The organism is Paenibacillus sp. USDA918EY, from assembly GCF_009870825.1.
Taxonomy (GTDB): Bacteria; Bacillota; Bacilli; order Paenibacillales; family Paenibacillaceae; genus Paenibacillus_AQ; species Paenibacillus_AQ albilobatus.
This window is the reverse complement of the sequence record NZ_WTWY01000024.1, coordinates 1-57,671: the sequence shown is the minus strand read 5'-3', so window position 1 is coordinate 57,671 and position 57,671 is coordinate 1. Positions and strand designations below refer to the sequence as shown.

Sequence of the window (57,671 nt, the reverse complement as noted above, 5' to 3'; positions counted from 1 at the left end):
AACGATTTTCAATTACCATTAAAAGAAAACTATTGATCACGTACCTCATCGTTTTGCTCGTCCCTAGCTTCATGATCGGCATTCTATCCTATCAATCCGCCAAAAACGCAAACGCCAAGGACCTGATGAACAGCGCGCTCGAGAGCACGAAATCAGCGGACAATATCATTACCCAAAACGTCCAGGCTAAAATGAACGATATTGAATATTTGCTGAGGCAGCCGTATTTGGAAAGGGCCATTGTAGATCCGCTCGGGAAGGGAGGGGAGCTTAAACTTCAGCTGCGTCAGTACATGGAAATGCATCAAGACGTGAAGGACGTCATTTTGGGCATCGAAGGCGGATATTTCGTCCGGGCATCCGAGGATCCGCTGCCGCAGCAATACGACGTGACGAAGCAGGATTGGTACGTACAATCTCTTAAACAAGGAAGCAAACCGTCGGTATCCCCGGTATTCAAAGCAGCCAACGGCAAAATGGCGGTATCGATATCCCAGGCGGTTCCATCCGGGAAAGGCGTCCTTTCGATCGAGCTCAATTTGGACAACGTCCGGACGCTGACCAATATGAAGCTCGGAAACAAGGGATACATCTTTATTACCGACCAGGATAAAAATTACGTTGTCCATCCGAAATATACCGGCCAAAAGGCGGAGGGCGATTTCCTCGAACCGCTTTACGGCAAACCCGAGGGGAATTTTTCGTATACCTTTGAAAACGAGGAGCGCAGGCTCGCTTTTACCACGAACAGGCTGACAGGCTGGAAAGTGGCCGGATCGATGTTCGAGTCCGACATCGAGGCGTCGGCGCAGGGAATTCGAAATTCGGTGATTATCGTCATGACGGTGTCCATTTTGGCGGCGCTCGCGATCATCTTCCTGAACATCCGCTCGATTATCCGCCCGATCAGCAAGCTGACGCAGGCGACGGAGCGGATCAGCCAAGGGGACCTCACAGCGCAAATCGACACCTCGAGCAGGGATGAAATCGGTAATCTTAGCCGGCATTTTCAAGCGATGGTGGACAGTCTCAGAAGCATGATCGTCAACGTGCAGGAAATTACCGGTCAGGTCAGCTTATCCGCCAAGGGGTTGTCGACGGGGGCCGATCAGACGACCAAGGCGATCGAAACCGTGACGGAAGCGATTCAGGAAGTGGCGGCCGGAAGCGAACAGCAGCTGCGCAGCGTGGAGACAAGCATGGGCAGCATGGAGCTCATGTCCACGCAATCGGAGCGGATCCGCGGGCATATGGATGATGCTTCGGCGAAGATGGCCCGTACGACCCGGTTCGCCGAAGAAGGGCATGCCGCGGTCGTTGACGTCACGGGCAAAATGAATGACATACATACAACCGTCAGCGAGCTCGACGAAGTCGTGACACATATGAGCGATCGTACCGGCCGGATTGGGGAAATCGTCACGCTGATGGCGGAAATCGCCAAACAGACCAATCTGCTGGCGCTGAACGCCTCCATTGAGGCGGCGCGCGCAGGCGAGCATGGGAAAGGTTTCGCGGTCGTGGCGGTTGAGGTCCGCAAGCTGGCGGAGCAGTCCGGTCATTCGGCGCAGCGTATCGAGGAACTGGTGGAAGGCATGCGCTTGGAAATGCAGCGCGTGCTTGCCGCGATGGGAGATGCCAAAGGGCGGGTATCCGAAGGCATGGAAGCCGCCGACATTACCGGCAAATCGTTTACCCGCATCCTCAAGGCTGTTCAAGGAGCGGCGGAAGGCATCCACTCCGCGGCCGAGGCTTCGAGGGAGCTTGCGCGGAACGGCGAAAGCGCGGTAGAGGCGATCCGGCATATCCAGAATTTGTCGGAGGTTGTCGCCGACAATACGCAGTCCGTATCGGCTTCCGCTCAGGAGCAGCTGGCATCCATTGAAGAAATCGCTTCTTCCGCGGAGCACTTGAGCCGATTGGCCGAGCAGCTTCAGGAATTGGTGGCCAAATTTAAAATCGCATCATAACGTTCTACCAGATAGGGAACGGTTCACGCTTTGCAGGCGTGGCCGTTTTTTTGTTTCGGTTGGCCGTTCCTCCCACACATAAATTATCCAATTTTGGCACAAGCTATGGCGTAACATCCGGAATACACCGGCATACGAGGGGGTTAGGGCCGTGAGTAAACGTAAACAACATACCGGAAAAACCGCCAGCTTGCCGTCTGGCGTACCGCTCGGACTCCCTTCTCCCCCCTGGGAGAAGCTGGAGATCCAGAAAAGCCTTGATCAGAACGTACAGACGTTGAAAACGATTTTTAGGGATTGCTCGGATATGGTGTACCGCTCGATCGAGATTGCACCGGGCATCAGCGCATTCATCGCCTACGTCGAAGGAATCGTGCTTTCGCTGGATCTCGAAGGCCATATGCTTGAGCCGATCGTGGAAGCGTACATGCGGATGAAAAACAAGACGCCTCCGGAGCAGATCAAGCCGGAAGATCTTGAGCCGCTGGAGAATACCCGCGTATCGCTCCCGCAGGTCATGAGCGCGACGAAATGGATCGATGCCGTCGAAGGCATCTTGAATTCCAGCGTGGCGGTATTCGTGGACGGCATCGGCGAGGCGCATCTGTTTAACATCAAGGGCGGCATGCGCCGTCCGGTTCAAGAGCCGGAGACCGAGTCGGTCATCCGTGGCCCGCGTGAAGGTTTTACCGAGATGATCCGCATCAATACGGCGCTTGTCCGCTTTAAGGTCAAGACGCCGAATCTCAAGATGTACCGCATGGTGCTGGGAACGAATACCAAAACGGATATCGTCGTCTCTTACATCGAAGGCCTCGCCGATCCCAAGATGGTGAACGACGTCAAAAACCGGCTTAAAGACATTAAAATCGACGGTGTGCTGGAATCTGGCTACGTCGAGGAAATGATCGAAGACCATCCGTATTCGCCATTTCCGCAAATGATGTACACGGAGCGGCCGGACAGCGTCGCCGCGCAGCTGCTTGAAGGCCGGTGCGCCATTTTCGTGGACGGGACGCCGTTAGTCCTGATCGCCCCGATCACGTTTTTCCAGATGATGCAGGCGAACGAGGATTATTACGAACGTTTTTTCATTACGAACTTCATCCGGTGGATTCGGTATATTTTCCTGTTTATCGCCTTGTTCCTGCCCTCCCTTTACATTGCGGTCACGACCTTCCACCAGGATATGCTGCCGACGACCCTTCTCCTGAGCATCGCCGCGGCGCGGGAGGCGATTCCTTTCCCGGCGCTGGTCGAAGCGTTAATGATGGAAATATCCTTCGAAGCGCTGCGCGAGGCGGGCATCCGATTGCCGAAGACGGTCGGCCAGGCCGTCAGCATCCTCGGGGCGTTGGTCATCGGCCAGGCGGCCGTTCAAGCGGGGATCGTGTCGGCGCCGATGGTTATTATCGTATCTATGACGGGGATTGCGTCCTTTACCATTCCCCACTTCAATCTTGCGATTACCATCCGCCTGCTCCGGTTTCCGCTGATGCTGCTGGCCGGCGTGCTTGGGCTTTTCGGCATCATCATCGGCATCACCTGGATTCTCGTGCATGTAACGCAGCTGACTTCATTCGGCGTGCCGTACATTTCCGGCGTCAGCCCGTACCATAAGCAGGACCAAAAAGACATTTTCGCTCGCGCTCCATGGTGGACGATGGGCAGACGGCCGTCCTGGCTGTCAAGGAAAAATCAGGAACGGCAGGAGCCGGACATTAACGGCTCGCCCGCTTCCAACAAGGTATGGTGATGGTTCGATGAAAAAAATTTGTACCGCGGGGCTCTTTTTGTGCGTATCCCTCGGGCTTACCGGCTGCTGGGACCGCACCGAGATTAACGATATCGCGTTTGTGATCGGGTCCGGCGTGGACAAGGAGGACGGCTTGTACAGGAGCACGCTGCAAATCGCTCTTCCCGGAAGCCTGGGCGGGAGCGGAAGCGAAGGCGGAGGGGGCGGCACGGCCGGGAAAAAAAAGTATTATCTCGAATCGAAGACAGGGATTACGCTGCGGAACGCCAACCTGAAAATCCAGGCGGGGAACTCGAGAAGGCTTTCCTATGCCCACCGCAGGACGCTGCTGGTCGGTGAAGATTTTGCCAAAGGGGGCATCAACCAAATGCTCGACCAATTCGCGCGCATTCCGCAGAACCGGCTTTCGTCCCTTGTCGCCATCACGGAAGGTCCGGCCTATAAAATCTTGGACGCCAGCGCGCCGATGGAGCAGTTCCCGAGCGAAATGATTCGCGAGCTGATGAATCAACTCACGAGAAGGCCGATAACGCTCAAACGACTGGCCAATGATCTGCTGACGACCGGAGTTGATGTTTCCTTGCCTTATATTTCGCTGCAGCAGGCCGTCCCCGAATCGGTCGGGGATAAAAAGGAAAAAAAGAACATTCAAATCACCGGCCTCGCCCTGTTTTCGGGAGAGCGGTTTGCAGGCATCCTTAAAGGGCCGGAAGTGAAGACGATCCTTTTGGCGATGAACCAGTCGAAAACTTCGAACCTAGTGCTACCAAGCCCGGTTGGTAATGGAAATATCTCCCTCATGTTCACGGAAAGCATGGTAACGTTAAGCCCTGTCATTCATGGCGACAACATCACGATGCATATGGATATTTTGGCCAAAGGGTCCGTCATCGAGAACAACTCCAATTACGATCTCGGCAACGAAAAACATATGAAACGGCTCGAGCAGGAGGCCAGCAAGGAAATGATCGCCCTGATCCGGTCCGGGCTTCATAAGCTTCAAGATGAGTACCATAGCGATGCCCTTGGTTTCGGCCGGACGATCCATCAGAAGAAACCGCGCGACTGGGATAGGTTGAAGAATCGCTGGGCCGAGCTGTATCCAAAAGTGAGCGTCGTGATCAATACCAACCTGCATATCGAAAACATTGGCGCGGTCAACAAACCGTTTGGCAGAAGGGACGTGGAGCTGCACCATGAATAAAATTTGGATCATATACATTGTCGCGGCGGCGATTATTTTGATCGTGGATTTCAAGGTGATCCGCGATCTTCCGAAGGTAAACCGCTGGTTTACCTACATTTTTCTGTTGGCGGGACTGGGTATTTTCGCGTATGCGCTGCAGATCAGCCGCGTCGTGTACGCTACCGTATGGCTGGAGAAATGGCTGAGCCCGTTGGTGCCTTTTTAAAACAATCAGATCAGTAAAGGAGGAATAGTTCACGTGCAAAAAATTACCGCCCGCCAAGTCGTGCTGATCGGCATGATCTACGTCATTAACACGACGTTGCTGAACGTACCCAGCCAGCTGATCACCAGGGCCAGCCAGCATGCCTTTATTTGCTATTTGCTGTCGGCCGTCCTGGTTCTGCTGATGCTGTATTTGCTGACACGAAGCTCCCAACGGTTTCCCGAGCAGAATCTGTTCGAATCGTTGAAAAGCCGGTTTCCGGCAGTCGGCAGAGTCATCCTGTCCCTGTACATCCTGTTTTTCTTTATGGTTCTTGTCAGGGACATCCGCATCATTTCGGATTTTACAAACGTCGTGCTGCTGCCGCTGACTCCGATCCTTATCAGTTCGCTTTGCATTACCGCGACCGTGATTTACATCGCCCGGGGCGGCGCAAGGATAGTCCTCGGCATTACGGAGCTTTATGGTCCGATCATCATCATCGTTTTTGCTCTGATGCCGCTCATCGCCCTTCGGGATTTCGACCTTGGCCTGATGCGGCCGCTTCTGCATGTCAATTGGGCAAAAGTGGCCGAGGGGAGCTGGATCTCCGTCTCCTATATCGGACAAATGCTGATCCTTCCGTTCATTTTTTCGAGCAAGGATTATAAATTCAAGCACGGCGTCTACTCCATGCTCATTACCATGGCCATTCTGATGGGAGTGATCATCATGGTCATCCTGCTGCTCGGGGTGGAGGTTTCCGAACGGATGATGTACCCGACATACGAACTGGTTCGACAGCTGCGGATCACGGACTTCCTGGACCGTTTCGACCTGATCGTGGTGGCCATTTGGTTTCCGAGCGTGCTGCTGAACCTGGCGATCAGCCTTTACATCATTTGCTACGGTATGAAGCTGGTGATCCCGTCCGTATCGGGGAAAATGATGGCGGCCCCCATTGGCCTTTTTGCCTTCAGCTGCGCTTTTTGGTTCTATTCGAACTCCATCGAGCTGTTTAATTTCAACGAGGAGTGGACACTGATCGCCCTCTTTTTCATCCTCGTCCTGCCGCTGCTCATCTTTCTCATTCACCGTCCCGCAAAAAACGCCGACCGAAAGGGTCATTCCGGCAATGTAGCGTTAGAAAAAGGGACGCGGAAATGATACAATGAGCATAAGGGCAGGCCTTGACGGTACGGCTCTCCCATGCGGCTTACCGCCGCTTTGGACTATGAAGGGTGATCGCATGATAAAAAAACAAAAAAAATACAACCTGTTTCATAAATTTTGGCGGAAGCTCCGGTTCAACATGATCAAGCTGTTCCGCTCTCCGGGAGGAGCCAGGAAGGTTTCGCTCGGCTTTGCGATCGGATTCGGGCTCGAAATGATCGTCATTTCGACCGGGTCGCTAGTTTACCTTATTTTTTATCCCACTGTCAGACTTGCCGGAGGATCGCTCCCGGCCGCCATTATCGGCAACGTGATCGGCAAGCTGACCTTCCTTCCTATCGTTCTTCTTCCTTTTGCAAAGAAAATCGGGGAATGGCTGTTTCCGAAAAAGATGATCGACATGCCCTTGCAGGAGCATGCCTGGCGTAATTTGCTGCACGGAGACTTTACGATCTTCAAGCATTTGCTTCAGGGTGGTCTGCACGTGCTGATCGGCATGTCCGTATTCGGGCTTGTCCTCGGCTTCATTTCCTATTTTGTCGTTCGGTATTTGTACAATCAGCGGAGAAAACACCGTCTTTCCAAAAAAGCCGGCGCATCGATGTAATCGGGGTTTTCCGGGTCTCCACCGGCCGGACCATAAAATCCCTTCCCCTCTTTCTTTCGGTCAAGTATACTGGTCAAAACAGATTGCTTTCGGGAGAGGGGATACGTGAATGGCAAGCCGATTAGCTGGCAAAACGATTGCACTTACAGGCACGCGCAAAGCGGAAGACATGGTTAAAATCGTGGAGAAAATGGGCGGAACGGCCCTCGTCCGCCCGGCTCAAGGCACGGTGTTTTTGGACGATGAAAAGGTGCGGGGCGACCTCGCGGACTGGATGGCTCGTCCTCCTGCTTGGACTATACTGACGACCGGCATGGGGCTTGATGCCTTATTCGGCATCGCGGCCGATATGGGGGAGGAAGAGCGGTTTCTTGCAGCGCTCCGCCAGTCTTCGCTGGCCGCACGGGGGTATAAAACCGTCAATGCCCTCCGCAAACACGGGCTCGAAACAAAGGTCCGCGACGATGACGGAAGCACGTCAGGCCTGATTCGTGGGCTGGCCAAATATCCGCTCGGCGATGCGGAAGTCGTGCTGCAGCTGCACGGCGATCCTGCGCCCAAGCTGGAGGAGTGGCTTGAAGAGCAGGGGGCCAAGGTCCGGAAGGTGCTGCCTTACCGGCATATTCCGCCTGAGCCGGAACAGCTGGAACAGCTGCTTTCGGACGTTTTGAGCCGCAAGGTTGATGCCGCTGCCTTTACAAGCGCTCCGCAAGTCCGCAATTTGGCGGAATACGCGCGGGGTCATGGTGAGTTTGAGGCGCTGGCGGCGGCGTTCGAGGGACCCGTCGTAGCGGCTGCTGTCGGTAAATTGACGGCGCAGGCGCTGCGGGAAGAGGGAATTTCGCGGGTCGTTTATCCGCAGGAAGACGAGCGAATGGGCAGCATGCTCGTAGAGCTTGCGCGTTATTTTCAAGCGGCGGATGCGTAAGAATCATATAAGATGTGTTTATTAAGATATAGGGGTGCGTACGAAAGCGGCATCCCTTTTTGCATAAAAATGCCCCTTCGCCCATTTATGCATTCAACATGGCGGAATACGGCAAAATAAATACGACGATATGCGCTTACCGAAGGAGGAAAAGCCTTGTCCAACAAAAAAAGCATTTTGCTCGGCGATTATACCCATCCGAAATTCCATCCTCTGCAGGGAGTGGATGCACAGATCAGCTATATATTAAACGAGGTTATCTCGGTCCAATGCAGCGAAAACAAAAATTTGCTGCTGCTCGAGCATTTGAAGCCGTTCGACCTGTGCATCTGTTACTTTGATCTTTGGGACGACCAGGTTTCAAAGCAGCAGACTTCGGGCCTTCTTTCGTACGTCAGCCAGGGGGGCGGCCTGCTCGTGCTGCATAACGGCTTGTCGATCGGCAATCGCCGGTATGAGTTGGCCCAGCTGATGGGCGCCCGGTTCGACGGGCATCCGCCGATCCAGCCGATCTCCTTCCGCGTCAGCGGGGAGCATCCCGTAACGGAAGGCGTCGAGCCTTTCGAACTGGAGGAGGAGCCTTATCAAATCCGGTTTGATCCGTTGACGGAGAAGGAGGTGCTGCTCGAATACAAGCTTGGCGAGGATTGGTACCCGGCAGCATGGACTCATGAGTACGGCCTCGGCAGAGTCGTATATTTTATGCCCGGCCATCACGAGCCGACGTTCCAGCACCCGCAGATCCGCAGGCTGATTTTGCAGGCGGCCCGTTGGGCGGCCCATCTTCCGGGTTGACGCCGGAGCCAAAGGAATCATTTTTACCCGATTCAAGAAACTGCAGCCTTCAAAGAACCGCCGTAATTACGGCAGGCGATTTCGGGGTATAATAAGGGAAAATAAGCCATGGGAGGGATTGCAATGAGTGATCTGTTGAAAAAAGCCATCTCGCTTGGGTGGGGCCTGACGATCGTCAGCAAGGAAAAAATCGAAAAGACCGTCGAAGAGCTGGTCAAGCGGGGCGAAATTGCGCCGGCCGAGTCCAAGGACTTGATTGAAAGGCTTGTCGAGCGCGGCGAGGAGGAAAAATCCCAATTCAAAGATTTCTTGCAGGAGCAGATCCAACGCATTTTGACAGAACTTCATGTGCCTTCCGAAAAGCATGTTGCCGATCTGGAACGGCGAATCGAAGCGCTGGAAAAAAGAATCGCCGAACTTGAAGGAACTGCCCCGGAACAAGGGCCTGAAACGGGACATTCGTAATATGGCTGTACGTATCAGGCATACCGGTCGCTACCGGGAAATCGCCATGGCGCTTATGCGTCATGGCTTTGGCTACATGGTGGAGGAATTGGGATTGTTCCAAATGCTGTCCTTGCCGCGCCGCCGGATGAAGCAGCAACAGCCGGAGACAAAGACGCTAGGGGAACGGGTCCGCCTCGTACTGGAGGATCTGGGCCCGACGTTCGTGAAGCTGGGGCAGCTTGCAAGCACGCGTTCCGATTTGCTGCCCGAATCCGTGATCCGGGAGCTTGTAAAACTTCAGGACCAGGTGCCACCTTTTTCGGCGGAAGCGGCGCGAAGCATTTTGGAAGAAGAGCTGGAATTGCCGGTAGGGGACATGTTCGCGCGTTTTGATGATATTCCGGTCGCGGCCGCTTCCATCGGGCAGGTCCATCTGGGCAAGCTGAAATCCGGGGAAGAGGTAGCGGTGAAAATCCAGCGCCCTGGCGCGCTGCAGACCATTACGCGCGATCTGGCGATTTTGCGTGACCTGACCCATATGGCCGAGAAGCGGTGGGAGTGGGCCAGAAGATACCAATTGGTCAAAATCGTCGAGGAATTTTCCCGGTCGCTGCTGGCGGAAATGGATTACAGCCGTGAAGGCCGCAATACGGAAAAAATCGCGCTGCAGTTCCAAAACGATCCCCATATTTTTATCCCGCAAATATTTTGGCAGTATACTTCTTCCCGCGTCATGACGATGGAATACGTCGAAGGCGTCACGCTCAGCCAGCCGGAGCAGCTGGAGAAGGCCGGCTTCGATCGGAAGCTGATCGCCAAACGTTTCGTGAACGCCATGCTGCATCAAATGTTCTTGGAGGGGTTCTTTCACGCCGATCCGCATCCGGGCAACCTGCTCGTCCGGAAGGACGGAAGCTTGGCATTTCTCGACTTCGGAATGGTCGGACGGCTCAGCAGCGATATGAAGGACCATTTATCCGAACTCATTATAGCTCTTATGCGTAAAAATACGGACAGCATGGTCCGTGCGATTCTGCATCTCGGGCTGCTGCCGGAAGACAATGACTTGGAGTCTTTGCGCAGGGATTTGGACGTGCTTCGGGACGAATATTACGACCTCCCCTTTTCCGAGATCGGCATCGGCAAAGCGCTCAGCGACCTGTTCGGGGTGGCTCAGCGGCACGCGATTATGATGCCCCCGGACCTGACGCTGCTCGGCAAGGCGCTGCTTACGATGGAGGGCGTCATTCAGAAGCTCGATCCGGAGCTCAGCATTATCGACATGGCGGAGCCTTTTGGAAGGAAGCTGGTGAAGGAGAGGTTCAGCCCCCGCCGCCTGCGCGGCAAGTTTCTCGGAAGCGCGGCCGGGCTGGCCGAGGCGCTGCTGGATATTCCGTCCCAAGCAAGACAACTTTCCGCGCTGATCAGCAAGGGCAAGCTGAAGGTGGAGATCAGCATCCCGGAGATGGATTCGCTGATGCGCAAGCTGGACCAGATCAGCAACAGATTGTCCTTCAGCATCGTTCTGTTGGCATTCAGCATCATTATGGTCGGTTTGATCATCGGTTCCTCCATGAACCGCCAATCTTCGATTTTGTGGCATTTTCCGGTGATCGGGATCGGCTTGGGCGTCGCGTTCCTTATGGTCATATGGCTGCTGTACGCCATCTTCAAGTCGGGCAGATTCTAGAGATTGGCCGTTGAAGTCGAATGCGCATCTACTGTGATGAAACGGTCATCGATGACGGGTGGTAGCCGCCCGAGGTTCCCGCGGTGGGGTTTGGCTCGGATCGGCCCGCGCGTTACGGCGCTCCGATCGTACTGCCGATGATTCGCCGCAAGTCTCCCGCAGAAGGTTAAAAACGGCGCTTCTCGCCAATTCGGAGCTTATCCGGTAAAATAAGTTTTTTGACGGTTTTGAAAAACCGGGATTACGTAAAAAGAAATTTAACGAGGTGGATGTTTTGCCAAATTTTTTAGAGCTGGGCATTGAGGAGCCGTGGGTTGCCGCCCTGAAGGAAAACGGGATCGCCGTGCCGACGCCGGTGCAGGCCGAAACGATACCGCTGCTGCTGGCGGGTAGGGACGTCATCGCTCGGGCCAAAACGGGAACGGGGAAAACGATCGCCTTTTTGTTGCCGATCCTGCAGCGGCTGGACCCAAGCCGCTCCTTTCCACAGGCTTTGATCATTGCGCCGACGAGGGAGCTGGCGCTGCAAATTACGGAAGAGGCGCGGAAAATCGCCCGCGGGACGGAAATCCGCATCCTTGCGGTCTACGGAGGCCAGGACGTGGAGAAACAGCTGCGCAAGCTGGAAGGCGGACGGCATTTGATCATCGGAACCCCGGGAAGGTTAAACGATCATCTCCGGCGCGGCACGCTGGAGCTTGGGGGCGTAAAGACGCTGGTGCTCGACGAGGCCGACCAGATGCTGCATATGGGCTTCCTGGACGAGGTGGAAGCGGTCATCCAGGCGCTGCCGTATCAACGGCAGACGCTGCTCTTCTCCGCGACGATGCCGGCGGAAGTTAAACGGCTCGCTTCTTTCTATACCCGCGATGCGGAAGACGTCACGATCAAGGTGGAACAATCGCCCGTGCCGCTGAAGTCGATCAAGCAGCTGGTGGTGGAAGTGACGGATCGGACCAAGCAGCAGGCTTTGGTATCGATGATCGACATGTATCGCCCGTATCTCGCGATCATTTTCTGCCGCACCAAACGCCGGGCATCGGCGTTGAACGCGGCGCTGCTGGAGCGGGGATACGCATCGGACGAACTGCATGGCGATTTGTCGCAGGCGAAACGGGAGCAGGTCATGAAACGTTTCCGTGAAGCCAAGCTCCAATTGCTTGTGGCGACCGACGTGGCGGCCAGAGGCCTGGACGTCGAAGGCGTAACGCATGTCTTCAACTACGACATGCCGCATGAGGTTGAAAGCTACATTCACCGCATCGGGCGCACGGGCCGGGCCGGCGGCAAAGGAATGGCCGTTACGCTGGCATCTCCGAAGGACAGGGGGGACCTGCAGCGCATTGAGCAGGGCATCCAGTACGCTATCGAGCGCCGGCGGTATGAGCAGGACGGCGCCATTGTCGAAGTGCGGGGACCGGGAGCATCCGGCGGCAAGGAGGCGGGCCGCCATAAGGAACAGGCCGGCGGCCCAGGGCGCAAGGCCTCCGGCGGGCGCGGAAATGCCGGGCGGGACGGGCAAAGACGTTCCGGCCGGGAAGACAAGGCGGTTCGGGCCGCCTCACGCAACGGAAAGGATGCCCGCGGCGGCTCCAAGCGCGGCGCTTCCGGCGGCCGCAACCAAAGCCGCGGCGGCACCCCGCCGCAAGGCCGCAGAGGGCGCGGGACAGATGCCGGGCGCCGGGGCGGAAGATCGGGACGTTAGCATAACGGAATGCAAGGAACCGGAAGGGATGGATGTTCAAACCTTCCGGTTCTTTTTTCTTCCGAGGCGGCCAAAGCGGCGGTTTCGAGCCGCGGCTTGCACTTGTCTTCGACTTGTGTATGATGGAAGTAGAGCGCAAAAACACGGTCCGGTTGGTAGTCCGGGCGCACGGGGCGGCCAGCGCGCGCCGATCCGTGTCAGTAACCTTCCCCCCTCGGGATGTCCGGCGTTCTGATTTTGAACAGAGGGGGAATACCAGTGAAACTAACGGTATTTTTCGAAGAGCCTTATTGGGTCGGCATCGTGGAAACGGAAAAAGACGGCAAGCTGTTTGCGGGCAGGCATATTTTCGGAGCGGAGCCTTCGCTTCCGGAAGTGTGGCAATTTGTCCTGCACCGGCTGCCTGCCTTGGCGGATCGGCTCTCCTGCGGCGTCGACACCGCCAAATCACCGCTGAAAACCGTAAGCCCCAAGAGGCTTGCCCGGCTTGCGGCCAAGGAATCCAGGGCACGGGGAGTCAGCACGGCGAGCCAGGAGGCCATCAGGCAGGAGATCGAGCTGCGAAAGCGCGAAAGAACGCGTCTTGGCAAAGAGCAGCGGGAAGCCGCAGCCGAGCGCAAGCGGGAAATCGCCGTCCGGAAAGCCAAAGCCAAGCACCGGGGCAGATGAACAACGATAGGATCATAAGAGAGCGAGGGAATCCAAATGTCGGTATATTCGTATTCAGCCGCCACGCCGGCGGGCAAGGAAGTATCTCTCGAGGATTACAAAGGCAAAGTGTTGGTCATCGCCAACACCGCAAGCCAATGCGGATTGACGCCGCAGTATGGCGACCTGCAAAAACTGTATGAACGTTACCGGGACCAAGGGCTTGTCGTTCTCGGATTCCCGTGCAACCAATTCGGGGGGCAGGAGCCGGGCAGCAGCGAAGAAGCCGCCTCGTTTTGCCAGCTTAATTACGGGGTTTCCTTCCCCGTGTTTGCAAAAATCGACGTGAACGGGGAAGAGGAGCATCCGCTTTTTGCGTATTTGAAAAAGGAGCAGCCCGGAACTGCTGAAAGCAGCGATATCCAGTGGAATTTCACGAAATTTTTGGTGAACCGCAGCGGCGAGGTGGTAGCCCGCTATGAACCGCGCGAGGTTCCGGAAACGATGGCAGGCGCCATCGAGCAGCTGCTGTAAGCGAAAGAAAACGAAATCATGAGAACCTGCCGCGAAAGCGGCGGGTTTTTCTTTTAAGGCAAACTGCGTACCCGCCATGCGGCCTCGAATTTCTTTTGCGCATTTGCCGCCTGCCCATTAAGATATCAATAAGAGAGCGATAAGCACCAGAGCGACAAAGGGAGAGTGGGGCGGAATGTTAGACCAAAAAAACGGCGTGTTCCCGGCGGTATGCCCGCTGGACTGCCCGGATACATGCGGCCTCTTGCTGCATAAGGAAAACGGCAAAATCGTCAAGGTTACCGGCAATCCGGAGCACCCGATCACGCAGGGAGCGATATGCAACAAGGTCCGCAATATGACCGAACGGATTTACCATGAAGAACGGGTTCTTTACCCGCTGAAACGGACGGGCCCGAAAGGCTCCGGAGAATTTAAGCGCATCTCATGGGATGAAGCTGTCAGCGAAATTGCCGGAAGGTACCGGGAGCTGATCAACGAATACGGGCCGGAATCCATTTTGCCTTACAGCTTTTACGGCAATATGGGCATTCTCAGCGTGGACGGCATGGACCGGCGTTTTTTCAACGCGCTTGGCGCCAGTCGGCTTGATCAAGCGATCTGCAACGCAGCCGGAAACGCCGGCTGGAAATATACGATGGGCTTCAAAGGAGGGACCTCGCCGGAGGACACGGAGCACGCGGATTTGATCATCGTTTGGGGCGGCAATTTGATCAGCACGAATATGCACCAAGTCGTCATCGCCGAGAAAGCGCGCAAGCGCGGGGCGAAAGTGGTCGTTATCGACGTCCACAAAAACCGCACCGCCCAGTGGGCCGATTGGTTCGTTCCGCTGTACCCGGGGACGGATACGGCGCTGGCGCTCGGCATGATGCATGTTCTGTTCCGTGACGGATGGACGGACGAAGCCTTCCTGAAGCGGCATACGATAGGGCATGAAGAGCTTCGGGAGCATGTCAAAAGCTATACCCCGGAACATGTGTCCGCGATTACGGGCGTACCGGCGGAAGATATCGAGAAGCTGGGGCGCATGTACGGCGAGGCCTCCGTTTCCTTCATCGCGATCGGCAACGGGCTTCAGCATCATGACAACGGAGGCATGAACGTCCGCAGCGTCGCCTGCCTGCCGGCTTTGACGGGCCAGTGGCTGAAAAAGGGAGGCGGGGCCATCAAGACGAACGGCGGCTATCACGCCATGAACAGCGACTATTTGGAGCGGCCGGATTTGCGGCCGAACCCGGAGGCGCGCAGCATCAACATGAACCGGATCGGAGAGGCGCTGCACATGAAGGAGCAGCCGATCAAGGCCGTGTTCGTCTATTGCAGCAACCCGCTTGTCGTCGCACCGGACACGGAGCGGGTACAGGCGGGTTTTGCCCGGGAAGACCTGTTTACGGTCGTGCACGACTTGTTCCTGACCGACACCGCCAAATACGCGGATATCGTGCTGCCTGCAGCTTCTTCGTTCGAGACGACGGAACTGTACGCATCGTATTGGCATCATTATGTACAGCTGCAGGAGCCGGTGATCGAAAAACTCGGCGAAGCCAAAGGCAACGTCGAATTGTTTGCGATGCTGGGCCGGGCCATGGGACTGGACGCCGGGACCTTTGCCGAAACCGAGGAGGAACTGATTGCAGGAGCACTGGATTATCCGGAGAATCCGTATTTGAACGGAGTTACGCTGGAGTCGCTGAAGGAGAAGCGCTTCGTGAAACTCGACATGACGCCGCAAGCTTCCTATCTGGATCGGCTGACGACGCCTTCCGGAAAGATCGAGCTTTATTCCGAAGCGATGAAAAAGGCGGGGCTGCCGCCGCTTCCGGAGTATATCCCGCTGCAGGAGGGGTATGACGGCACGAAACGGCCCGGCCCAAACGAATCGTACCCGCTGATGTTCATATCGCCGCCGAACCATAACTTCCTGAATTCCACCTTTGCCAATTCGGAGAAACACCAGCGCCTGGAGAAGGAGCCTTTGCTTCAGATCCACCCGCAGGATGCGGCGCAGCGCGGCATTCAGGACGGGGACGACGTCGTCGTGTATAATGATCGCGGACGGCTGGAGCTGAAAGCGCAGGTCACGGATAAAATGCTCCCGGGAACGGTCGTCAGCCAGGGATTATGGTGGAACGGGAAAGGCGGCAAACGGCGCGTCAATGCCTTGACCCCGGACCGTCTGGCGGACATGGGCGGCGGAGCCACTTTCTTTTCGACCGTTGTCCAAGTAAAGCGTTAACAGATGCTATTGCCAGGACGGCAAGGATCATGGATACTGGGATTTGGGACAAGAAAAGATCGTATTTCCATTGCTTTAAAAGCCCCTCGGGGCTTTTTTACATCGAAAAGCCCATCATCGGGACGTAACGCATCCCGGATGATGTTGAGATCCTGTCACAGCTTGTCATTAACGGAATTTGCATAAAGCAGGGGAAAATAAACGTTATGAAATTTTTGCAATCCTATCCGAAAGAAGTCAAAATATTTCTCGCCGCGAGCCTGATCAATTCCGCCGGCGGATCGCTGATGTGGCCGCTGACGACGATGTACGTATTCGACGAGCTTGGACGAAGCATGGCCGATGCCGGCCTTGTCGTCATGATTCAGGCGTTCGGCGGCATTATCGGCCAGCTGCTGGGCGGTGCGCTATATCATCGCGTCGGGGTCAAACGGCTGATCGTCGGCTCGCTCGGGTTATGCGCGCTCGGTCTGTTCACGCTGCCTTTCATCAGCTCGATTTGGGCCTTGTACATGGTCATGATGGGGTTTATCGGCCTTTGCAACGCAGTTTCGATGCCCGCCATCCAGGCATTCGTCGGGTTCCGTTTCGCGGACCGGCGCGGCGAGCTGTTTAACGTCATCTACGTGGCCAACAACATCGGCGTGGCGCTGGGGACGGCGCTGAGCGGTTTCCTTGCCGACGTGTCGTATCATCTCACATTCATTCTGAACGGGGCGACCTCGGCCGTATTCGCCTTGTTTTTCCTGAATTATTTGAATCGGCTGGATAAAGAGGAAGGACCCGTTCATCTCGCCAAAAAGGCAAAGAAAGAAACGGGGGAAAGCGTGCCCGCGCTTCTCGGCAATACGAGGTTGTATCTGTATCTGGGGCTGGGCTCCCTGTTCCTTTGGTTCGGCAACTCGATCTGGAACACGGGCGTGTCGCCGCATATCATATCCGAAGGCATGCCTAAGCGGGCGTACGGCTTTTTGTGGACGCTGAACGGAATATTGATTTTCGTCGCGCAGCCGGTGACCACTTGGATCAAACGTTGGTTTGCCAAGGACTCGTCTTCGCAAATGACGGCCAGCGGCCTGTTTTATTTGGCGGCATACGTCGTCATTTTGACGCTCCCGAGCTATCCCGGGCTGGTGCTCGCGATGACGCTGGCCACGCTGGGGGAAATGCTCATTTCCCCGGCCGTCCCGGCGTTCATATCGGACCACGCTCACAAGGCCGCTCCGTTCTATATCGGGGTGACGGGCGGCATGACCGCCCTCGGGCGTATGATCGGGCCCTATTTTATGGGCATTTTGTACGACCGCGGGGAGCTGGCTCCGGTGGCCTGGCTGTCCATCGGCATCGCCGTCGTAGCCGTCGCCTGCTTTGTCGTGCACGCGCTGCGCAACAAAGCGGCCGAACGCTCGTTATCCGGGTCCATCGAGGGATGATGGCCGGTATTTGCAGCATTCCTTGTCATTTTTGTTCGTTTTTCAGACATCAAATGATTGTCAAAAAGAGGTGCGATTGCCATGAAGCTGTATGAGCGAACGCTCACGATCCGGGTTTCCAGGATGAAGGATGCCCAATCATTAATGGATATCGATGAACTCGTTTGGACGGAGCGAACCGCGCCTGAGCCGCTGCGCTGGACCTCCCGCGAGGAATTCCTGAGGCATTGCCCTCCCGAATCCCAGCTGGTGGCCGACGCCGACGGGACCGTGTGCGGTTATGTCGGTTTTCGGGAGCCGACCGGCCTTGCGGCGCATGCGCATGTCTGCGAGATCAACATCGCCGTGCATCCGGCATACCAACGGGAAGGCATCGGCACCCGGCTGATCGGCGAGGCCAAGGTTTGGGCGGCCGGGCAGGGCAAGCTTAAGCTGCGGCTGCGCGTGCTTTCGACCAACGCCGGGGCGATCCGGTTTTACCGGAAATGCGGATTTGTCGAGGAGGGCCGTCTGCATCGCGAATACCGCGTCGGAGGCGGGTACGCCGACGAAATTTGGATGGCATATTTTCTGGATGTATAACCTGAATTTGATATTTTGCCGCGACGGGCTTATGCTTAATAGAATAGAGTGAATAGAATGGACTTTCACGAAGTGAAGGTCCTTTGTTGCAAATGTCCGTTTCGTCGGACGTTCATAAGGGTAATGAAGGTTATGTGTGTTTTTTGGGGTTATCTACGGGCGGAGGTTTGATATAATCGGTATTTTTCATCGTCACAAAATTCAAGGAAAAGGGGATGCATGATGGACTTGCAGCTTCGAGGAAAAAAGGCGTTGGTTATTGCTTCAAGCTCGGGACTCGGAAAGGCGATTGCCGCAGAGCTTGTCAAGGAAGGGGCGGACGTCATGCTGAGCAGCCGCAGCGACGACAAGCTGCAGGCGGTGCAGCAGGAATTGCAGCAGCTCGGCAGCGGCCAGGTCGAATATTACGCGGCGGACATTACGATTGCGCATGAAGTCGAAGGGCTGATCCGCTATACGGCCGAAACGTTCGGGCGAATCGACATCCTGGTCAACAACGGCGGCGGCCCGCCGGCAGGAACGTTCGAATCCTTTACGGACGAAGACTGGGAAAACGCGTTCCGGCTGAACCTGCTCAGCTATGTGCGGACGATCCGCTGCTCGCTCCCGCACATGAAGGAGCACGGGGGGCATATCGTTAATGTTACGTCCAGCTCGATCAAACAACCGATTCCAGGCTTGATCCTGTCCAATACGTTTCGGACGGGCGTGGCGGGCATGAGCAAGACATTATCGCAGGAGCTCGCCCAATACGGCATCCTCGTCAATACCGTGGCCCCTGGGCGGATCGCTACGGACCGCATCAGAAAGCTGAACGAAAACAACGCCAGAGAAAAAGGCGAATCGGTACAGGCCATTGCGGAGCAGGCGCAAAGGGAAATCCCGCTCGGGCGTTACGGCGAGCCGGAGGAGTTCGCCAAGGCCGTCGTTTTCCTGTTGTCCGGGGCCAACACCTATATTACGGGCAGCACGCTGGTCATCGACGGAGGGCTTGTTGAGGCTCTTTGACGGCCGTAAAGATCGAACCGGATAAAATCCTTTGAGATCGCTCCCCCTCTTTTGTTATGATAAGGTTCAAACATGTTGGCAGGGGGTTGGATCAGGTTGGAGGAGAAGAGCAAATACGGCATCGTGTCCGTCAATGTGGGCAAGCCGGTGACGGTCGAATATTTGGGCAAGCCGCTCACGACGGGCATCTATAAACGCCCGGTTCAAGGCGAAGTGTTCGTGGGACGGACGCAGATGGACGGCGACGGACAGGCCGATACGGTCAATCATGGGGGCCCTGACAAGGCGGTTTGCGTGTATCCTTATGAGCACTACGCTTATTGGGAGCAGGAGCTCGACAAGAAACTGGATTACTCTGCGTTCGGGGAAAATTTAACGGTCACCGGGCTGCTCGAAACCGGGGTGTGCATCGGGGATGTCTTCGAAATCGGCGAGGTCGTCGTTCAGGTCAGCCAGCCCCGTTTCCCGTGCTTTAAGCTGTCGAGCAAACATGCCGTCAAGGATTTTCCCGCACGCGTGCTGGATACCGGATTCAGCGGCTTCTATTTGCGGATCCTTGAGGAGGGCCGTTTGAGCAAGGACTCGCGGATCGTGAAGCGCTCTTCCCACCCGATGCGGGTGACGGTCGCTTCCGTGTTGAAGCAGCAGGCTCTCGGACGCCGCGGGGCGGACCGGGACGAGCTTAGGCGGCTGCTGGAAGTGGACGCGCTGGCAGCCGGAGTAAAAGAATCCTTTACGAAATGGTTTCAGGAAGGGTAAGGATCATTTAGGAAGCCGCTCGCCGGATCATGAAACACGGCCGGGCGGCTTTTTCGATCTGTTATGAATTTATCATTTCCGGGGGCCTTCAAGGCACCTGAATCGGTTTCGAAGCCAATGGCCCCCGCTTGCGGGGGTATTTTGCGTTTAGGGTTATCGGAGCAGCTTCCATTCACTCTTAAGCATGCCGTAAATGGCGTGGTTCACATATCCTTGCGGAAGACACTCCGCTTCGCGGACGATCCCCTCCAATACGAAGCCGAGTCTTTCCGGAATGGCGCGGCTGCGATGGTTGCCCGTGGCGCAGCGGATTTCGACCCGATTCAAATCCAAGTCCATCATCGCGTAATCGACAAAAGCACGACAGGCGCTGGTCATGATGCCTTGGCCTACGTAATTTGTGCCCAGCCAGTAGCCGATGCTGACGGAACGGTTATGCCAGTGGATTTCATGAAAACTGATGATGCCGGCAAGATCTCCCTGCACCCAAATGCCTGCGGAGACGGCGCCGTTTTCGGCCCCCTGCTTGATGGCGTTTTTGACGAAGCTTGCGGTATGCTCCACGTCCGTGATGGCATCGACCCAAGGGAGCCACTCGCGCAGCGTTTCGCGCGAATCGACCGTCAATTGGTACAAGGCGCGGACATGCTGCAGGGCGAGCGGCTTCAGTTCGATGTGATCGTCCAGTAAATATGTAAACATATGATTTCAAACCTTCTTTCTATGTGGGAATAAAAATGTACAGCATTTGCCGCGCTTTTTGGCTTTCGTTTCCATTCTATTTTTCCATGCTACCCCAATCCCGTGTCTTTCGTCAAAGCACAAAAAGCCGAATCATTGAACTATCCGGTTATTACAGGTATATTTAAATGAAACACGCTTATAAAGAATAGATGTAGGGAAGAGCAGGAAACTGCTGTCGGTTCAATCTATGAAAGGCGGACATAATTCAGGATGAAAGGTTGATTACTGTGGAGAAACCAAGCACCCCCTCCAACTTTATTAAAAACGTGATAATCGATGACCTGGAGTCCGGCAAAGTCCAGAAAGTGATTACCCGCTTTCCGCCGGAACCTAACGGTTATTTGCATATCGGACATGCCAAGGCCATCTGGATCAACTTTACGCTTGCACAGGAATTCGGCGGTTCGACGAACCTCCGTTTTGACGATACAAACCCGCTGAAAGAAGACGTCGAATACGTAAAATCGATTGAAGAGGACGTCAAATGGCTCGGATACGAATGGGCGGAAAAGCGTTTCGCTTCGGACTATTTCGAAGAAATGTACAAGCGCGCCGAGCTGCTGATCCAAAAGGGAAAAGCTTACGTGGACGACCAAAGCGCCGATCAAATCCGCGAAACGCGCGGCACGCTGACCGAGCCGGGACAAAACAGCCCGTACCGCGACCGCAGCATCGAAGAGAACCTGGACCTGTTCCGCAGAATGCGCGCCGGCGAATTCAAGGACGGGGAAAAAGTGCTGCGCGCCAAAATCGACATGGCTTCGCCAAACATCAACCTGCGCGATCCGGTCATTTACCGGATTTCCCACGCGACCCATCACAACACGGGCGACCAATGGTGCATCTATCCGATGTATGCCTTTGCCCATCCGTTGGAGGATGCAATTGAGGGCGTAACCCATTCCCTCTGTTCGCTCGAGTTCGAGGATCAGCGTCCGTTTTACGACTGGGTAATCGCGGAATGCGAAATGGAAAGCACGCCGCATCAATACGAGTTCGGCCGCCTGAACGTCGCGCAAACGCTGACGAGCAAACGGAAACTGAAGCTCCTTGTGGACGAGAACATCGTCGACGGCTGGGACGATCCGCGCATGCCGACGATTTCGGGTCTCCGCCGCCGCGGCTATACGCCGGAAGCGATCCGCAGCTTCGTATACGAAACCGGCATTTCCAAAAGCCAAGGCCTCATCGACCTGCAAATGCTGGAGCATTTCATCCGCGAGGACCTGAAGCTGAAGGCGCCGCGCACGATGGCCGTGCTGAACCCGCTGAAAGTGGTCATCACCAACTATCCGGAAGGACAGGTGGAATGGCTTGAAGCGGAGAACAATACGGAAAATCCGGAGATGGGCAGCCGTCAAATCCCGTTCTCGCGCGAAATTTACATTGAGCAGGACGATTTTATGGAAAACCCGCCGAATAAATATTTCCGCCTGTTCCCGGGCAATGAAGTGCGCCTGAAAAATGCGTATTTTATCAAGTGCAACGATTTCATCAAGGACGAAAACGGGAACGTGACGGAGATCCACTGCACGTATGACCCTGAAACGAAAAGCGGCACCGGCTTTACCGGACGGAAAGTGAAGGGCACGATCCATTGGGTGGAAGCCTCTCATGCCATACCGGCCGAATTCCGCCTGTACGAGCCGCTCATCAAACCGAAGGAAGACGAAGAGGCGGAAGTCGGGGAAGTTCTCGAAGAAACGGAAAAGGTCGAGAAATCCTTCCTCGATGAAATTAACCCGAATTCCCTCGAGGTGCTTCACGGATTCGTGGAACCGGGCATGAAGGATGCGAATCCTCAGGACAAATTCCAATTTTTCCGCCACGGATATTTCAACGTCGACCCGAAATATTCGAAGCCGGGAGAGCCTGTTTTCAATCTGATCGTATCGATGAAAAGCTCGTTCCAGCTGCCGAAGTAAGCCGGGAGCGCTTGTCAGCGATCCAATATAACAAAAGAAAAGCCAGCCGCAGTGCCGATGCTCTGCGCGCTGGCTTTTTACATGTCCTCGAATTCTTCTTCAGGGATGTTCGTTTTCGGATGATGGCCTTGCGAACGCAGCCAATACCACATGATGCCGAATCCGGCCGCTCCGGCGAGGGCCATCATGAAACCCATGTTGTACATCGCGGCGCCGCCGAAATTTTGGTACAGCCATCCGCCGGCCAGGCTGCCGATGACGCCGGAAATGCCGCTCCAGGTCAACGTAAATACGGACTGCGCCGCAGCGCGGTGCACAGGAGGCACGAGCTGGCTCACCACCTGAATGCCGACGTAGAAATACCCGCCGAACGTAATGCAGTGCATAATTTGAATGAAAGCGACTTCCAGCGGATGCGAGGCACCCGCCATCAGCAGCCACCGTACGCAGAAAAGCACGCTGACCAGCCCCAGACAGCCGATCAGGGTGGTGAGGGAGCGCTTCAGGTAGCGGTGGAAAAGGAACAGCACGGCCACCTCGAGAAACGACGAGAGAAAGACGGCCAATCCGACCATCGTTTTGGAGCCGCCAAGTTCCGCGATATACAGCGACATAAACGTATTATTCATGACATTGGGGACGGAAACGACGATCCCAAGCAATATAAACGCGACAAAATACCGGTTCATGACGAATTGGGCAAGTCCCCTCAGCCGGATGGGCGGCGTCTCCGAAGCCGCCTTCAGCGGCGGGAGAAGCAGAACCGTGCCGATGGCCAGCACTAGAATGCCGGTGACGAGAAACGACAGCCGCGAAATGCCGAGCCGGTCGATGACCATGCCCGCGGATACGGCAACGACCGCCCAGCCGATGGATCCCCAGTTCCGGAACGAGCCGAACCTTTTCGGTTGGTTTGCGGTATATCCCAGAATGAGCGTGTTGCTCTGTGCGAACATCGGGCTTTGAAAGAAGAAAAAGAGAATCATCGCCAAATAAACCATTCTGTACGTGCCGGCATGGAACACAAATTGTATAAGCAGAAGGGTGCCCGTCATCATGATCAGCAGGATGCGTCTCGTATTTTGCAGGCGGTCACTCCACTTCATCCAGAACGGATTGGCGAAAAGAGACACCAAAGGGCCAAGCGCCATTAAGCTGCCGATTTCGGATTTGTTCATGCCTGCGTCCTGCAGGTATAATTGAAAAAAGCTGGTGAAAATCACCATGGTTCCGTAAATAAGAAAGTTAAATGCCTTAAGCGGCAGCAGCTTGGACTGTTTTTTTACACGATCATCCACGTTGCACATTCCTTTCCGACCGAATGCAAATCGACAGAGGCTAGGTAATAGAAGCCGCCACCCCCACTTTATCATTTGTTGAAAAGGGATACAAACCAATTATTGTTAAAGTGCCCTCCGGGCGCGGTTTTTAAACGGTAAACGGAGGTCATCGGAAGCGTTGTGGAAGAAAATTTCGAGGAGGTGGTTGGATGACGGAAACGGGACTTACCGGCGTTGTGCTGGCAGGCGGCGGGTCGCGGCGCATGGGTCAAAATAAAGCGCTGCTTGCCGTCGGCAACGAAAAGGTGATCGGAACGATTATCGGAGCCATGACGGAAGCGGGCCTGGAAGTGATCATCGCCGCAAACGAACAAACCGCGGATGATTATCGGGAGCTGGGCAGGGGGATCGTTTATGACCGCTTTCCCGGGCAGGGGCCTTTGTCCGGAATCCATGCCGCGCTGCATGCGGCCAAGACGCCGTGGATCATCGTCGCTGCCTGCGATATGCCCTTCGTGTCACCGGCGCTGTTCCGATATTTGGTCAAAAGCGTGGAGGAAGCGGAAGCCGAACGTGCAGACGGCGATGGCTATCAAGCGATCATACCGGTAGAGGCAGGCAGGGTGCAGCCGCTGCTCGCCGCTTATCACGCCAGTGGGCTTGGGGCGCTGGAAGATGCGCTTGGCGGCGGGAGACTGCGGATGATGGACTGGCTGGAGCGGCTTCGGGTCAGGTATATCCCCGAGGATGTCCTTGCGGAGGAGACGGGGCTTAAGGCAGGCCAAGCCTTCTTTAATATGAATCATCCCGAGGATTACCATGCGGCGCTTGCGAAAAAGCGCGAAGAAGAGGCATGGGACTAACGCGGCCCCGTCTTTTTGGTTTGGCGTACGCCGTAGCGTTTCGGGACGATAGTAATCATTAAAATTTTTTTAAAATAACTTTCCGAAAATAGGCGGTTTTATATCGGCCAATGTGAACCATATCACATAATGCCGGCTTCGATTCAGGTAAGCTGGATTTAGGAAAAAGTTTCTTCAAGACAATCCGGACCTGGATCAAGGAGGGGCGGCTATGACGACAACGCTGGAACCGCTGCTGGATACGTTGGAAGGAGCCCGCTGGCATCAAGGAAGGAGCTGGGCGTACCAGCTGCTGATCGACTTTTTGGAGAACCCGCCGGGCCTGGCGCAGATCGCGCCGTGGCAGCGCCAGGCGGAGCTGCGGGAAGAGTTGGCGCTTACCGATGGGGGACGCAGGCTTCAGGATTATTTGGGCCGTTTAAGCCCGGGGCGGCTGGTCGAGGCCTGCCGGAAAGAAACGGAGGAATATGAGCGGCTGTTTATCGGCCGGGACGCGGTTTTTCCAAGCGTTTGCGAAAGCGCATACCGGACCGCTGACCCGAGCAGCGCCCGGCGCTGCGTAAGGCAAATCCGCGAGGCGTACGAGGACTGCGGCATCGTCTTCAACAAGCTGCAAAGCGAAAATGACGATCATCTGACCATCGAGCTGGAGTTTATCGCGGTGGCCGGAGAACATATGGCGTTTACCGCAGGTTTGCCCGAATGCAGGCTGATGTGGCTGGATACGCAAATCGATTTTTTGGAGCGGCATCTGCTTCAGTGGGCGCCGCATTTCGCCAAGGAACTTACGGAGCAAGCCCGAACCCCGCTGTACCGGGAGATCGGCAGCATGCTGGGTGAATTTATGCCTTATGATCTGCGGATGCTGAAGTCGCTGCGGAATGAACTGGCGTAACGAAAAAAGGCGCGTGCCATCATGGCATGCGCCGTTTGCATCCTAAGTCAGGACCCCGAACTTTACTGAAAACAGACCCCGTTTCGCATACCGCTTCGTACATATCCGCGATTGGAACGGCTTCTTGCTCAAGGATCATTTTATTGGCTGTGCTTGGAAAGAACCCTGCTCATATACGCTTTTCGGGCGCAGGCCGACCAGCTTTTCCACCGGCTCTCCGTTTTGGAACACGATCACCGTGGGTACGGACATCACCTGGTACCGGCTGGCCGTTTCCGGGGACTCATCGCAATCCACCTCCAGAAAGCGGACCTGCTTCCCTTGTTCGTCCGACAGCTCCTGCAGCATGGGCAGCAGCGCTTTGCAGGGAGGGCACCATACCGCTCCGAATTCCACGAGCGTGGTTCCTTCCGGCTTGATATGTGCTGCAAACGTCTCATCATTGACGGCTTCGATGCTCATCTTTATTCCTCCTGACCGGATTTTGATCGTTCGAGCAGGATGGCGTCGATGCGGTCCGTCAGGTTCTGCCGGATGCTGGTCAGCAGCTCGATTTGTTTGTCGATTTCCTGCAGCTTCAGCTGATAAATCGGCAGCACTTCCGCACAGAAGGCTTCTTTGTTCATCAGCACGCACTGCAGGATGCCGGCAATCTCATCGGTCGACAGCCCCAAATTCAAATAAAGCTGGATGGTCCGTACCTGCTCCACCGCAAACGGCGTGTATTCCCGGTACCCGTTGTCTTTGCGGAGCGGAGCCAGCAGTCCTTTTTGCTCGTAGTAACGAAGGGAGCGAATGCTTGCTCCGGTCAGCTCCGCCAATTCGCCGATATTCAACCGCGACCTCCTCCTTCCTGCCCGAATACGCTTATTGTAAACCCTGACATCAATGTGAGGGTCAAGAGGGTTCCGGCTATTTATTTCATACAACTGTTTCTGGTTTCTAACAGCAAATTCCTGCCGGTGGTTATGCTAAAGCATCTTGATAAGAAGGACGTCTATCAACGTACCTTCACAGTATACAGATCACGTTTAGCTGATGTATTACTCACGATTTTGAAAAAGGACGCGCCCTTCCCGGTTGGGAAGGAACGCGTCCTTTGGCGATGATCGATTCCACCGTTTGTTTTAGTCTTCCACCTTCGGTCTGCGGAATTTCATCAGGAATTCGTACACGACCGGCACGATGACGAGCGTCAGCAGGGTGGAGCTGATGAGGCCGCCGATAACGGTAATGCCAAGGCCTCTGGAGATGATGCCTGCGCTGCTCTCCAGTCCGCTGACGAGCGGGAGCAGGGCTCCGATGGTCGCCAACGCGGTCATCAGGATCGGACGCAGACGGGTCGCACCTGCCTCCAGCAGCGCTTCACGCGTCGACAAACCTTCGCGTTCCTTGTGAATGACGCGGTCGATCAGGACGATCGCGTTGGTGACGACGATGCCGATCAGCATCAGCGCGCCCATGAGCGACGACACGTTCAACGTTTCGCCGCCGATCCACAAGCCTACGAGGGCTCCGATGATCGTAAACGGCAGCGAGAAGAGGATCGCAAACGGCGCCAGTCCGCCGCCGAAGGTCACGACGAGCACGAAATACACGATCGCGACGGCCGCCGCCATGGCAAGGCCGAGCTGCGTAAAGGTATCGTTAATTTGTTCGGTCGTACCGCCGAACTTCACCTCCACGCCGTCAGGGAGATTGATTTTGTCAATTTCCTTCTGCAGGTCGGTAGAAGCTTTGCCCACATTGTTTGTCAAAATGTTCGCCGTGACGTTGACGACCATTTTGCCGTCGGTGCGCGTAATCGTATCCGGCGAAGAGCCTTTTTCCACCTTGGCGACGTCTTTAATCGGCACGTTCATGCCAAGAGGAGACGCAACCGTTTCTTTTTCGATATCGTCGATGCTCTTGTACTCTTTGCCGTCGGTTTCGATATACACCTTGTATTTTTTGTCTTCGACCTTAACCTCGGTCAGCACCGGGCGCTCTCTTTGCGGACTCAGTTTCATGGCGATTTGCCCTGCGGTCAAGCCCAGCGAGCTCAGTTTTTCCTGGTCGGCTACGATCGTATATTGGTCATAGGCTTTGGACAGGCTGGTTTTCGCCTTTTCGAAATTGGCTTTGTCGGCTTCCACCAGCTTCAGAATTTGATCGGCTACCGGTTTGATGTCTTCCAGGCTGTTGCCGAAGACGCTGACGCTGAGCGAGCTTCCGCCCATGCCGCCGGCCATGTCCATCGTGGACCATTCGCCTTTGGTCACTTGCTTTTTGAGACCTTCGATCAGGTTCTTCTTCACCGTTTCGAAGTCTTTGGTATCTTTCTTGTATTCGATATAGAACAGGCCGGAGTTGGAAGAGCCGCCGCCCAGCGGATTGCCGCTGCCGCCGACCGAATATTGCATTTTATCCACGCCAGGCTGGTCCAAAATATATTTCTCCGCGTCAAGCGCGCGCTTTTCAACCGTTTCAAGCTGTGCACCCGGCTCCGGAGAGTAGGTGACCATCACGTATTTGTCCTCCTGCTCCGGCATGAAGCTGGTACCGATCAGCGGCGTCAGGAACAGGCTCGCAACGAGCAGGACGACGGCCAGGCCGAAGGTGATCAGCTTATGGGAGAGCGACCAGTTCAGAATGCGCTGATAGCCGCGGGCCATTTTGCCCGGCTTGTCATGATCATGGGTTTTGGAAGGCTTGATGCCTTTCTTGAACAACGAATGCGCAAGCATCGGCACGAGCGTGATCGCTACGAGCAGGGATGCCAGCAGGGCGAAGACCATCGTCAGCGCAAACGGCATGAACAGCTCGCCGACCATGCCGCTGACGAAAGCAAGCGGCAGGAACACGGCGATCGTCACGATCGTCGAAGACATGATCGGCACGAACATTTCGCGGGTCGCTTCCCGGACGAGCTCGCGTCCGCGCAGCTTCTCGCCGCCGCTGGTCATCCGCCGGTATATGTTCTCGATGACGACGATGGAGTCGTCGACGACCCGGCCGATGGCTACGGTCATCGCGCCGAGGGTCATCATGTTCAAAGTGATGTCCATTCTCCACAAGATCAGGAGCGCGATCAGCAGGGAGAGCGGGATCGACAAGATCGAGATGATGGTCGAACGGATGTTTCTCAGGAAGATCAGGATGATCAGGACGGCGAACAAGGCACCGAATACCGCTTTGCTCATCATCGTGGACACGGCGTCCTCAATCGGTTTGCCCTGGTCGAGCAGAACCGTCAGGTTCATGCCCTTGAATTCGCCTTCCAGTTTTTTCGCTTTATCTTTAACGGCGTTGACCACATCAACGGTATTTGCATCATTGTCTTTCACGATCTGCAGGCCGATCGAAGCTTTGCCGTTCGTACGGGATACGGACTCGGCTTTGCCGATCACCTGGATGTCGGCGATATCGCTCAATTTAACCGTCGGGATGCCCGCAGGTACATGCCCTTGCGTTGTTCCCCCGGTCATGCCGGCGCCCGCGCCAGCGGCATTCCCGCCGCCTCCGGCAATTCCTTGGGCGCCGGTTCCAGCGCCTGCGCCTTGAACAGGCGTACCTGCTGCGCCCTGGCCCGGAGCCCCGGCGGCCGCGCCTCCCGCGCTAGGGATGACAGGAATGGCCAGATTCTTCAGGTCGTCCAGCGTAATGATGTTGCCGTCGACAACGACGGCCTTCGAGGATTGATCCAGGGTGAACAAGCCCAGCGGGACATGGATCGAAGATCCTTGGACGATGCCCTTGACGGTATCTTCGGAAAGGCCGAGCTTGGCCATTTTTTCTTTGTTGAACTTCAACTGCACTTCCTTGACGTATTGCCCCGAAATCGAAATGGAGGCGACGCCCGGGATTTTTTCAAGCTCAGGCTCCACCTGGTTTTCGATATTTTTGGTCAGCTTCTCCAGATCGTTCGAATCGTCCGAAGCGCTGAGGGATACGACGGGGAAGGAGCTCATGCTGAATTTGGAGATGGTGGGCTTTTGGGCTCCATCCGGCAATTTGACCTCGTTCAGCGCTTCACGGACGGCCGCGGTCGCTTGGTCGAGGTCCGTACCGTAGTCGAATTCCATCGCAATGTTGGCCGCGTTTTCCATCGAGGTGGAAGTGACGGTTTTCACGCCGTCCACGTTGCGCAGCCGCTGTTCCAGCGGAACGGTCACGTCCTGCACGACGCCTTCCGGGGCAGCGCCCGGATAAACCGCGGTCACGCTCAGAAACGGGATGTTGATGTTCGGAATGGTCTCCTGTTTCATCGAAAGGCCGCTGTACAATCCGGCAACGGCAACGATGACGGTCAGAATCCAGATCGCAAACTTGTTGTTCAGTGAGAAATTAATGATTCCTTTCATCTCGCAGGTTTCTACTCCTCTCCATATACCTTCTAAGTACGGGTTAAGCCAAAATCGTCATGTATAATCATCGCTGCTCGGCTCTTGAAGCAATGTAAAGCTCGTAAATTCCTTTCAGTTCCTTGTTCAGCGGCCCAAGCTCCCCGATTTGCTCCAGGTTGCTCATCATGCCGGCCAAAATGGCTTTGCGCGGCTCGATATCCAGCAGCTCCTTTTCCATGATTTGTATGGAATCAAGGGCAAATTCCTTTCTGAATTCATCGATGCCGGCATCCTTCAGCAGATCCTTCATCTGTTTGGTCACCATGAGCGGATGGCGCGGGCGATCCGGGCTTGTCATGTATTTGTCCAGCCACTCGGACCACACCCCCGTAGCGATCATCGGTTCCATTTGCTTGCGAAGCGTGCTTTCAGCCACGTCGTCCAGCAGCGCAACGAGACGCTCCGCCATGCGGCGAACGTTCAGCGGCAGTCCCGGAATCATCAGCATGCGGACATATCCGCCGAGCATGCCGGTAACAAACAGCGTCAGATCCATGGCGTGGGGCAGGATGTCCTCCCCGTAGATAAGGGCCAATTTGTCGTGGAACCATTGCAGCGCATGGACATGTTTTTCGTGAATGCGTGCGTCCAGTGCCGGCCTTTTACCGCCCTTATGCTGGTCATGGAGCTGCATGATCGCAAACTCCCTAAGCTCGACCAAACGGTTCAGCAGCACTTCGACCTGCTTTTGAAGCTGTTCCTTCGGAGTCAGAAGATGCTCCTGCTCCACCTGCATGACGCTGTCGCGGATCATCCCTTCGCAATACGAATAAATGCTTTGTTCAAGCTCTTCCTTCGATTTGAAGTGCAAATAAAGGCTTCCCTTGGACATCCCGCAATACTCGGCGATTTCCTGCATCGACGTGGAGGAGATCCCTTGGGTGGAAAACAGCTGCAGGGCGGTCTTCAAGATCTGTTTCTTTTTGTCCGCCAACTTCTCAGACAAACGAACATTCACTCCTTTCTGAACACTTCGGTTCTTAATTTGACCGTGTAGTCAGAAAAATTATATTACAAAAGGAGGGGGGGATTCAAATCTACGCCTTTGGTCCCGGTTTTGAGCCGTCAGACATGGCGATTCAAGGGGGAGAGGAAATAAAAAAACCGCCTTGTTCAAGGCGGATGAATATGTTCCCGTTTATTCGCGTTCCAGGGCCGTTACACTCGTAAATGCAATAGCTTATGCGGGTTTTTGATCATGTACAAATGCTGCAGCCGGTCTCCCGATTCGGTAAACCGGAAGCAAAACGCCGCTTTCACCTCGTGACCGCTCGTAAAAACGATGGCGGTTTCGCCGTTGAGCTCCGTAATCCGGGTGTCCCAAATCCGCATATCCCGGTAGGCTTTTTGCGATACGAGCAATCTCATGATGCGGTCGCGGCTGAAAATCGGCCGGATCGCCGTGCGCGCCACACCGCCGCCATCGGATATAAGCATGGCGTCTTCCGCCAGCAGCCCAAGCAGCATTTTCGGATCATAATGGAGAAAAGCATCCGCAAACCGCTCCACGGCCGCTTTCCGCTGCTCGTCGTCCACCGGGGATGCGGGCGGTTCGCTCCCTTTGAACTGCTGCTTGGCCCGGCTGAATATTTTTCGGCAGTTGGCTTCGGTTTTGCCCGTCATGTCGGCGATCTGCGCATAATCGTACTCAAACACTTCCCTCAAAAGAAAGACCGCTCGTTCCATCGGACCAAGCCGCTCCAGCATGAGCAGATAAGCATAGGAGAGGGTGTCCTTTTGTTCCGCCGCCAGCTCGGGAAGATCCGTCGAAGCCGCAATGGGCTCCGGCAGCCATTCGCCGATATATTCCTCCCGCGTTTTCTTGGCGGAGCGGAGCAGATTCAAGCAGCGGTTGGTGACCGCTTTGGCAATGTACGATTTCATGTTTTGGATTACCGCCGGATCTTTGGCCGCCAGTTCGGCGAATACGTCCTGAACGATATCTTCGGCGTCGGTATACGTTCCCAGCATGCGGTATGCGATCGACAAGCCGTAAGCCCGATAGGTCCGGTAGAACGTTTCAAATGCCGTCGTTTCCGTGATGTTCATCCTCCCTCCCGATTTTATGCGTTTATAACCATTCGGCATCCAGGAGGGATCGACCTTCCCGCGAATGAAAGAAACCCTGCGCCTTTGCACAGGGCAGGGTGGTTCACTCTTCGACTTTTGCAGACGGCTCTATGCTCTGCCGTTTTGCGTCATGAAAAACATCCCGGGAACATTCCCGTCGAAATGGCGATCCGGTTCCAGCTATTGATCGTATTGATGGCCAGAATCAGCTCCATGAACTCTTTTTCGTCAAAATGCTTCCGGGCTTCCGCATAAACATCCTCCGGGACACCTTGCTCGGAGATGAGCGTCACCGCTTCGGCAAGCGCAAGCGCCGCCCGCTGCTCCTCCGTATAAATCGGCGCTTCCCGCCATGCATTAAGCAAAACGATATGATTCCCGTAATCGCCGTGTTTCATTAAATCCTTGGCGTGCATATCCAGGCAAAACGCGCAGCCGTTGATTTGCGATACGCGGATTTTGATCAGCTCCTGCAGGACGATGTCGAGCGAAGAGTCCGAACTGGCCTTTTGCAGATTCGTCATCGCTTGAAATACTTGCAGACTCGCGGTCCGATAATTTAATCGCAGTTTCATTTAGAACTTCCTCCTTTATTTTCCCAAAGATATGGACCTTACATATAGGAAGACAAAGAAGGCCTTTGTTTTGTGACAATATTCAGAAACTATAAACTACAGAGCCATTGCATCCTGATATTGCAAGAAAAACTTCATTTAAACGCGGTCTGTCTTCTCTGAATGTACGTCGATAAATGTTTTTCTTACATCTCTTACGAAATTAATTTCAAACCAACCGCCGAGCCGAGAATCATCGCGATAAAAAGCATTCGGCGCCATTCCTTCGGTTCCCCGAACACGAACATGCCGACAAGCGTGCTGCCCACGGTCCCGATCCCGGTCCATACCGCATACGCCGTCCCCATCGGCAACGTGTTCATCGCAAAGGAAAGCAGGGAAAAGCTGGCGACGAAAGCCGCGAATAACAGCAAATAAGCGGTCCAGCCCTTTTTTTGCGTCACGCCCTTGATGCCGATCACGCCGAAAATCTCACACACGCCGGCCAGTAATATCGCTGCCCATGCCATTACGCATCCGCTCCTTTCTTGGCTCCTTCGTCAGCCGTAATGAGCTTCAGCCCGATGACGCCCGCCAGCAGCACGAGAATCAGCAACGTTTTCAGCCAGCTGAAAGGCTCTCCGAAAACGAGCATTTCGGTTAAGACGGTACCAGCCGTTCCGAGACCCGTGAAGACGGCATATACCGTGCCCACGGGAAGAAGCTTCGACGCCTCGATAATGAGATAAAAGCTTACCGCTATGGCGGCAATCGTCAGAATCCATTCCAACAGGTTGGTGGAGTGTTTCAAGCCCGAAACCCACAGCACCTCGACGACGCCGCCCAAAATAACGTACAACCAATTCCGGTTCATGTTGATTCCCTCCTCTAACATTCCTTCTAGGCTTTCGAAGCTTGAATGCCGGCCCAGAAAATAGGCCAGGATGCTTTCAGTCTCCGCTTGGCGCTGGCCATCCCGCTGTACACCATTTCGATCATAATGCCGTCCACCAAGGTCATATAGGCCACCGCCGCATCCTCGGGATTGGCGATGGGGGCCGTCCCGTCCGCCTTCGCCTGCTCCATCAGCCGCAAAACGCGCCTTTCCATGGAATCCAAAAACGGATAAATCAATTTCATGACTTCGTCGTACAAGGAAGAAGGCGGAAAAAAGGACATACGAAGCACGAATTTGCTCTCGCTGCTGCGGTTGTATTCCTCTTGGAGAAAGGCCAGCAGCTCGGACAAACGCCGATCCAGCGGCTGGTCCTTCCGGCTGATGAAAAAGCGGGTAATTCGCCGCTTTTCTTCTTTCAGCGCGTTTTTGAGCGAACAGAGGAACAGGTCGTCCTTTCCCTTAAAATGGGCGTATATGGAAGGCTTTTTGATCCCGACTTCTTCGGCTATTTTCTGCAGCGAGGCCCCTTCGTAACCATCCTCCGCAAAATGCGCCAGCGCGGTTTCCAAAAGCATTCGTTTTGCATTCATAACATCGCCTCCATTTAAACTACCTAACGGTCGTTAGGGATATCATTTCACGAATGCAGCCGGTTGTCAAGACTGCGATGCATCTTTTTTGATCATTGCCTTGAAGAGGCGTCCTTATCTGCGTCAAACGTTTCTGTTTAAGGAAAGGGATGGCCCTCTTTCAAATCCCGTTTTTTAAACTGTTTTTTATCGCGGGATCTATAGGAAGATGGCGTCACTTCATGTAGAATAGAATTTGCTGGCCGTACCTGGATTTTCGCCAAATTCCGGAACAGGCCGCGCTTTTGGAAAAGCGGACGAATCGGGGGAAGAGATGAGAAGGGCTATACAGGCTGTACTTATTGCGGCTTTATTATTTGTCTTTTATTACGTCGGATTCGGGTTTTTCGGCAAAACGGCAGGCACGATCGTCAGCATATTTTCGACCCTGACCGTCGTATCGCTCGGATTCATGATATTTATGGAGAACAGAAACCCTTCATCGACGATGGCGTGGATTTTGCTGTTGGCGCTGGTGCCGGTCGTGGGGCTGTTTTTTTACCTGCTGTTCGGGCAAAACTACTTCAAACGCCGCAAATTCGACAAAAAGGCCGAGCAGGATTCGAAAATCTACGAGATGCTCGAGGAAGGAAGCGTCCGCGTCCAGCAGGACCTGTCGGATTTGAATCCGATGCAGCAGCAGCTGCTGAGGCTGTCCCAGAGATTGGCGAGGACGCCGATTTCGTTTTCGAGCGAAACCCGCATTTTGACCAACGGCAAAGAAACCTTCTCCACGCTGCTGCAGGAGCTGGAAAAGGCCAAACATCATATTCATATGGAGTATTACATTTACCGGGCGGACGATATCGGGACCCGGATTCAGCGGATTTTGATCGAAAAAGCCAAAGCCGGCGTCCACGTGCGGTTTATGTACGATGCCTGGGGCAGCATGCAGCTGCCGAAGTCGTTTCTGAGGGAAATGGCCAACGCGGGCGTCAAGGTAGCGGCATACGGAAGCTCCAAAGCGTTTTTCCTGTCGAGGGTCAACTTTCGCAATCATCGCAAAATCGTCGTCATCGACGGGAACGTGGGGTTCATCGGCGGCCTGAACGTCGGGGACGAATATTTGAGCCGCAATGCCACCTACGGCTTTTGGCGGGATACGCACATGTCCGTGAAAGGCGAAGCCGTCCGGACGCTGCAGATCATTTTTCTCCAGGACTGGAATTACATGACGGGGGAGCAGGTGCTGGAGGCGGAATACCTTTCACCGCTTCTGGCGGAACGGAACAGCGGGGCCGTCCAGATCATTCCGAGCGGGCCGGACAACGACCGCCGCGCGCTCAAAAATATTTTTTTCTCCATGATCACTTCCGCGCAAAAATCCGTTTGGCTGGCTACGCCTTATTTCATCCCTGATGAAGACATTCTGACCTCCCTGCGCGTCGCCGCCATGTCCGGCCTGGATGTCCGCATCCTGTTTCCGGCAAAACCGGATAAATGGCTGCCGTTTCTGGCATCCCATTCCTATTTTCCGGCGCTGCTTGATGTCGGCGTCCAAATTTACGAATACGAAAAGGGCTTCCTGCATTCCAAGCTGCTCATCATCGACGGGGAAGTGGCCACCATCGGCACGGCGAACATGGACATGCGGAGCTTTCATTTGAATTTTGAGGTCAATGCGCTGCTTGTGCAGACGGAAAGCGTGCAGCGGATCGTATCGGATTTCGAGCGCGACCTCAAATCGACGAAGCAAATCGTGCTGGACAAGTTTATGAAAAAGAAAATTCCCGAACGGATTCTGGAATCGCTCGCCCGCCTGATGTCCCCGCTGTTATAGCGGGGTGGGGCCGGGCCACCTGTATTGACATTGGTTACGGGACATTTTATATTTGTGATAATGATTATCATTTGCTGCCTGACGGAACTTTGGTTGAATTCGATAAAAATGAAGAACAGAACGAGGAGGTAACCGGCGATGACCCTTTTGCAAACCGAGGAGCTGACGCTCAGTTACGGAGATACGGAGATTATCAAGGACCTTAGCCTTCAGATTCCCGAGGGCAAAGTGACCGTGCTCATCGGCAGCAACGGATGCGGCAAATCGACGCTGCTGCGTTCGCTGGCGCGCCTGCTCAAACCGAAAAGCCGATCTGTGCTTCTGGATGGAAAGGAAATCCACCGCGCTTCGACCAAAGAGGTAGCGAGAAACATGGCGATTTTGCCGCAGGGGCCGACGGCGCCCGAAGGATTGACGGTGCTTCAGCTGGTCAAGCAGGGGCGGTATCCCCACCAGTCCTGGCTGAAGCAGTGGAGCGAAGAAGACGAGCGGCTCGTGCGGGAAGCGCTGGAGATGACCGGGCTGTCGGACATCGCGGAGCGGGCGGTGGATTCCCTTTCGGGAGGACAGCGGCAGCGGGCGTGGATTGCCATGACGCTGGCGCAAAATACCGATCTTATTTTGCTCGACGAGCCGACGACGTATTTGGACCTAAACCACCAAATTGAAGTGCTGGACCTGCTATACGAGCTTAACCGCGAACAGGGGCGCACCATCGTGATGGTGCTTCATGACTTGAATCTGGCCTGCCGTTATGCCGACCATATGATCGCGGTCAAAAACCAAGGCGTGTTTTGCGCCGGGGCACCCGAGGACGTGCTGACGCCCCAAATGGTGAAGGAAGTATTCTACATGGACTGCATCATCGCCGAAGACCCGATTTTCGGCACGCCGATGTGCGTACCGCACGGCAAAGGCCGTTTATGCGGGGACCGCTGCCAGTTTAAGTCGGTTTGCGAGAAGCCGTAAGGAAAATGTCGATGAATATTAAGAAGGCGTTCTGCGTTAGGCAGAGCGTCTTTTTCGTCTAGCGGCGGACGCTCCCTCATGCAGCGGAACTCCCGCGTAGGGAGCTGCATGCCGTGTATATGCAGGCAAGAATTCACGCAGTGACGACATGTCTCTGTGACCCGGAAAGCCTCGGGACGACGCTTAGAAGGTGGTGTATCGAACAGCCTTCTGGATGCGGTAAATGAGGTCTTCGTACCAGGCGGACTGGTAGGCGCTTAAGTCTAGGGTGAAGGAACCGTCCCTGTTGTTCCATAAACGGTCGAAATAACGGCGCATCTGCATATCCAGCGGCGCACCGGATGGAACGGATACCCAAAGGTCGTTTTCCAGGTTGTAATCGTTCAGGTTGCGGGGCGTCATGTTGGCGGCGCCGCCGACAATGACGGAGTTTCCGGCCGGCTTCTCAATATATATCATTTTCGTGTGGTATTGCTCCTGCGTCGTATGGTACCAGCGGATCGAAATTTTGCCTTTTGAGCGTTTGGCCAACATCGAAACGACTTGGCGGTTCGGGATTCCGATTTTTTTCTCTCCGAAGGCGTTGTTGTTCGGATCGAGCAGCAGACGGATGTCGACGCCCCGTCCCGCTGCGGACAGCAGCGCGTTCAGCACCTTCCTATCCTCCATATAAAACATGCCCATCCAAAGCGTGTCGCCTTTTTGGGCGGCTTCGATCTCCTGGAGCACGTATTGGTAGGTTTTGCCCTCCGTTACGTACCGGATGCCGATCGATCCTCCATCGGCCCCGGGATTTTGCCATGGAACGTAAGCCGGAAGCGGTCCCCCCTTGGACAGATCGGCGGCCGCCTGCTCTGATTTGAGAATATCCCCGATTACGGGCCCGCCGACCTCAAAGGCGATATTCGAATGATAGGCGCTGGCATCATGGACGTTGCCTGAAAGGATAAGCGCGCGTTTTTCGCTGAGGACGACTTTACGGTGGTTGGCTTTAATGTTTAACAGCTTTAGGTAGGAGCGGATCGTCATTTTCGGGCCGTTCGTGGCCATCAGGTCGGGCACCCAGCCTTTGCCGGTTACTCCGAACCATTGAATGAACGTGCGCCATACGGCCGAGTAGATCGGGTTCGGGTCGCGAAGCGGATCCAGGTTCGTCACGATGACCCGGATGCCCGCCGTTTTCAGCCGTTCCAGCAGCGCATTGGGGGCGGAGCCGTAGCTTGTGTTGACGGGATCGGTAATCAATACGATGTCCATGTCGGGAAATTCCTTTTTATGCCGTACCAGCTTGTCGGTCAATTCTTCGCTGACCTTCGGAAACTGCTGGCCCTTGTGGGCGTAGTTATTGAACAGGAACAGGTCAATGACGAGGAACCGCCTGGATTCGTCCACGATCTCGCCGATTCTTTGGCGGATTTGCTGCTCGGCGACGACCCTGCCGGACGGATCGGGGTAAGTCAGGTCGTACAGAAACCGGACGTCTTCGGTATGATGCAGCGGGCTTTCATAGGAAATCCCCGGGGGAAGGGGTTTATGCGTCTGATAAATAATCACGCACACGAGCCATAACAGCAGGACGGCCAACAGGGTGACGACCAGGCGCCGTTTGCCGCGATTCGGCTTGTCGGCCGGATTGTCTGAAGCGGTTTGTTGCGTGCTGCCGGCCGCGCCCCATACCTGATCTTGTCCCATGGTTTGATCCTCCGTTTTGGCTCATGTTCTTTCATGCTCGGTTCATTGTAAAATTCACTCTATAGTCTGGACTAAAAAAGCATTTGTCATGAATCCGATTTGAAATTCAGGGCGCCGAAATGAGATGATAGAAGAATATTTTGACGGATGGATGTGTAATCTACTGTTAATTTTCGGCCGGATTGCATGGGTATGGTCAACGGGAAATACGGAAGGGGATCTTGATGAGCGAAAATCATGCGGGCAAAAAATCGCTTTTGCCGGAAATCGCGACGGGAGAACGAAAAATCGAACATGTGCGGATCAGCCTGTCGGAGGAGGTTAGCGGCGCAGGCGTAACGAACGGCTTGGAAAAATACCGGTTCCGCCATGCGGCTCTGCCGGAAATCGATTTTGACGCCGTTACGCTGGAATCATCCTTTCTAGGGATGCCGGTGCGCACGCCGCTCTTGATCAGCTCCATGACGGGCGGAAGCAAAACGACGGGCGCGATTAACGAGCGTCTGGCCGCTGCCGCCGAGTCGCGGGGCTGGGCGATGGGGGTCGGTTCGGTGCGCGCGGCCGTGGAGCGCGAAGAGTTGGCGTATACCTTTGATGTGCGCAAGCATGCGCCGACGATTCCCGTCATCGCGAATTTGGGAGCGGTTCAGCTCAACTACGGCTTCGGCATCGAGGAATGCCGGCGGGCGGTCGACATCGCCGGAGCGGACATGCTGGTGCTTCACTTTAACGGGCTTCAGGAGGTATTCCAGCCTGAAGGCAATACGAACTTCAGCGGACTTTTGTCCAAGATCGAGCAGGTGTGCCGGCAGCTTGAGGTTCCGGTCGGGGCAAAGGAAGTCGGCTGGGGCATTGACGGCGGAACGGCCGCAAGGCTGCTGCGGGCGGGTGTCAAATTCGTGGACGTCGCCGGCGCCGGCGGCACCTCTTGGAGCCAGGTCGAAAAGCACCGCAGCAAGGACAGCATGCGGCGCGCAGCGGCCGAAGCCTTTGCGGGCTGGGGCAACCCGACGGCCGAATGCATTGAGGAAGTCCGCAAAGTATGTGCGGAAGCCGGGCTGATCGGCAGCGGCGGCCTTAAGACCGGGGTGGACGCCGCCAAGGTGCTGGCGCTGGGGGCCGATCTGTCGGGATTCGGCCGCAGCGTGCTCGGACCGGCGGTGGAGTCGGAGGAGGCGCTGCACGCGGCGCTGGCGCAGGTGGAGTTCGAGCTGCGCACGGCCATGTTCGGCATCGGAGCGGCGGACGTCGCCGCGCTCCGGGCGACCGACAGGCTGGTACGGATCCAGCCGTGAACGATGCCGGGCAGTCCCCGGCCGATGGGGGCCGGGGGCTTTTTGGCGCGGACTGACGGTACGCCGCCTTTGTCTTGATGCCCCCCTGGTTCTAATATATAATGGGTAGGATTGAGAGGCTGCGCCAGCGCAGCGGTTGGTTGCAAGGTTTGCGTATTTTTATTTCCGTTTAATAGATGGGGATTTTTTCGAATCCTTCAAATCATTCGGGCTTTTGCCTAGTCCAATATGAAATAGGAGTGTCATATCGATGGCTTTGAAAGCAGGTATCGTGGGATTGCCGAACGTCGGCAAATCCACTTTGTTTAACGCGATTACGCAGGCGGGTGCGGAATCCGCAAACTATCCGTTCTGCACGATCGATCCGAACGTCGGCGTCGTGGAGGTGCCGGACGAGCGTCTGGACAAGCTTACCGAGCTTGTGCAGCCGAACAAAACCGTGCCGACCGCGTTCGAATTCGTGGATATCGCGGGCCTTGTCCGCGGCGCGAGTAAAGGCGAAGGGCTCGGCAACAAATTTTTGGCCCACATCCGTGAAGTGGATGCCATCGTCCATGTCGTCAGATGCTTCGAGGACGAGAACATTACACACGTCGACGGGAAAGTGGATCCGGTCAGCGACATCCAGACGATCAACCTGGAGCTGATTCTCGCCGACCTGGAGAGCGTCGACAAACGGATCGATCGCGCCCGCAAAAACATGAAAGGCGGCAACAAGCAATACGAGCAGGAGATCGCCATTCTGGAGCGCGTGAAAGAAGCGCTGTACAACGACCAGCCTGCGCGCAGCGTAGAGCTGTCCGATGACGAGAAGGTCGTGCTGCGCGATTTGCACCTGCTGACGATGAAGCCGGTCCTCTATGCCGCCAATGTCAGCGAAGACGGCGTGGCCGGTGCGGACAGCAACCCGTACGTGCAGCAGGTTAAGGATTTCGCGGCGGCCGAGCATGCCGAGGTCGTGCCGATCAGCGCCAAGGTCGAAGCCGAAATCGCCGAGCTTGAAGGCGAGGACAAGGCGATGTTCCTTGAAGAGCTGGGCCTTGAGGAATCCGGCTTGAACCGCTTGATTAAAGCGGCATACCGGCTTCTCGGCCTCTATACGTATTTTACGGCCGGCGTTCAGGAAGTACGGGCATGGACGATCCGCAAAGGAATGAAAGCGCCGCAGGCTGCGGGCGTCATCCATTCGGACTTTGAGCGCGGGTTCATCCGGGCGGAGGTCGTTTCCTACGACGACCTGATGGCTGCCGGCAGCATGAACGCAGCCAAGGAACGCGGCCAGCTCCGCCTCGAAGGTAAGGACTACGTCGTTGCCGACGGCGACGTCATGCATTTCCGGTTTAACGTGTAATACAGTGTAATACCAGAGCATTGGTAGTTAAGGGCTGTCCCGACGCGCACTGCACCCGATTGTTAGTCATGCGATTAGCAAAGAGGTGCAGCTTGCCCAGGGGCAGCCTTTTCGGCGTGAGGCGCCGACAATCACGGAATGGGGCCGCCGGTGGCCGGACACTATAGGAATACATGCATTATGAAAGGTTAAAGGGGGAGAATCTGTTGAGTCAGGACATCAGTATTTGGACGCTCAAAAAAATGCCCTTGCAGCAGGTCATTCAATATATTGAGCGGAACAGCACGCCCGATTATCGGGCGCGGATGGCCAAGATAAGCAAAATGGATTATGAGCGCCTGCCGGCCGCACAAGCCCAGGATAAGCTGGCTGCCGCGATTTCGAACATGAGTGAGGAAGAATATACGGATTATTTATTGGAGCTGGTTGATGAATAAACGGGTAGGGGCGAGGTACGGAAAGAACCCGAACCGCCATTCATGATCGAATTTGGCGAGCGGGTATTGGAGCGAAAATCGGGCTTTCAAGATATGGAACCTTGAAGCCCGAATTTTCAGATATTTTCCGGAAAACGTCTCCCGTAAACAATGAAGGATTAACCATCCTTATCGGTTGCTTATTTTTAGTTCTCGTAATTCACATTGATGCTGCCGTTGGATGTCGTCAGCTCGACATGATGGGAACCGTCGCCAATCACGGCGCGTTTACGGTTGTCGCCGCCATCCTCGGCCCACGCGATGCCGCCTCCGATGGACGAATTGGAGGTTTTGGCTTTGATTTCGGCGCTCGCGTTTTCGGGAACCTTGAGATTGATGCTGCCGTTCGTGCTGCTGCAGGTCCAGTCGCCGCCAATGGCGGAAGCGCCCCGGATCGCTCCGTTGGTCGTCTTGGCGGTTACCTCTCCGGCCACGCGATCGATCGTAAGGGACCCGTTGGTTGATTTCAACTGTGCAGAGCCGCCGATGTCCGCCACCCGAACCGCACCGTTCGTCGTTGAAGCGGATACGTTGCCTTTTACTTGCTCCAGCGCAATGGACGAATTGGTGGTCAAGGCGGTGAAGCCGGCGTCCAATTGCTTCCCGGTCACCGAGTCGTTTTTGGTACGAACCTTCACCTCAAGCGATTTCGGCACGGATACGTTCACATATTCCTCATCCGGGAAGAAGCCGATTTGAAACAAGATTTCGGGATTATCTTCGAGCGAAAGGACGAGCGTGTCCCCGGACGGATTGACCTTCCATCTTTCCTTGGCTTTCCGATCGGCATCTTCCTGGTTTTTAGCGTCGCGGAACCGGAATTTTCCGTCGTAGGCAAGTTTGGCATCTTCGGTGCCGGTGACGTTGACTTTCCCATGGTCGACCATGATCTCGACGCGTTTAATGCCGCTCCCTATTTCCGTTTGCCCTTGAACGGCGCTGACATAACCGCGGTTGAACAAGCTGCTTAGATCCGGCAGCACGGTCTGAACCGTGCTAACCAGCAGCAAAAGAATCAGGATCGTCACGCTGAAGCCGCCAAGCCTCACTCTTCTTTCGGAGTGGATGATATTGGCGATCACCACCTCGACGCCAAGTAGAATAAGCAGCATGGGCCACACATATTTAAGCGCCTCGGACGAAATGATGTTGTTGAATTGCAATAAAACGATGACGCCGACGCCGATCAGGCCGATGGCGGAAGTCCAACGGCCGACCTTGATGGGCGGAGGCGTCTGATTCACTGGGGGGTTCATAAAGATTCGCTCCCTCTACGATCGGGTTTTTTAAACAGCAGCCGCAAGCCGTAGCCGATTAATGCGACGGCGAGCAGGAAGCTGGCCGTATTTTCCTGAAGCACCCAATGCCAAAGCGCTGGAAAAATGGTCACGAGCAGCACCGCGGCGCCTGCAATGACGCAGCCGACCCCGGTCCAAACCGGATTCAGCTGGTTTTCCCGCGGATATCCGCCCATCGCCATCAAATCCTGCATCGACCAAGGATATCCGAAGGTCTCCTGGCCCATCATCATGCGTTCATGCTCCAGGGCCGCGGCTTTCATCCAGGCCGCTCTTTGCAGCGCGTCGAACAGCTGGTAAAACCAGAGAATCGCCAGCGCGAACGAGAAAATCATCGGAATGGACGGAATCAAAATGATGCAGGCTGCGGTTCCGATCATAAGTTGCAGTCCTTGTTTGGCAAATCCAAGATACAGGTGCCCCACACCGGGAATGAGCGCGAGCAAAAACGTAAGCCATCTACTTTTTTTAATCATCGTTTACCCTCCTTAAATAAGTGATTTACGGAATGCGAGAAGATTTCGGTCGCCTGCGAAATGCCTGAGCTCAAATGTTCGAACACGCCGAACTGGAACAGGCAGAAGGCCAAGCAAGCCGCCACCCCGAAATGGGCGATCACCGATTTTCGGGAATTCCTAGGCCTCATTCGCGAAGCCTGGCGCGTATATAGAGGCGGCATCTGCCGGATTTCACCCATGATGTCCGCCGTTAGATCTGGAAAATCGGTCTCCTGGTCAGGCTGCTGCCAGATGAGGGCCATTTCCTGCACCTCCTTGTGCCATGCCTGACACGCAGGACAGGTACGCAGATGCTGTTCGATATAAAGGGAGGATTCAGGAGGAAGTTCCCCAGCGGTATAAGCCCCCAGTTGATATTGGATCAATTCGCATTTCATCGTAATTCCTCTCCTTTCTTACGCATCATGGCCCTTGCGCGGTACAGCTGGGATTCCACCGTTTTGGCGGTAATCCCGCGCCGTTCGGCGATTTCCTGATAAGAGCACTGCTCGAAATAATACATCCGGACGGCCGACCGGTACGGCTCAGCGAGCTCGTCGACCATCCTTCGGAGCCTGCTGCTCCTTTCTTCCGACAACACGATTTGTTCCGGGGTCTCATTGGTGACCCAGTCGTTTTCGCTGACTTCTCCCGGACTCCGCCGCGCCTGCTCGCGCTGCTGCGCGCGCTTCCAGTCGAGACATTTGCGGACGGCGATCTGGTACAGCCAGGTGGAGAAGGAGGAATCCTCGCGGAAGGCGGGAAGGGCGGAATAAGCCTTCATGAAGATGTCCTGCGACAAATCTTTGGCCGACGTTTCGTCGGATGTTATTTTAAGGCACACGTGGTACACCATGTTTTGGTACCGCTGCACCAGAAATTTGTAAGCTTCCGGATGGCCGGCCTTGACGGCCCGGACCCACTGCAACTCTTCCAGTCTTCTCCCCTCCTCCTGTTTCATTTCGTTTGACGACGGGCCCGGAACGAACCCTGCAAGATTTTTAAAAAACTTTTTTTCCATTGTACCGCATGGCCGAAGAAAGCTGCGTTTTATTTTGGAACGATAGCGATAAAAACATCTCCGCGAAAGCGGATCGGCATGCATCGGTCAAAGAGAGGCAAGGGCTTCGGCGGTTTTGCCGATGGCCTTTGCATGCTTCTCATTTTGGGCATAAAATAAGGTTTAACCGTCGGCATTGCCCTCAAGCCGGGAAGCTTGAAGTCCGGCAGTTTCGCGTTCCGTGGGTCCCTGTTTTGAGGCTGGAAAAAACGAATGATTCATGGTATAATAAAAAGTCGTCTGTCCATGGTATGTTAACAAAAGGATAAACGGCTTTTTCTTCATAATGATACTAAACGCACTTAAAATAGCCCCATAAAGCGACGCGTGGCCTCTGAAGCTTATTCCGATTACTTTGCGGGGCCCCGGAATATATTAAAAAACAGGAGAGGTGACCCCCCTTGTTGGACCGATTGCAAGCCTTGGCAGACCGCTACGAAAAACTGAGCGAGCTGCTGTGCGACCCTGACGTTGTGAACGACAGCAAGCGACTTCGGGAATATTCGAAGGAACAATCCGACTTACAGCCTGCTTACGAGGCTTATACTGAATATAAAACCGTAACGGAAGAGCTGGAAGCCGCCAAAGCGATGCAGGGCGAAAAGCTCGACGACGACATGCGCGAAATGGTCAAAATGGAAATCGAGGAGCTGACTGCCCGGCAGACCGAGCTTGAAGAGCGCATCCGCGTTCTGCTGCTGCCCAAAGATCCGAACGACGACAAAAACGTCATCGTCGAAATCCGCGGCGCGGCAGGCGGCGACGAAGCGGCGCTGTTTGCATCCGATCTGTACCGCATGTACACCCGTTATGCCGATACCCAAGGCTGGCGCGTGGAGCTGATGGAAGCCAACATGAACGACCTTGGCGGCTTTAAAGAGGTCATCTTCATGATCAACGGCCGCGGCGCGTACAGCAAATTGAAATACGAAAGCGGAGCGCACCGCGTGCAGCGCATTCCGGCGACGGAATCGGGCGGGCGGATCCATACGTCGACCTCGACGGTGGCCGTCATGCCGGAGGTCGAAGATATCGACATCGAAATTCTCGACAAGGATATCCGCGTGGACACGTTCTGTTCCAGCGGCGCGGGCGGACAATCCGTCAACACGACCAAATCCGCCGTGCGGGTGACGCACATCCCGACCGGGATCGTAGCCACCTGCCAGGACGGAAAATCGCAAAACTCGAACAAAGAAAAGGCGCTGCAGGTGCTGCGCGCCCGCATTTTCGATATGAAACGCCAGGAAGAGGAAGCGAAATACGCCGGCGAGCGCAAAAGCAAAGTCGGCACCGGGGACCGCAGCGAGCGGATCCGGACCTACAACTTCCCGCAAAGCCGCGTGACGGATCACCGGATCGGCTTGACGCTGCATAAGCTCGATCAAGTGATGAACGGCGAAATCGAGGAAATCATTTCCGCCCTGAACATTGCCGAGCAGGCGGAATTGATGGAAAAAGGGGAATAATGCTTTGCAAGAAACCACATTCGTGATGACGCCAAAGCAAACGATACGGGAAGCCTTTGTTGAGGCTTCCTCTTTTTTAAGCGCGTGCGGCGTGACGGAGCCGCAGCGCAGCGCCCAGCTGCTCCTGGAGCATGTGCTGGGGCTTGCAGGGGCGGCCTATTACATGGCCTTGCCCGAGCCGTTTCCCGGGGAGCGCCGCGAAGCTTGGGAGCGCGCGGTGTCGCGCCGCGGGGCCGGGGAGCCGGCGCAGTACATTATCGGGATGCAGGAATTTTACGGCATCCCGTTTGAGGTGACGCCGGCCGTGCTTATTCCGCGGCCGGAAACGGAGCTGCTCGTGGAGGCCGTGCTGAAGCAGGCCGAGCGGCTGTGGCCGGAGGGCGCCGCGCGAAGCGGCGCTCCAGGCGGACCCGATGCCTCCGGCGAAGGGGCATCGGGCAAAGGCGGCGCGCTGCGCAAGCTTGAGTGCGCCGACATCGGCACCGGCAGCGGCGCCATCGCGGTCACGCTGGCGCTGCACGCCCCGCGCTGGCATGTCCGTGCCAGCGACATCTCGGCCGGCGCGCTGCGGGTCGCCGCGCGCAACGCCGCCGCAAACGGCGCGCAGATTGACTTCCTGGAAGGCAACCTGCTTGAGCCGTTTGCGGGCGGTGGGTTGGACATTCTGGTGTCCAACCCGCCGTACATCCCTGCGGCCGACATCGCCGGCCTGCAGCGTGAGGTGCGCGACCACGAGCCGCGCACCGCTCTCGACGGCGGCACGGACGGACTCGCCCCGTACCGCCTCATGATGGAGCAGCTGCCGCTGCTCCAGGCCCCGCCCCGGCTCATCGCCTTCGAGCTCGGGCAGGGGCAGGCACGGGACGTAGCGGCGCTGCTGCGCGCCGCGGGCCATTGGGACGAAATCATCGTCGTCCCCGACCTTGCCGGCATCGAGCGTCATGTGATCGGCATTTCGAATACGCCGCGGTAAATTTTTCTTTGCATCCGGTTTAAACTACAATAGAGGTATTGAGGCTTGGGGAATTTCGCCAAATCCAAAACATATTGGAGGATGCCGCATGCTGCAGAAATTCAAACGCATGGACATGTCCATCATTCTCATCCTGCTTGCGTTGATGGCGTTCAGCCTGCTTTCCATTTACAGCGTCACGGCCGGCAGGCCGAAAATCGGGCATTATTCGGAGCGGATGGCCGCCTATTATGCGGTTGGTTTCGCGGCCTTTTTGAGTTTCTCGCTGACCAGCTACAAGCTGCTGATCAGGTATGCCTTATATATTTATTTGTTCGGCTTGATGCTGCTGGTGCTGGTGCTGTTTTTCGGCAACGAATATTACGGCGCCAAAGGGTGGATCACGCTTCCGGGCGGCCTCAGCCTGCAGCCGGCCGAATTGTTTAAACTGTTTCTCATCATTTTCATATCCTTCCTGCTGGTGCGGAAGCGGAAAAACAAACTGAAGTTCTGGCGGGACGTGGTTCCGCTCGGTTTTGTCACGTTTGTGCCGTGGGCGCTCGTGATGCTGCAGAACGACCTCGGCAACGCGCTCAGCTACATGGTGATTTTGGCGGGGCTGCTTTGGGTCGGCAACATCAAATACAGCCATGCCCTCATCGCTTTGGCGGTCGCCTTCGCCGCGGTGTTTGGCGGCATCCAGGCTTACATCCATTATCATGACAAGGCGGTCAAGCTGATAAGCGAGGACCTCGGCAAAAAGCACTGGATCGCCCGTTTTGACCCGTGGCTGGTGCCGGATCTCGCCTCCCGCGACGTCAGCTGGCAGACGTACAACGCGAAGCTGGCCATCGGCTCCGGCGGGATCGAAGGCAAGGGCTACATGAAGGGGACGACGATCCAGTCCGAGCGCGTGCCGCTGGCCTACGCCGATTCGATTTTCGTGCAGATTGCCGAGGAATACGGCTTTATCGGCTCTTCGGTGCTGCTTCTGCTATATTTCATTCTGATCCACCGGATGGTGCTGATCGCGGCGGATTGCCGCGACCGGGCGGGGCCTTATTTGATCACGGGCATCATCACGATGTTCGTCTATCAGATTTTCGTCAACATCGGCGCATTTATCGGCCTCATGCCGCTGACCGGCATCACGCTCCCTTTTATCAGCTATGGGGGAACCTCGCTGGTCATCAACATGGTCAGCATCGGGGTCGTCATGAGCATCCGGATTCACGGGCAGGAGGAGGAAGAGCCGTTTCCGCTTCCGGAAAGTACGGTGGAAAGCGGCTGGTACGGCAAGGTTTTCCAGCGTATTCGCAATGGATTTAACAGGAATTGAATATGGGGCTGCTATTCCATTACAATAGTACAGTGAGTTTTTAACTAGGATCACGGCAAGAAGGGCGGGAGAGGCCCGCACAGGGGGATAGCACATGCTTCAAAAGCTGAAAAAAGTGGATTATGTCGTCGTGTTTATACTTTTGATATTCATGGGCGTCAGCATTATGGCGATATACAGCGTCACGACGGGGACCAAGTTTGCGGGCTCCCACATCAAAATGCTGTATTTTTACATTTTGGCGTTTGTCGTATTTTTCGGACTGGTTTTATTGGACTACAAGGTGCTCGTTAAATATGCGTTATATATCTATCTGTTCGGGATATTGCTGCTGATTGCCGTCAACTTTATCGGGTCCGATGTGAATGGTGCCCAGGGGTGGATTAAGTTCGGAGGATTCAGCCTTCAGCCGGCCGAGCTGTTTAAGCTGATTTTGATCATTTTCCTGACGTACTTATTGATGAAAAGGCCGAAGGCCAAACTCTCGTTATGGAGAGACGTGCTGCCGATCGGGGGTCTGACCTTCATTCCGTTTGCGCTGGTTATGGTTCAAAACGACCTCGGTAACGCCCTCAGCTATATTCTCATATTGCTTGGGCTGCTGTGGATCGGCAATATCAAATTTCTGCATGCGTTTCTGGCCCTCGTTATTTTGGCGGCGGTGGCTGTCGCCGGAATTTTTTCTTACATCCATTTCCATGACAACATCGAGAAATTTTTGAAAAATATCGGGCGGGAGCATTGGACGGAACGGATCGATCCTTGGCTCGTTCCCGATAAAGCGACGGCCAAGGCCTCGTATCATACGAAAAACGCCAAGCTTGCCATCGCCTCCGGCGGCATGATGGGCGAAGGGTACATGCAGGGAACGTCGGTGCAGTCCGGCCGCGTGCCTTACACGTATTCCGACTCGATTTTCGTGGAAATCGCCGAGGAGTTCGGATTTGTCGGGTCATCGGTCGTTTTGCTGCTGTATTTCATTTTGATCCACCGGATGATCCTGATTTGCCTCGAATGCCGGGACCGGGCGGGGCCGCTGCTGATCGTCGGGGTCATATCCATGATGCTGTATCAAATTTTTGAAAATATCGGCGCGTTTATCGGCCTCATGCCGCTGACGGGGATCACGCTTCCGTTCATCAGCTACGGCGGCACGTCGCTCCTCATCAATGTGGCCAGCATCGGCATCGTGATGAGCGTTCGCGTTCACGGGCATGAGGTGAGCGAGGATATCGTTTCGCCGGCGCCGCAGAAAATGTCGGCCACCAAGCAGGCTTGATCGAATAGGTCCGTTTTTCCTCGCCTTGAACGGCAAGGAGAAGCGGCCTTTTTCGTTTGAAGGAAAGTGCAAGCTTTGAAAACCGTACGCCTGCGCCTCGGAAAAACCGTCGATACATGCGATTTGCCTTCTTGGGGCGTCAGTAGATGCTTTTTTTTATTTTCGCTAGATTTAAAGATTACCGGGTTTAGACTCTATCAATTCCGGCCATACTGGTCAGTATCATAGCAGGATTTGATAGAGGGGGCGCGGAAGGCATGTGGAATCATAATGAAAAAGAAGACCGCTTGCGGTCTTTGGTTAAGAATACCGCTATTATTTTTTGTATCATGTTGATGCTTGCCATGACTTGGGAAGCGCAAAAAACGGACGCTGCCGTTGCCGGGGGGCCGATTCCCCAGGAATCGATCCGTCTGCGCATTTTGGCCAACTCCGATGATCCGGACGACCAGCTGGTCAAAAGGCAAATCCGCGATGCGGTGGTCGAGCAAATGGATGCATGGGTCCAGGCTCTGGAAAATCCGCAAAGCCTGGAAGAGGCGCGGGAGACGATTCGGGAGCATTTGCCCGAACTAAACGAACTGGTCGGAAGGGAATTGGGGAAGAAGGGAATCGGCTACGATTACAGCGTAGAGCTGGGGGTCGTTCCATTCCCTACGAAATTGTACGGAGGAACCGTTTATCCGGCAGGCAACTATGAAGCGCTGCGGATTACGCTGGGCGCCGGCAAAGGCCAAAACTGGTGGTGCGTGCTGTTCCCGCCGCTTTGCTTCATCGACGCCGGCAGCGGCGATGCTGCGGCGCAGCCGGCGGCCAAAGCGGAAACGGCCAAGGTGCAGGGCAAAGCGAAAAACACGGCTTACAAACCGGGAGACTCGGCAGTGAAAGCCGTAAAGGCTTCGGAGCAGCCGGTCAAAGCTTCCGAACCGGAGGTTCGATTCTTCCTCTGGGATCTGTTAGAAGGGATCTTCAGCTGGTTTAAAGCTTTGTTCTAAACAAGTCTAGCACGGGGACACCGTACGGATCGGGCCGGTTACAACCTTCGTTTCAGGTGTGTTAATATAGGGGTACAATATATACGCGGTAAATAGGATTAAAACGGCTCAACGTCACAATCATTGCCAGGCGTCCGGAGGTTGAACGGCTTTTTGGCCGGCCGCCGCAGCATTGATTCGTTTTGAGCCTTTTTCGATACCGGGTGAACCATTCGACAGAAAGACAGGGATATCCATGGAACGTACTGATCAAGAGTTTGGGACGGGACGGCCGTCCACCCCTTATTGGCGCATCGGGCCGGAACTGTTGTCCGATCCCGCCAAGCTGCGGGAGGAACTGAAGCCGGCGGCTGCAATTCTTCGGGAAGGAGGCGTGGTCGCTTTTCCGACCGAAACGGTGTACGGCCTTGGCGCGGACGCGCGTTCGACGGCGGCGGTCGAGGCGGTATTTGCGGCGAAGGGCAGACCGTCGGATAATCCGCTTATCGTCCATATTGCGAACCGGGGCGGATTGGACGGACTGGTGAAGGCAGTGAGTCCTGCGGCACAGCGGCTGATGGATGCCTTCTGGCCGGGGCCGCTGACGATCGTGCTGCCGGTTCAGCCCGGCGCGCTGTCGCCCCGCGTGACGGCAGGACTGGACACGGTGGGGATCCGGATGCCGGATCACCCGGTGGCGCTTGCGCTCATCGCGGAATCGGGCTGTCCCGTAGCGGCGCCGAGCGCAAACCGTTCGGGGCGCCCGAGCCCGACGCTGGCCGGCCATGTGATGGAAGACCTGGCCGGCACGATCGGCGGCATCGTCGATGGCGGCGCGACCGGCGTCGGCGTCGAATCGACCGTCGTTCAGGTGGCGGAGGACGGTTCCGTCATCGTTCTCCGTCCGGGGGGGGTCACGCTGGAGCAGCTGTCGCAGGCGGCGGGAGCGCCCGTGCGTTTGGACCCGGCGCTCCTGCCCGACGCCGGGAGCGATCACATCGAAGCTCCGAGAGCCCCGGGGATGAAATATACCCATTACGCCCCGAAGGGCGTGCTTCGGATCGTCACCGGGCCGTCGGCGGCGGGAGTGTCCGATTGGATCAGCCGGAGCTTGCGGGAAGCGGCTGCCCGCGGCGAGCGAACCGGGGTTCTCGCTTTCGAGGAGCACATCGGACGTTATCAAGCGGATTGCATTGAAAGCCTGGGCAGCCTGTCCGATTTAAGCGCGGCTGCGCATCGCCTGTACGCCGCCCTCCGCCGCATGGATGAGGAGGGCATCGGCTTTATTTTATCCGAGGCTTGCCCGGAAGAAGGCCTTGGAGCCGCCATTATGAACCGTCTTCGAAAGGCGGCGGGACAGCGGGTGGTCCGGCTCGGCTGAACTTCCCGGTAGCTTGGCCGCCAACACGTACAAGTCATGATTGTCCACATGTCCGCATATGGTTGTACAAGAACCTAACGGACATGGGGGAATTGGAATGTTGGAGACATCCGCCGGTTTGGGTCAGCTGATTGCGATCCTCATTATGGCCGCGGCACTTGGTATGGATGCTTTTTCTTTGGGCATCGGGATCGGCATGAAAGGGATTCGCCTGCTGCATGTGTTGAAGATCAGCGCGCTCATCGGCATATTTCATATCCTGATGCCGCTTTTGGGCATGTACGCCGGGCAATACATGAGCTCTTTGCTTGGGCAGGTGGCGGATTACGTCGCCGGAGGACTGCTCATCCTGCTTGGGGTCCACATGGTGTTCGGCTCTTTTAAAAGCGGGGAGGACCGGGTGATCGACCATCGCTCGCTGCTGGGCATGTTGCTGTTCGCCTTGAGCGTCAGCGTGGATTCCTTTTCCGTCGGGCTTTCGCTCGGGATGTTCCAAAGCAACCTGGTTTTTACCGTTTTGGCCTTTGGAATCATCGGCGGGGCGATGTCGGTGATGGGGCTCCTGCTGGGCCGAAGGGCCAGCCGCAACCTGGGGGACTACGGCGAGGCGCTGGGAGGCGTGATCCTGCTGGCATTTGGCCTCGCCTTTATCTTTTGATACAATAATCGCCAAAGAACAATTCGGGAGGTGCGATAGACGTGAAGCATATCTTGTTTGTGTGTACCGGGAACACGTGCCGCAGCCCGATGGCGGAAGCTCTTCTCCGCAAAATGGCCAAAGACCGCGGCATCGCTGTCGAAGCCCGTTCCGCCGGCGTCGCGGCCATGGACGGCTTGTCGATGTCGCGTCATGCGGAAGCCGTTTTGCGCGACCACGAGATCGATGACCGTCTGACATCAAAATCGTTGAAGCGGGATGCGGTGGAGTGGTCCGATTTGATCCTTACGCTTACCCAAAGCCATAAGCAGCAGGTCATCCGGAACTTTCCGCAGGCGGCGGACAAAGTGTATACGCTTAAAGAATACGTCGAAGACGACGAGGGCGTGTTAAACGACCTGAAAGAGCTGGACGGCCTGTACGCGACTTGGGAGGTCAAACGCTCGCTCGGACAGGAGCTGACGAATGAGGAGCGGGAACGCCTGATCGAAATCCAGCAGCGCGTGCCGAGCTTCGATATTTCCGATCCTTTCGGGGGATCCCGGGAGGACTATGATTTGGCGGCGGCCGAAATCCGTGCCGCGATTGAACGGCTGCTCGACAAGCTGGAGGCTTATCGCGCGTCCTGAAAACGGCCTGCCGCGCGCCGGATCTTTTGCGGGATTGCTGCCGTTCGTTCGGAAGAAGTCGTGGAAGCCCGTCATCAGGGCGGCGAAAGGGCGAGAATGAAATGGCTTGCTTTTCGGCGCTTAATGGCTTATGATGGTTGTGAAAAACCTTGGATCCGGTGTAACTGGCGACAACTGTGGATCAAACCACGATGGAGCACCGGATGATACGGCCGGTCGCCTGGGCAAAAGAGCAATTCTGCGGTAACCCGCGGACTGCTCTTTTTTGTATTCATGAGGGAGTTTTGCGTCATCCCCGTGAAGGTATTTTCATCTTGTGGCTTTGAAATAGGGTATAATGTACAAGAAGCCACATAAGCACGAAATTCAGGGAGGTTTTTCGAAACATGAAGATTGCTGTGGGAACAGATCACGCGGGTGTGCGTTTGAAGGAAGACATCATCGCCGTCATTCGGGAAATGGGTCACGAGGTCGTGGACGTGGGGTGCAGCTGCGCTGACTCCGTGGACTATCCGGACTATGCCCTGCCCGTATGCGAGCAGGTCGTCTCGGGTGAAGTGGATCGCGGCATTCTTATTTGCGGAACCGGGATCGGCATGAGCATCGCGGCGAACAAGGTTCCGGGCATCCGCTGCGCGCTGGTGCATGACGTATTTTCCGCCAAAGCGACCCGGGAGCACAACGATTCCAACGTGCTCGCAATGGGCGAACGCGTTATCGGTCCCGGCTTGGCGCAGGAAATCGCCAAAATCTGGCTCGGCACGCCGTTCAGCAGCGGGGAGCGCCATACGCAGCGGGTTAGCAAGATCAAAGCGATCGAGGACCGTTATCTGCAGCATTAGGGAGGTGTTCGCATGGAATCGGCTGAACCGAGCATTCCATCGGAAGTTTCGCTAAAAGAGCAAGTATCGGATATTTTGCGGGAACTGGCGGAAGCGGCGGGCCTCGGCCCCGGCAAAGTCGTCGTGGTCGGAACCAGCACGAGCGAAGTGGCTGGCCGCCGGATCGGCACCTCGGGAGCGTTGGAAGTGGCCCATGAACTGCTGGAAGGCATCCGGGAAGTCAGCGGCGAGTTCGGATTCGAGCTCGCGTTCCAGTGCTGCGAGCATTTGAACCGGGCACTCGTGGTGGAGCGTTCGCTTCTTGCGGCGCTGCGGCTTACCGAAGTGGCCGCCGTTCCCGTTCCGAAGGCCGGCGGGTCGATGGCCAGCGCCGCCTACCGTTCGATGAAGGAGCCGTGCTTGGCCGAATCCATCGAAGCGGATGCAGGGATCGACATCGGGGAAACGCTGATCGGCATGCACCTGCGGCGCGTGGCCGTCCCCTACCGTACCAAGCTGCGGTACGTCGGGCAAGCGCGAGTTAATGCCGCGTTCACCCGCCCGAAGCTGATCGGCGGCGAGCGGGCCGTCTACCGGATATTGCCGGAGGAGCAGGAAGCGGGCAGCGCATCGCAATGCGATTAGGCATCGGGATTTAACAGTAGGGGCAACAAATATGGCTCAATATTAGTTTTGATCAAAAGCGAAAGTAGCGGAGGGGACGGAATCGATCAACAGCGATCGGAAGAACGATCCGCAACCGTAGCGGCCACCTCGCACGATGTTGTTTGAGCCGCAAATATGAAAGTTTATTTTAAGGGAGGAACAAGAAGATGGATCAATTGCGTAAAGCAGACCCAGCGGTATTGGATGCGATGAATTTGGAGCTGAAGCGGCAGCGCAGCAACATCGAGCTGATCGCTTCCGAAAATATCGTCAGCGAAGCGGTAATGGAAGCGATGGGCTCCGTTCTGACGAACAAATATGCGGAAGGTTATCCGGGCAAACGTTATTACGGCGGATGCGAACGCGTCGATATCGTCGAGGATATCGCCCGCGACCGCGCGAAGCAGCTGTTTGGCGCGGAACACGTCAACGTGCAGCCGCATTCCGGCGCACAAGCGAACATGGCGGTATACCTTGCCGCGATCAAGCCGGGCGATACGGTGCTCGGCATGAATTTGGCGCACGGCGGCCATTTGACGCACGGCAGCCCCGTGAACGCATCCGGCCTGCTGTATAACTTCGTCGCATACGGCGTTCGCGAAGACAACTTCCTGATCGATTACGACGAAGTGCGCAAAGCCGCATTCAAACATCGTCCGCGGCTGATCGTTGCCGGCGCCAGCGCGTATCCGCGCACGATCGACTTCGAAGCATTCGCTTCGATCGCAAACGACGTGGGCGCATTGTTCATGGTCGACATGGCCCATATCGCTGGCTTGGTAGCCGCCGGCGTTCATCCAAGTCCGGTGCCTCACGCCCAATTCGTCACGACGACGACGCACAAAACGCTGCGCGGTCCGCGCGGCGGCATGATCTTGTGCAAGCAGCCTTGGGCGCAGGCGATCGACAAGGCGGTTTTCCCTGGAACCCAAGGCGGACCGCTCATGCACGTCATCGCATCCAAAGCCGTCGCTCTCGGCGAAGCGCTTGATCCTTCGTTCAAAACCTATGCCCAAAACGTCGTGAAAAACGCCAAGGTTCTTGCCGAAACACTGATCGGCGAAGGCCTGAACATCGTGTCCGGCGGCACGGACAACCACCTGATGCTGGTCGATACCCGCAGCGTCAACATTACGGGTAAGGACGCCGAGAAGGTGCTGGATTCCATCGGCATTACGGTCAACAAAAACGCGATTCCATTCGATCCGACCAGCCCGTTCGTCACGAGCGGCATCCGGATCGGCACGCCTGCGGCCACCTCGCGCGGCATGGACGAAGCGGCGATGGAGAAGATCGGCAAAATTATCGCCATGACGCTGAAGCAGCCGCAGGACGAAACGGTGCTGTCCAAAGCGGCTGCCATGGTGAAGGAACTGACGGATCAATATCCGCTGTATCCGGAACTCAACTATTAAATTCGAAGCGACGTACACCTGAAAGGGCTGGAGGCTTGGCCTCCGGCTCTTTTTTTAATAAATCAGGGATTCCCGCAAGTGGCTGATTCGGCTTCATTGCTAAGGCCGCGACTTGCGGGTTGTTTGCATAAGCCCATACCCATTCCGGACGGATCCGGCGACCAATCGGCCAGTCGTCTTATGCCCTGTGTCACAAAAGGTTTAATCTTCCGCGGCTTAGGGCGAAAATAAACATGTGAAACGTGGTGCAATTTCATTTCAGGGAATGATATAATAAACAAGATTTGTGTACCTGGACGTCTTTGCACATGGCAAACCGGCACTGGCAGCACTAAGACTTACAATTACCGGAGGGACAATACAATGGGAAAACTGGTGATTTGCGATCACCCTTTGATTCAACACAAGCTGACATTTATCCGTGATGTGCGGACAAACACAAAAGATTTCCGTGAACTTGTTGACGAAGTTGCTTCTTTGATGGCTTATGAGATTACGCGCGAGGTTCCGCTCGAAACGGTGAAGGTTCAGACGCCTGTCGCTGAGATGGACGGCAAAATTCTTGCCGGACGCATGCTCGGACTTATTCCGATTCTGCGTGCCGGCCTTGGCATGCTCGACGGGATTTTGAAGCTTATTCCTGCAGCCAAGGTGGGCCATGTCGGCTTGTTCCGCGATCCGGAAACGCTGCAGCCTGTCGAATACTACACCAAGCTGCCTACGGACGTGACGGAGCGCGAGCTGATCGTCATCGACCCGATGCTGGCAACGGGAGGCTCCGCGATCGCGGCAATCGACGTGCTGAAAAAACGCGGCTGCACCCAGATCAAAATGATGAATCTGATCGCTGCTCCGGAAGGCGTTAAGGCCGTACAAGAGGCTCATCCGGATGTAGACATCTACGTCGCCGCTTTGGACGAAAAATTGGACGACCATGGATATATCGTGCCGGGTCTCGGCGATGCCGGAGACCGTCTATTTGGAACCAAGTGAAGCGAAAAGAGGTTATAGCACATGTCTAAAATAAAAGTAATGACCATATTCGGCGTACGCCCGGAAGCGATCAAGATGGCGCCGCTCATTTTGGAGCTTGAAAAGCATCCAGAGCATATCGAGTCGGTGGTTTGCGTGACCGCGCAGCATCGCCAAATGCTGGATCAGGTGCTCGACGTGTTCAAAATCAAGCCGGATTACGATCTGGATGTGATGAAGAACCGGCAGACGCTGAACGAAGTTACCATCCGCGTGCTGGAGGGGCTTGAGCCCGTGCTTCGCGAAGCGCAGCCGGACATCGTGCTGGTGCACGGCGACACGCTGACGACTTTCCTGGCCAGCTATGCGGCGTTCCTGCAAAAAATCCAGGTGGGGCACGTTGAGGCCGGACTCCGGACGTGGAACAAGCTTTCTCCGTATCCGGAAGAGATGAACCGCCAATTGACCGGCATCCTCGCGGATCTTCATTTTTCGCCGACGGATTGGTCCGCGGGCAACCTGAAACGTGAAAACAAAAATGAATCAAGCATTTATGTCACAGGCAACACCGTTACCGATGTGTTTCAATATACGGTACAGCCGGACTACACGCATCCGGTTCTGGAGTGGGCGGCAGGCAAAAGGCTGATCCTGATGACGGCGCACCGCCGCGAATCGCAAGGGGAGCCCCACATGAATATTTTTCGCGCCGTCAAACGGATCGCCGACGAATTCGAGGACATCGCCATCTGCTATCCGGTTCATCTAAGCCCTGCGGTAAGAGAACCGG

The 57,671-nt window shown here is 55.6% G+C and carries 55 protein-coding genes and 1 riboswitch (1 of these 56 running past the window's edge); of the genes, 39 read left to right on the top strand and 16 right to left on the bottom strand.

All coding sequences use genetic code 11. From position 1 onward, the window contains the following. The 18 genes from GQY55_RS28580 to GQY55_RS28495 all read left to right on the top strand — a co-directional run. Window positions 1-1,970, top strand: partial view of a methyl-accepting chemotaxis protein gene (locus GQY55_RS28580; RefSeq protein ID WP_160045333.1) — the 3' portion only. The gene continues 4 nt to the left of window position 1, outside the view; the window shows 1,970 of its 1,974 coding nt (coding positions 5-1,974); its start codon lies off the left edge, out of view; the stop codon is at window positions 1,968-1,970. 151 nt (window positions 1,971-2,121) lie between these two features. Beyond that, window positions 2,122-3,726: a spore germination protein gene (locus tag GQY55_RS28575; RefSeq protein ID WP_442953649.1), complete on the top strand. Its 1,605-nt coding sequence runs from the start codon at window positions 2,122-2,124 to the stop codon at window positions 3,724-3,726. Window positions 3,727-3,733: 7 nt separating this feature from the next. Beyond that, complete coding sequence (locus GQY55_RS28570) at window positions 3,734-4,930, top strand: Ger(x)C family spore germination protein (RefSeq protein WP_160045332.1); 1,197 nt, start codon at window positions 3,734-3,736, stop codon at window positions 4,928-4,930. Next, window positions 4,923-5,138 carry a hypothetical protein gene (locus GQY55_RS28565; RefSeq protein ID WP_160045331.1) on the top strand — a complete coding sequence of 72 codons (216 nt, stop codon included), beginning with the start codon at window positions 4,923-4,925 and terminating at the stop codon, window positions 5,136-5,138. Before GQY55_RS28570 ends, GQY55_RS28565 begins: the two co-directional genes overlap by 8 nt. A 33-nt stretch (window positions 5,139-5,171) precedes the next feature. Continuing rightward, complete coding sequence (locus GQY55_RS28560) at window positions 5,172-6,284, top strand: GerAB/ArcD/ProY family transporter (protein ID WP_160045330.1); 1,113 nt, start codon at window positions 5,172-5,174, stop codon at window positions 6,282-6,284. 82 nt (window positions 6,285-6,366) lie between these two features. Next, window positions 6,367-6,897 carry a DUF2062 domain-containing protein gene (locus GQY55_RS28555; RefSeq protein WP_160045329.1) on the top strand — a complete coding sequence of 177 codons (531 nt, stop codon included), beginning with the start codon at window positions 6,367-6,369 and terminating at the stop codon, window positions 6,895-6,897. A gap of 109 nt (window positions 6,898-7,006) precedes the next feature. Continuing rightward, window positions 7,007-7,825: a uroporphyrinogen-III synthase gene (locus GQY55_RS28550; protein ID WP_160045328.1), complete on the top strand. Its 819-nt coding sequence runs from the start codon at window positions 7,007-7,009 to the stop codon at window positions 7,823-7,825. Window positions 7,826-7,981: 156 nt separating this feature from the next. Beyond that, window positions 7,982-8,620, top strand: a complete 639-nt coding sequence (locus GQY55_RS28545; protein WP_160045327.1) for a ThuA domain-containing protein — start codon at window positions 7,982-7,984, stop codon at window positions 8,618-8,620. Window positions 8,621-8,743: 123 nt separating this feature from the next. Then, window positions 8,744-9,085, top strand: a complete 342-nt coding sequence (locus GQY55_RS28540) for a phasin family protein (protein ID WP_160045326.1) — start codon at window positions 8,744-8,746, stop codon at window positions 9,083-9,085. A gap of 1 nt (window position 9,086) precedes the next feature. Beyond that, window positions 9,087-10,757 carry an ABC1 kinase family protein gene (locus GQY55_RS28535; RefSeq protein ID WP_160045325.1) on the top strand — a complete coding sequence of 557 codons (1,671 nt, stop codon included), beginning with the start codon at window positions 9,087-9,089 and terminating at the stop codon, window positions 10,755-10,757. 274 nt (window positions 10,758-11,031) lie between these two features. After that, on the top strand, window positions 11,032-12,462 hold the full coding sequence (locus tag GQY55_RS28530; protein WP_160045324.1) for a DEAD/DEAH box helicase: 1,431 nt from the start codon (window positions 11,032-11,034) through the stop codon (window positions 12,460-12,462). A 258-nt stretch (window positions 12,463-12,720) separates the two neighbouring features. Further along, window positions 12,721-13,131 (top strand): YjdF family protein, encoded by a 411-nt coding sequence (locus GQY55_RS28525; RefSeq protein WP_160045323.1) that lies wholly within the window; start codon window positions 12,721-12,723, stop codon window positions 13,129-13,131. Between the two features lie 36 nt (window positions 13,132-13,167). After that, window positions 13,168-13,644, top strand: a complete 477-nt coding sequence (locus GQY55_RS28520) for a glutathione peroxidase (protein ID WP_160045322.1) — start codon at window positions 13,168-13,170, stop codon at window positions 13,642-13,644. Window positions 13,645-13,819: 175 nt separating this feature from the next. After that, entirely contained in the window at window positions 13,820-15,883 is a 2,064-nt protein-coding gene (locus tag GQY55_RS28515; RefSeq protein ID WP_160045321.1) for a molybdopterin-containing oxidoreductase family protein, read from the top strand. A 206-nt stretch (window positions 15,884-16,089) separates the two neighbouring features. Further along, window positions 16,090-17,316, top strand: coding sequence for an MFS transporter (locus GQY55_RS28510; protein WP_160045320.1), 1,227 nt, complete (start codon window positions 16,090-16,092; stop codon window positions 17,314-17,316). Window positions 17,317-17,397: 81 nt separating this feature from the next. Then, complete coding sequence (locus GQY55_RS28505) at window positions 17,398-17,898, top strand: GNAT family N-acetyltransferase (RefSeq protein ID WP_160045319.1); 501 nt, start codon at window positions 17,398-17,400, stop codon at window positions 17,896-17,898. A 222-nt stretch (window positions 17,899-18,120) separates the two neighbouring features. After that, complete coding sequence (locus GQY55_RS28500) at window positions 18,121-18,906, top strand: SDR family oxidoreductase (RefSeq protein ID WP_160045344.1); 786 nt, start codon at window positions 18,121-18,123, stop codon at window positions 18,904-18,906. A gap of 96 nt (window positions 18,907-19,002) precedes the next feature. Further along, window positions 19,003-19,665, top strand: coding sequence for an MOSC domain-containing protein (locus GQY55_RS28495; protein ID WP_236575935.1), 663 nt, complete (start codon window positions 19,003-19,005; stop codon window positions 19,663-19,665). Between the two features lie 153 nt (window positions 19,666-19,818). On the opposite strand, the gene GQY55_RS28490 is transcribed toward GQY55_RS28495, so the two are convergent. After that, window positions 19,819-20,367 (bottom strand): GNAT family N-acetyltransferase, encoded by a 549-nt coding sequence (locus GQY55_RS28490; protein ID WP_160045317.1) that lies wholly within the window; start codon window positions 20,365-20,367, stop codon window positions 19,819-19,821. 269 nt (window positions 20,368-20,636) lie between these two features. Here GQY55_RS28490 and GQY55_RS28485 point away from each other — a divergent pair, with 269 nt between their 5' ends. After that, window positions 20,637-22,334, top strand: coding sequence for a glutamine--tRNA ligase/YqeY domain fusion protein (locus GQY55_RS28485; RefSeq protein WP_160045316.1), 1,698 nt, complete (start codon window positions 20,637-20,639; stop codon window positions 22,332-22,334). Between the two features lie 77 nt (window positions 22,335-22,411). On the opposite strand, the gene GQY55_RS28480 is transcribed toward GQY55_RS28485, so the two are convergent. After that, entirely contained in the window at window positions 22,412-23,641 is a 1,230-nt protein-coding gene (locus GQY55_RS28480) for an MFS transporter (protein WP_160045315.1), read from the bottom strand. Between the two features lie 182 nt (window positions 23,642-23,823). On the opposite strand from GQY55_RS28480, the gene mobA reads away from it, so the two are divergent. Next, entirely contained in the window at window positions 23,824-24,477 is a 654-nt protein-coding gene (gene mobA, locus GQY55_RS28475; RefSeq protein ID WP_160045314.1) for a molybdenum cofactor guanylyltransferase, read from the top strand. Window positions 24,478-24,688: 211 nt separating this feature from the next. Next, window positions 24,689-25,372, top strand: coding sequence for a TorD/DmsD family molecular chaperone (locus tag GQY55_RS28470; RefSeq protein ID WP_160045313.1), 684 nt, complete (start codon window positions 24,689-24,691; stop codon window positions 25,370-25,372). Window positions 25,373-25,507: 135 nt separating this feature from the next. Here GQY55_RS28470 and GQY55_RS28465 read toward each other — a convergent pair whose 3' ends face one another. From GQY55_RS28465 to GQY55_RS28425, 9 genes are all read right to left on the bottom strand, one after another. Then, window positions 25,508-25,834 (bottom strand): thioredoxin family protein, encoded by a 327-nt coding sequence (locus GQY55_RS28465; protein ID WP_160045312.1) that lies wholly within the window; start codon window positions 25,832-25,834, stop codon window positions 25,508-25,510. Window positions 25,835-25,836: 2 nt separating this feature from the next. Next, window positions 25,837-26,208, bottom strand: coding sequence for a MerR family transcriptional regulator (locus GQY55_RS28460; RefSeq protein WP_160045311.1), 372 nt, complete (start codon window positions 26,206-26,208; stop codon window positions 25,837-25,839). Between the two features lie 291 nt (window positions 26,209-26,499). Next, window positions 26,500-29,715, bottom strand: coding sequence for an efflux RND transporter permease subunit (locus tag GQY55_RS28455; RefSeq protein ID WP_160045310.1), 3,216 nt, complete (start codon window positions 29,713-29,715; stop codon window positions 26,500-26,502). Between the two features lie 67 nt (window positions 29,716-29,782). Continuing rightward, window positions 29,783-30,703, bottom strand: coding sequence for a TetR/AcrR family transcriptional regulator (locus GQY55_RS28450; protein ID WP_160045309.1), 921 nt, complete (start codon window positions 30,701-30,703; stop codon window positions 29,783-29,785). A gap of 212 nt (window positions 30,704-30,915) precedes the next feature. Beyond that, the gene (sigJ, locus tag GQY55_RS28445; RefSeq protein WP_160045308.1) at window positions 30,916-31,806 is read right to left on the bottom strand and encodes an RNA polymerase sigma factor SigJ; all 891 of its coding nucleotides are present in this window, start codon (window positions 31,804-31,806) and stop codon (window positions 30,916-30,918) included. 149 nt (window positions 31,807-31,955) lie between these two features. Beyond that, complete coding sequence (locus tag GQY55_RS28440; RefSeq protein ID WP_160045307.1) at window positions 31,956-32,402, bottom strand: carboxymuconolactone decarboxylase family protein; 447 nt, start codon at window positions 32,400-32,402, stop codon at window positions 31,956-31,958. 194 nt (window positions 32,403-32,596) lie between these two features. Next, entirely contained in the window at window positions 32,597-32,911 is a 315-nt protein-coding gene (locus GQY55_RS28435) for a DMT family transporter (protein WP_160045306.1), read from the bottom strand. Next, the gene (locus GQY55_RS28430) at window positions 32,911-33,255 is read right to left on the bottom strand and encodes a DMT family transporter (protein WP_160045305.1); all 345 of its coding nucleotides are present in this window, start codon (window positions 33,253-33,255) and stop codon (window positions 32,911-32,913) included. The genes GQY55_RS28435 and GQY55_RS28430 overlap by 1 nt, the downstream gene beginning before the upstream one ends. A 26-nt stretch (window positions 33,256-33,281) precedes the next feature. Continuing rightward, on the bottom strand, window positions 33,282-33,869 hold the full coding sequence (locus tag GQY55_RS28425) for a TetR/AcrR family transcriptional regulator (protein ID WP_160045304.1): 588 nt from the start codon (window positions 33,867-33,869) through the stop codon (window positions 33,282-33,284). A gap of 313 nt (window positions 33,870-34,182) precedes the next feature. Between GQY55_RS28425 and cls the strand changes: the two genes are divergently transcribed. Together cls and GQY55_RS28415 are read left to right on the top strand one after the other, a co-directional pair. Then, on the top strand, window positions 34,183-35,688 hold the full coding sequence (gene cls / locus GQY55_RS28420; protein WP_160045303.1) for a cardiolipin synthase: 1,506 nt from the start codon (window positions 34,183-34,185) through the stop codon (window positions 35,686-35,688). Between the two features lie 138 nt (window positions 35,689-35,826). Then, window positions 35,827-36,657, top strand: a complete 831-nt coding sequence (locus GQY55_RS28415) for an ABC transporter ATP-binding protein (protein WP_160045302.1) — start codon at window positions 35,827-35,829, stop codon at window positions 36,655-36,657. A 183-nt stretch (window positions 36,658-36,840) separates the two neighbouring features. Here the strand turns inward: GQY55_RS28415 and GQY55_RS28410 are convergent, their stop codons facing one another. After that, on the bottom strand, window positions 36,841-38,349 hold the full coding sequence (locus GQY55_RS28410) for a phospholipase D family protein (RefSeq protein WP_160045301.1): 1,509 nt from the start codon (window positions 38,347-38,349) through the stop codon (window positions 36,841-36,843). A 224-nt stretch (window positions 38,350-38,573) separates the two neighbouring features. Here GQY55_RS28410 and fni point away from each other — a divergent pair, with 224 nt between their 5' ends. The 3 genes from fni to GQY55_RS28395 all read left to right on the top strand — a co-directional run bounded on the left by fni (window position 38,574) and on the right by GQY55_RS28395 (window position 41,432). Then, window positions 38,574-39,644 carry a type 2 isopentenyl-diphosphate Delta-isomerase gene (fni, locus tag GQY55_RS28405; protein WP_160045300.1) on the top strand — a complete coding sequence of 357 codons (1,071 nt, stop codon included), beginning with the start codon at window positions 38,574-38,576 and terminating at the stop codon, window positions 39,642-39,644. Window positions 39,645-39,894: 250 nt separating this feature from the next. Continuing rightward, window positions 39,895-40,995 carry a redox-regulated ATPase YchF gene (gene ychF / locus GQY55_RS28400; protein WP_160045299.1) on the top strand — a complete coding sequence of 367 codons (1,101 nt, stop codon included), beginning with the start codon at window positions 39,895-39,897 and terminating at the stop codon, window positions 40,993-40,995. Between the two features lie 206 nt (window positions 40,996-41,201). Beyond that, complete coding sequence (locus tag GQY55_RS28395) at window positions 41,202-41,432, top strand: hypothetical protein (RefSeq protein ID WP_160045298.1); 231 nt, start codon at window positions 41,202-41,204, stop codon at window positions 41,430-41,432. A 185-nt stretch (window positions 41,433-41,617) separates the two neighbouring features. Here the strand turns inward: GQY55_RS28395 and GQY55_RS28390 are convergent, their stop codons facing one another. The 4 genes from GQY55_RS28390 to GQY55_RS28375 are packed head-to-tail and all read right to left on the bottom strand — an operon-like array spanning window position 41,618 to window position 44,287. Then, window positions 41,618-42,727, bottom strand: coding sequence for a DUF4097 family beta strand repeat-containing protein (locus GQY55_RS28390; protein ID WP_160045297.1), 1,110 nt, complete (start codon window positions 42,725-42,727; stop codon window positions 41,618-41,620). Beyond that, on the bottom strand, window positions 42,724-43,245 hold the full coding sequence (locus tag GQY55_RS28385; protein ID WP_160045296.1) for a hypothetical protein: 522 nt from the start codon (window positions 43,243-43,245) through the stop codon (window positions 42,724-42,726). Before GQY55_RS28385 ends, GQY55_RS28390 begins: the two co-directional genes overlap by 4 nt. Next, window positions 43,242-43,664 carry a zf-HC2 domain-containing protein gene (locus GQY55_RS28380; protein WP_160045295.1) on the bottom strand — a complete coding sequence of 141 codons (423 nt, stop codon included), beginning with the start codon at window positions 43,662-43,664 and terminating at the stop codon, window positions 43,242-43,244. The genes GQY55_RS28385 and GQY55_RS28380 overlap by 4 nt, the downstream gene beginning before the upstream one ends. Beyond that, window positions 43,661-44,287 (bottom strand): RNA polymerase sigma factor, encoded by a 627-nt coding sequence (locus GQY55_RS28375; RefSeq protein WP_160045294.1) that lies wholly within the window; start codon window positions 44,285-44,287, stop codon window positions 43,661-43,663. The genes GQY55_RS28380 and GQY55_RS28375 overlap by 4 nt, the downstream gene beginning before the upstream one ends. 440 nt (window positions 44,288-44,727) lie before the next feature. Here GQY55_RS28375 and prfA point away from each other — a divergent pair, with 440 nt between their 5' ends. The 13 genes from prfA to wecB form a co-directional block, all read left to right on the top strand. After that, entirely contained in the window at window positions 44,728-45,795 is a 1,068-nt protein-coding gene (gene prfA / locus GQY55_RS28370) for a peptide chain release factor 1 (protein ID WP_160045293.1), read from the top strand. 4 nt (window positions 45,796-45,799) lie between these two features. Beyond that, on the top strand, window positions 45,800-46,768 hold the full coding sequence (prmC, locus tag GQY55_RS28365) for a peptide chain release factor N(5)-glutamine methyltransferase (protein WP_160045292.1): 969 nt from the start codon (window positions 45,800-45,802) through the stop codon (window positions 46,766-46,768). Between the two features lie 88 nt (window positions 46,769-46,856). After that, window positions 46,857-48,086: an FtsW/RodA/SpoVE family cell cycle protein gene (locus GQY55_RS28360; protein ID WP_160045291.1), complete on the top strand. Its 1,230-nt coding sequence runs from the start codon at window positions 46,857-46,859 to the stop codon at window positions 48,084-48,086. Between the two features lie 94 nt (window positions 48,087-48,180). Beyond that, window positions 48,181-49,365 carry an FtsW/RodA/SpoVE family cell cycle protein gene (locus GQY55_RS28355; RefSeq protein WP_160045290.1) on the top strand — a complete coding sequence of 395 codons (1,185 nt, stop codon included), beginning with the start codon at window positions 48,181-48,183 and terminating at the stop codon, window positions 49,363-49,365. A 287-nt stretch (window positions 49,366-49,652) separates the two neighbouring features. Continuing rightward, window positions 49,653-50,360, top strand: coding sequence for a stage II sporulation protein R (gene spoIIR, locus GQY55_RS28350; RefSeq protein ID WP_201452263.1), 708 nt, complete (start codon window positions 49,653-49,655; stop codon window positions 50,358-50,360). A 235-nt stretch (window positions 50,361-50,595) separates the two neighbouring features. Beyond that, a complete protein-coding gene (locus GQY55_RS28345) occupies window positions 50,596-51,720 on the top strand; it encodes an L-threonylcarbamoyladenylate synthase (RefSeq protein ID WP_160045288.1) in 1,125 nt (374 codons plus the stop codon). A 97-nt stretch (window positions 51,721-51,817) separates the two neighbouring features. After that, a complete protein-coding gene (locus tag GQY55_RS28340; RefSeq protein WP_160045287.1) occupies window positions 51,818-52,378 on the top strand; it encodes a manganese efflux pump MntP in 561 nt (186 codons plus the stop codon). A gap of 41 nt (window positions 52,379-52,419) precedes the next feature. Further along, complete coding sequence (locus GQY55_RS28335) at window positions 52,420-53,007, top strand: low molecular weight protein arginine phosphatase (protein WP_160045286.1); 588 nt, start codon at window positions 52,420-52,422, stop codon at window positions 53,005-53,007. Between the two features lie 150 nt (window positions 53,008-53,157). Further along, window positions 53,158-53,240: riboswitch (ZMP/ZTP riboswitch) on the top strand. 153 nt (window positions 53,241-53,393) lie between these two features. Continuing rightward, entirely contained in the window at window positions 53,394-53,849 is a 456-nt protein-coding gene (gene rpiB, locus GQY55_RS28330) for a ribose 5-phosphate isomerase B (RefSeq protein ID WP_160045285.1), read from the top strand. Between the two features lie 12 nt (window positions 53,850-53,861). After that, window positions 53,862-54,473: a TIGR01440 family protein gene (locus tag GQY55_RS28325; RefSeq protein WP_160045284.1), complete on the top strand. Its 612-nt coding sequence runs from the start codon at window positions 53,862-53,864 to the stop codon at window positions 54,471-54,473. 188 nt (window positions 54,474-54,661) lie between these two features. Beyond that, window positions 54,662-55,909, top strand: a complete 1,248-nt coding sequence (glyA, locus tag GQY55_RS28320) for a serine hydroxymethyltransferase (protein WP_160045283.1) — start codon at window positions 54,662-54,664, stop codon at window positions 55,907-55,909. 363 nt (window positions 55,910-56,272) lie between these two features. Beyond that, window positions 56,273-56,902: a uracil phosphoribosyltransferase gene (gene upp / locus GQY55_RS28315; RefSeq protein ID WP_160045282.1), complete on the top strand. Its 630-nt coding sequence runs from the start codon at window positions 56,273-56,275 to the stop codon at window positions 56,900-56,902. 21 nt (window positions 56,903-56,923) lie between these two features. Beyond that, window positions 56,924-57,671 (top strand): non-hydrolyzing UDP-N-acetylglucosamine 2-epimerase (gene wecB, locus GQY55_RS28310; protein WP_160045281.1); only part of this gene is annotated, 748 nt, incomplete at its 3' end.

Excerpts from the sequence above, each read along its gene's own strand:
- mobA (WP_160045314.1), top strand. The coding sequence starts at position 23,824 with ATGACGGAAACGGGACTTACCGGCGTTGTGCTGGCAGGCGGCGGGTCG.
- cls (WP_160045303.1), top strand. The coding sequence starts at position 34,183 with ATGAGAAGGGCTATACAGGCTGTACTTATTGCGGCTTTATTATTTGTC.
- GQY55_RS28570 (WP_160045332.1), top strand. The coding sequence starts at position 3,734 with ATGAAAAAAATTTGTACCGCGGGGCTCTTTTTGTGCGTATCCCTCGGG.
- GQY55_RS28360 (WP_160045291.1), top strand. The coding sequence starts at position 46,857 with ATGCTGCAGAAATTCAAACGCATGGACATGTCCATCATTCTCATCCTG.
- GQY55_RS28465 (WP_160045312.1), bottom strand. The coding sequence starts at position 25,834 with ATGAGCATCGAAGCCGTCAATGATGAGACGTTTGCAGCACATATCAAG.
- GQY55_RS28410 (WP_160045301.1), bottom strand. The coding sequence starts at position 38,349 with ATGGGACAAGATCAGGTATGGGGCGCGGCCGGCAGCACGCAACAAACC.
- GQY55_RS28340 (WP_160045287.1), top strand. The coding sequence starts at position 51,818 with ATGTTGGAGACATCCGCCGGTTTGGGTCAGCTGATTGCGATCCTCATT.
- GQY55_RS28540 (WP_160045326.1), top strand. The coding sequence starts at position 8,744 with ATGAGTGATCTGTTGAAAAAAGCCATCTCGCTTGGGTGGGGCCTGACG.
- GQY55_RS28415 (WP_160045302.1), top strand. The coding sequence starts at position 35,827 with ATGACCCTTTTGCAAACCGAGGAGCTGACGCTCAGTTACGGAGATACG.
- GQY55_RS28430 (WP_160045305.1), bottom strand. The coding sequence starts at position 33,255 with ATGAACCGGAATTGGTTGTACGTTATTTTGGGCGGCGTCGTCGAGGTG.
- GQY55_RS28520 (WP_160045322.1), top strand. The coding sequence starts at position 13,168 with ATGTCGGTATATTCGTATTCAGCCGCCACGCCGGCGGGCAAGGAAGTA.
- sigJ (WP_160045308.1), bottom strand. The coding sequence starts at position 31,806 with ATGAACATCACGGAAACGACGGCATTTGAAACGTTCTACCGGACCTAT.
- GQY55_RS28500 (WP_160045344.1), top strand. The coding sequence starts at position 18,121 with ATGGACTTGCAGCTTCGAGGAAAAAAGGCGTTGGTTATTGCTTCAAGC.
- fni (WP_160045300.1), top strand. The coding sequence starts at position 38,574 with ATGAGCGAAAATCATGCGGGCAAAAAATCGCTTTTGCCGGAAATCGCG.
- ychF (WP_160045299.1), top strand. The coding sequence starts at position 39,895 with ATGGCTTTGAAAGCAGGTATCGTGGGATTGCCGAACGTCGGCAAATCC.
- GQY55_RS28470 (WP_160045313.1), top strand. The coding sequence starts at position 24,689 with ATGACGACAACGCTGGAACCGCTGCTGGATACGTTGGAAGGAGCCCGC.
- GQY55_RS28440 (WP_160045307.1), bottom strand. The coding sequence starts at position 32,402 with ATGAAACTGCGATTAAATTATCGGACCGCGAGTCTGCAAGTATTTCAA.
- GQY55_RS28325 (WP_160045284.1), top strand. The coding sequence starts at position 53,862 with ATGGAATCGGCTGAACCGAGCATTCCATCGGAAGTTTCGCTAAAAGAG.
- GQY55_RS28375 (WP_160045294.1), bottom strand. The coding sequence starts at position 44,287 with ATGGAAAAAAAGTTTTTTAAAAATCTTGCAGGGTTCGTTCCGGGCCCG.
- GQY55_RS28555 (WP_160045329.1), top strand. The coding sequence starts at position 6,367 with ATGATAAAAAAACAAAAAAAATACAACCTGTTTCATAAATTTTGGCGG.
- GQY55_RS28435 (WP_160045306.1), bottom strand. The coding sequence starts at position 32,911 with ATGGCATGGGCAGCGATATTACTGGCCGGCGTGTGTGAGATTTTCGGC.
- GQY55_RS28490 (WP_160045317.1), bottom strand. The coding sequence starts at position 20,367 with ATGTTTACATATTTACTGGACGATCACATCGAACTGAAGCCGCTCGCC.
- GQY55_RS28480 (WP_160045315.1), bottom strand. The coding sequence starts at position 23,641 with ATGTGCAACGTGGATGATCGTGTAAAAAAACAGTCCAAGCTGCTGCCG.
- GQY55_RS28505 (WP_160045319.1), top strand. The coding sequence starts at position 17,398 with ATGAAGCTGTATGAGCGAACGCTCACGATCCGGGTTTCCAGGATGAAG.
- upp (WP_160045282.1), top strand. The coding sequence starts at position 56,273 with ATGGGAAAACTGGTGATTTGCGATCACCCTTTGATTCAACACAAGCTG.
- GQY55_RS28510 (WP_160045320.1), top strand. The coding sequence starts at position 16,090 with ATGAAATTTTTGCAATCCTATCCGAAAGAAGTCAAAATATTTCTCGCC.
- rpiB (WP_160045285.1), top strand. The coding sequence starts at position 53,394 with ATGAAGATTGCTGTGGGAACAGATCACGCGGGTGTGCGTTTGAAGGAA.
- GQY55_RS28345 (WP_160045288.1), top strand. The coding sequence starts at position 50,596 with ATGGAACGTACTGATCAAGAGTTTGGGACGGGACGGCCGTCCACCCCT.
- GQY55_RS28380 (WP_160045295.1), bottom strand. The coding sequence starts at position 43,664 with ATGAAATGCGAATTGATCCAATATCAACTGGGGGCTTATACCGCTGGG.
- GQY55_RS28535 (WP_160045325.1), top strand. The coding sequence starts at position 9,087 with ATGGCTGTACGTATCAGGCATACCGGTCGCTACCGGGAAATCGCCATG.
- GQY55_RS28515 (WP_160045321.1), top strand. The coding sequence starts at position 13,820 with ATGTTAGACCAAAAAAACGGCGTGTTCCCGGCGGTATGCCCGCTGGAC.
- GQY55_RS28425 (WP_160045304.1), bottom strand. The coding sequence starts at position 33,869 with ATGAATGCAAAACGAATGCTTTTGGAAACCGCGCTGGCGCATTTTGCG.
- GQY55_RS28355 (WP_160045290.1), top strand. The coding sequence starts at position 48,181 with ATGCTTCAAAAGCTGAAAAAAGTGGATTATGTCGTCGTGTTTATACTT.
- GQY55_RS28565 (WP_160045331.1), top strand. The coding sequence starts at position 4,923 with ATGAATAAAATTTGGATCATATACATTGTCGCGGCGGCGATTATTTTG.
- GQY55_RS28550 (WP_160045328.1), top strand. The coding sequence starts at position 7,007 with ATGGCAAGCCGATTAGCTGGCAAAACGATTGCACTTACAGGCACGCGC.
- GQY55_RS28455 (WP_160045310.1), bottom strand. The coding sequence starts at position 29,715 with ATGAAAGGAATCATTAATTTCTCACTGAACAACAAGTTTGCGATCTGG.
- GQY55_RS28390 (WP_160045297.1), bottom strand. The coding sequence starts at position 42,727 with ATGAACCCCCCAGTGAATCAGACGCCTCCGCCCATCAAGGTCGGCCGT.
- GQY55_RS28385 (WP_160045296.1), bottom strand. The coding sequence starts at position 43,245 with ATGATTAAAAAAAGTAGATGGCTTACGTTTTTGCTCGCGCTCATTCCC.
- glyA (WP_160045283.1), top strand. The coding sequence starts at position 54,662 with ATGGATCAATTGCGTAAAGCAGACCCAGCGGTATTGGATGCGATGAAT.